Raw genomic sequence first — 56,919 nt, 5'->3', positions numbered from 1 at the left:
TCAGGTCCTCGGGGGTTTGCGAGAGCAGCCCGCCGCCCTCTGCCTTGGCCAGTTGCATGAGCTTTTCCGAGAGCCTGGCCAGTTCCCGCAGGGCGTTCTCGATCTTCGCCGCCCGCACCTGCAAAGGGCCCTCTGGGGCTTCCTGGCGCAGGCGCTGGATCTGCGCCAGGGTCGCCGCCAGGGGCGTGCGTAGTTCATGGGCGCTGTTGGCGGTGAAGCTGCGCTCCGCTTCCAGGGCTTTGCGCAGGCGCTCCAGCAGATGATTGACCGCCTCGGCCAGGGGATCGATTTCCGCCGGCAGGCGCGCCACCTTGATCGGTGACAAGTCGCCCACACCCCGGGATTCCACCGCCCGCCGGTATGCCAGCACGCTGCGCAAGCTGATGCGCACGAACACCCAGGTGCCCAGCAGGCTGATGGGAATCAGCCCGAGCAAGGGCAGCAACAACGCCAGCAACGCCTCCCGCGAGGCTTCGCGACGGTGGGCCAGGGGCTCGGCAATTTCGATGACGATCGAGTCGTTCTCGATGCTGGCGCTGTACAGGCGGTATTTGTCCGTGGTGCTGAAGCCGGGGCTTGGGCGGTGGCTGAAGATTTTCAGTTTGGCGTCGTGGGAGCGCATGAGGATTCTCCCCTCGGCATCGCGCACCAGGTAGGTCAGGTACTCGCTGTCCATCTTCAGAGTCGCCACGTGCCGCGCCCGACGCGGCCCGCGACGGTTGCCGATCTCCAGCGCGGCCAGGGGCAGGATGCGCTGGGCAGTGGCCTCCAGGGCGCTGTCGAAGGTTTCATCCAGCTCGTGCTGGACCACCAGCCAGGTGCCGGCGGTAGCCCCCAGCCAGAGCAGGGTCATGCCCAGGGTCAGGCCCAGGCTCAAGCGTTTTTGCAGGCTGATGGGACGCTTCATGCGGGCATCAGCCGGTAGCCCATGCCGCGCACGGTTTCAATCAGTTCGCGGCCGAGCTTCTTGCGCAGGCGGCTGACGTAGACCTCGATGGTGTTGCTTTCGATTTCCGCGCCGAAGGCATACAGCCGCTCCTCCAACTGCGACTTGGAGAGCAAGGCGCTGGGACGCTGGACAAAGGCCTCGAACACCGCCCATTCGCGGGCAGTGAGGTCGATGATGCTGCCGCCGCGCTGCACGGTGCGGGCACTCAGGTCCACCTGCAGCTCGCCGAGGCGGATCTGCGGGTTGGGGTTGCCGCTGTAGCGCCGAGCCACCGCGGCGACCCGCGCCGACAGTTCGAACAGGTCGAAGGGCTTGACCAGATAATCGTCGGCGCCGGCGTTGAGCCCGGCGATGCGCTCGGAAATCTGGTCCTGGGCGGTGAGGATGATCACCGGGGTCACATCCCCGGCGCTGCGGCGCTGACGCAGAAACTCCAGGCCGCGCCCGTCAGGCAGCATCAGGTCCAGCAGGATCAGGTCATAGGGCGTGCTGGCGACACTGGCCCGGGCCTGCTCCAGGCGCTGCACCCAGTCCACGGCGTGGCCATCGTCGGCAATCTGCTCGCGCACCGCATCCCCCAGCCCTGTCGCATCCTCGACCAATAACACCCGCATCGACGTTCTCCTGTACCTGTGTGGTGCTGCACCTTAACCGCTGAACCTGACGCGAATCTGAAGACGCCGCCGGCCTGATCAGGGTAGCCAGTGTCGCGCCCGCGGGATGCGAGGCAGATCAGCAAAAGCCCGAGTCGCCGAGAGCACCACGACCTGAAGTTTTTCCCCGGCCTTCAGGTTGCTGTCAGCTAACCGGCCCAGGCTGCAGCCACATTCAGCAAAAAGGACAGCCTCATGAACAAGCTTGTCGTCGCCGGTTGCCTCACCGCGGCCCTGGCCCTGCCAGCACTGGCCCAGGCCCGTGAAGTGACCCTGACCACCCAGCTCAAGCCCTACAGCGGCAACGGTGCTTACCTGGCGATCTACCTCACCGACGCCAACGGCGCCTACCAGAAGACCCTGTGGGTCGCCGGCAAAAAGGCCAAGTACTACAAGCACCTGCCGGACTGGGCCCGCGGTGGCGGCACGGTTGCCGGTCAGTACGACGGCGTCAGCGGCGCCAGCGTGGGCAGCGGCGAGACCCTGACCGTCAGCGCCGATCTGGCGGACAGCCTGATCGACGCCGGCTATCAGATCCGCATCGACAGCGCCGTGGAAGACCAGCGCGATGTGCGCGCGGACGTGGTCCTGCCCCTGACACTCAAGGGCGCAGGCCAGCCCGCCAGCGGCAGCACCTATGTGCAGTCGCTGCGCTACGACCTGTAAGCCCTGCGCCTTGAGGAGGCCCGACCATGTTGCGCTCGTTGCACTCAATTCCCGGACTGCTGGCCGCCCTGCTGGTGATGCTGCTGGCCATCAGCGGCGCGACCCTGGCGCTGATCCCGGCCCTGGAACGCCTGCAGGCGCCCCCCGCGGCGGCCGACATCAGCGTGGCGCAACTGGCCGGGCGCGTGGCCGGCCAGCTGGGCGGGATCGAGCAGATCCGCCGCACGCCTTCGGGCACGCTGATCGTCTATCACCGAGAGCATGGCCAGACCTTGGCCAGCCGCGTCGATCCACAGACCGGTGCGCTGCTCGCGCCCTACACGCCCTCGGCCTTGGCCCGCTGGGTCAAGGAACTGCACCGCTCGCTGTTTCTCGACACCCCGGGGCATATCGTGTCGGCCCTGGGCGCCCTGGCAATGCTGTTGCTGTCGGCGTCCGGCGCCGTGCTGCTGGCTCGCCGCGCCGGTGGCTGGGGCAAGCTGCTGCGGCCGTTGCGCGGCAATTTCAGCCAGCGCTGGCACGCCGAAGTGGGACGTCTGACGATCCTTGGCCTGCTGCTGTCGGCCCTGAGCGGGCTGTACCTGTCGGCCGGCACCTTGGGCCTGATCGCCGACGACGGCCAGAACCAACCGCCCTTGCCGCCCCCGATCAGCGCCGGCCCGGCCTTGCCGGTGGCCAGCCTCGCGGCGCTGCAGGCCCTGGACCTCAACGATCTGCGCGAATTGGTCTACCCCGACCCTGGCAACCCCAAGGACCTGTACAGCCTGCACACCCGCAGCGGCCAAGGTTATGTCGATCCGGCCAGCGGTGCCCTGCTGGCCTTCCAACCCGACAGCGGGATGCAGCAGCTTGATGCGCTCATCTATCGACTGCACACCGGGGAAGGCCTGTGGTGGCTGGGCCTGCTGCTGGGCGTGTGCGCCCTGGGGGTACCGCTGATGAGCCTCACCGGCCTGTGGCTGTGGTGGCGCCGGCGGCGCGACGCGGTGGCGATCGACGACAATTGCCCGGCCGACGCCGCCGACTGCGTGATCCTGGTGGGCAGCGAAAACAACAGCACCTGGGGCTTTGCCCGGACCCTGCAGCAGGCCCTGGTGGCGGCAGGACGCAAGGTCCACAGCGCACCGATGAACCAGCTGCGTAGCGACTACCCCAAGGCCCGCCAGTTACTGATCCTCACCGCCACCCACGGCGACGGCGATGCCCCGGCCTCGGCCAGCGACTTCCTCGCGCGCCTGCAACAACAGCCGCTGGCGCCTGATCTGAAGTACGCCGTGCTGGGCTTTGGCGACCGGCAGTTCCCGCGTTTCTGCGGCTTTGCCGAACAGGCACACAAGGCCTTGAGCGCCAGCGGTGCGCAGTGCCTGCTGCCCCAGGAAAACATCCATCGCCAGTCGCCCCAGGAATTCCGCCGCTGGGGCCAGGCCCTGGGCCGGGCCTTGGGCCTGCCCCTGGACCTGCAGCATCAGGCCCACGCCCTGCCCTGCCAGGAGTGGCAACTGGTGGAGTCGGTGGCCTATGGCGATCAGGTCCAGGCGCCGACGCGGATCCTGCGCTTCAAGGCCGCCAACGGCAGCGGGCAACAGTTACCCGAGTTCCAGGCCGGCGACCTGGTGGGCATCCTGCCCCCCGGCACGACCCAGCCCCGCTTCTATTCCCTGGCCAGCAGCCGCGTCGACGGGGTGCTGGAGATCTGCGTGCGCAAGCACCCGGGCGGCCTATGCTCGGGCTTTCTCCATGATCTGCACCTGGGCGCGCGAATCCAAGGTTTCATCCAGCCCAATCCGCAGTTTCGTCCGCTTAAAGGCGCGCAGCCGGTGATCCTGATCGGTGCCGGCACTGGCATCGGCCCATTGGCGGGGTTCATCCGCGGCAACCGCTCCCGGCAGCCCATGCACCTGTACTGGGGCGGGCGTCACCCAGCCTCGGACTTTCTCTACGAGCCGGAGCTCAAGGGCTACCTGGCCGACCGGCGCCTGACCGCCCTGCGCGCGGCCTTCTCCCAGGTCCAGGAGCGCGGTTACGTGCAGGACCGGCTGCTGGCCGATGCCCTGGCACTGCGCCGGCTGGTGGAAAAAGGCGCCCAGGTGCTGGTCTGCGGCAGCCGGGACATGGCCAAGGGCGTGATGCTGGCCCTGGACGAAGTGCTGGCCCCGCTCAATCTCAGCGTACTGACCCTCAAGGCCCAAGGACGTTACCGTGAAGATGTCTACTGAAACCGCCGCACTGCAGCGCTACAGCCTCAACGGCCCGACCATGGGCAGCCGCTACAGCGCGCTGTTCTACGCCGCCCCGGGCTTCGCCACCCAGGACCTTGGCGAGCGTCTGGCCCAGGCCGTGGCGCGGGTCGAGCAGCAGATGTCGGGGTGGAACCCCCAGTCCGATCTCAACCGCCTCAACGCCGCGCCCCGGCATCGCTGGATCAGCGTGCCCCGGGAGCTGATGAGCGTCATCACCACGGCGCTGCGGGTCAGCGAGCAATCGTGCGGTGCCTTCGAGATTGGCGTGGGGGATCTGGTCCAGAGCTGGGGCTTTGGCCCCACGCCACGGACCCTGGACCTGCCGGCCTTGCGTGAACTGGGCCGGCAGCGTCGCTGCCCGGCCACCAGCGCCCTGGTGCTGGAGCCCAGGCGCCACCGCCTGCGCAAGCGCGGCAAACTGCGCCTGGACCTCAACGGCATCGCCAAGGGCTTTGGCGTCGATGAGCTGGCCCGGGCCCTGGAAGCCTCCGGCATCCGCGACTACCTGGTAGGGATCGACGGCGAAATGCGCGCCCGGGGCCGCAAGCCCGGGGGCCAGCCCTGGAGCGTGGCCGTGGAAAAACCCCTGCGCGGCGAACGCCAAGTGATGGGGGTAATGGAACTGGAAGATGCGGCCATTGCCACCTCCGGCGACTACCGCCGGTGGGTGGACATCGCCGGGCATTCCTACGCCCATACCCTCGACCCGACGACGGGCGAACCCCTGCGCAATCGTCTGGCCTCGGTCAGTGTGGTGGCCAGCAGCTGCATGCTGGCCGACGCCTGGGCCACCGCGCTGCTGGTACTCGGTGAAGTCGAGGGGCCACGGCTGGCCCAGGAACGCGGTATGGATGCCTTGTTCGTGATCCGCGACGGTACGCAGTGGCGGGAAGTGTCTATTGTGGGTGGACAGCTGCAGGCCGAGATCGAGGCCCGCTGAAACCCGTATCCGCAGCTTCCGTGTCTGCAATGCCATCAACCTGAGTCCATCGCCGATGAAATTCATGCACCGACACCGCGAACTGCACCGCAACGACCGCATCGGTTGGTTGCGCGCCGCCGTCCTGGGGGCCAATGACGGGATCGTCTCCACCGCCAGCCTGCTGATCGGCGTGGCCGCGGCCAGCGCCAGCCACGGCACACTGCTGGTGACCGGCATGGCCGGGCTGGTGGCGGGGGCCATGTCCATGGCCGCCGGAGAATACGTTTCCGTGCACTCCCAGGCGGACACCGAACAGGCCGACCTGGCCCGGGAACGGCTCGAACTGGCCAGCGACCACCCGGCCGAGCTCAACGAACTGGCCCGTATCTACCAGAGCCGCGGCGTGAAGCCGGAACTGGCACGGCAAGTGGCGGAGCAACTGATGGCCCACGACGCCCTGGGAGCTCACGCCCGGGACGAACTGGGCATCAGCGAGGCCCTGGCGGCCAACCCGCTGCAGGCGGCGCTGGCCTCGGCGGCGAGCTTCGTGGTGGGCGCGGCCCTGCCCCTGGCGGTGACCTTCATGGCCCCGACCCACAGCGTGGTGCCGTGGATTGCCGGCATGTCCCTGGTGTTCCTCGGCGGCCTGGGGGGCCTGGCAGCCCGTGCCGGTGGTGCCAAAGTGCTCCCGGGTGCCTGGCGCGTGACCCTCTGGGGCGCCCTGGCCATGGGCCTTACCGCCGCCGTGGGCAGCCTGTTCGGTAGCGTGGTCTGAGCCGGTAGCAGGCTTGCCGGCGAATAGCCCCTCAAGACCCGCACCGCCCTGCCGGGCGCCATCGCTGGCAAGTCAGCACCTGCAACAGCGCGGCGCCATCACCTTGGAGCAGATCCATCGGAGCGGTTTTTTTCACACTCTGAAATAGTAAATCCCGTCACTGACAGCCCTGTCCACAACAGCCGTCAGACGCCTGAACACTGGCCTTCAGCTCAATCTGAAGAGCATCCGGGCCAATTCTCAACTCGGCCAAAACTGAATTCCCCCCACGAATAAGAAACGTCTCACCTGAAGCTCTTGTTAAACTCGCGCACATTTGCGTGAAGATTTGATGACAGGCAGGTTATTTGTGAAGTTGATCCGTCGTTGCCTCCAACACCCTCTTGCTCCCCTGTGCACCTTGTTCGGCTTGCTGTTGCTGGTGCCAATGGGCGCACGCCTGGCTCTGGGCTGGTCCAATCCGCTGGGTTACCTGTCCGACCTGGCCAGCGCCAGTCTGCTGACCCTGCTCTTGTACCGCCGCCGCTGGTGGCTGGCGCTGCCGGTGCTGCTGGTGTGGGCGCTGCTGACCCTGGTCAGCGCCGAGCTGGTGAGCGCGGTGGGCCGCATGCCCAACCTCGCCGATCTGCACTACCTGGCGGACCCGCAGTTTGTCGGCAATTCCACCGGCGGCGGTCTGACCCACCCTGAGCTGGGGCTGACCCTGGTGTTGGGGCTGGTGCTGTGGCTGGTGGTCCAGCGCAGCAGTCGTGCAGTGAAAACCCCGACACTGCCACGCACGCTCTGGATTCTGCCGCTGGGCTTGCTCCTGGCCCACGGCGCCACCCAATACCTCAAACCCAGCGAAGCCGATCAGTGGCAGCTGTTCAACCTGCCCCACCAGGCCCTGGCCACCGCCACCGGCCAGGCGCAGATGCAATTGGAAGACTGGCTGCAAGGCGATGTCGCCGATGTGCCGCCGCCCATGGCCGGCCTGACCCGTCTCGACCTTGAAGGCCAGCCGCTGCTGCCCAGCGCCGGCCGCGCGCGCAACGTGCTGCTGATTACCCTGGAAGGCATTCCCGGGGCCTATATCCGCACCAACCGCGAGGCCTTGAACAGCCATTACCAGGAAGACCTGATGCCCAAGCTCAGCGCCTGGGCCGAGCGTGGCATGAACACCCCGGACTACGTGCTGCACAGCCACCAGACCATTCGCGGCCTGTACGCCATGCTCTGCGGCGACTACGACAAGCTCGACAACGGCACCCCCAAAGGCGTCGAGATGCTCACCCAGAACCAGCGCAACCAGGCCTGCCTGCCGGCGCAGATGCACAAGTTCGGTTTCAACACCCACTACCTGCAAGGCGCCGGCCTGCGCTTCATGGCCAAAGACAAGATCATGCCGCACATCGGCTTTGACGCGACCCATGGCCTGGAGTGGTTCAAGAACGACAACTACCTGGAATTCCCCTGGGGCAAGGACGACAAGGCCTTCTTCGAAGGCGCCCTGAGCTACGTGGATCAGTTGAAGAAGAAAAAACAGCCATGGATGCTCACCCTGCTGACCGTCGGCACCCACCAGCCCTACTCCGCGCCCGAGGACTACCTGGAGCGCTACGAGACGCCCAAGCAGGCGGCGGTCGGCTACCTGGACGACGCCATCGACCAGTTCCTCACGGGGCTGGAACGCAAGGGCGTGCTCAAGGACACCCTGGTGATCATCACCTCCGATGAATCCCACGGCATCGACGGCGTGCGCCTGGCCTCGTCCTGGGGCTTCAACCTGATGCTGGCCCCGGACCAGGACCTGCTGCCCCATCTTAAGTCGGGCACCTACGGCCACGTCGACCTCAGCGCCTCGGTGCTGGACTACTTCGGCCTGCCGGTGCCCGCCAGCCTCAGCGGCCGCTCGTTGTTCCGCGACTACGCCCAGGGCCGTGAAATCATGTCCTACACCAACGGCAAGCTGCGCTACCACGACGGCCAGGGCACCTTCACCGAATGTGATTTCCAGCAGCGCTGCCGCTACTACTCAAGCACCGGTTTCATCGCCGACAGCGCCAGTCTGCAGGGTCAGTACGGCGGCCTGCGGGCCCGGCAGATCAGTGCCCGAGCCACGCATCTGGATCGCAGCCTGCTGCAATCGCCGCTGAACCAGCACTATCAGTTCGGCAGCCCGGCGATCATCCCGCTGCAGGCGCAGATCAAGGATGACTGGGCCGACAACCTGATCGGCGCCCAGTACCTGGAAATGCCCAAGGGTTCCCAGACCCGGGTGCGTTTCACCGTGCGCTCCGCCGACCCGCAGCAGAACGCCTACATCCTGCTCAAGGGCAAGGAACTGGAACAGGACGTCCCCCTGGGCCTGCCGGAAGAAATGCTGGTAACCCCCGACCAGCCGCTGCAGATGGACTTCAGCTTCGACAACCCGGAAACCCGCAAGGCGTTCTCCTTCCACCTTCTGGGCTACGGCCTGGGCGCGGTGGAAGTCAGCGACTTCAGCGTGATCACCGAGTTGCCGGGGCAACCTGAAAACGTCGACCCCGAAGAAGACAGCAGCGCCCATTCCAGCTGAACCCTTCCGGACATCGAGCAGCGCCCTTTCGGGCGACGCTCGATGCGCCCCTCTACACGCCCCGCAAAAAATATTTTCCTGTACATGAAACTTTTTTTGTACAGGAAAAGTCGGACCGTTGATGTCATTTGAACATCATTGAGCTATCACGCTGCCTCGTCGAGACACAGCCCTGTGAAGCATTCAGTCAACGGTTTAGGAGCGGTCCTTCCTATGTTTTCCAATCTGAGCATTTCACAAAAGCTCTATGCCGGTTTCGGCGTCGTCCTGCTGATCCTCCTGCTGCTGGTGCTAGCGGCCCTGCGCGGTTTCGATCAGATCAGCAGCAGTGTCAAAAGCAACATCCACAGTTACGAGGTCCTGAGCCAGTCCGACGCCCTGCTGCGCAGCCTGATCAATGTCGAGACCGGCATGCGCGGTTATGCCCTCACCGGTCGCGACAGCTTCCTCGAACCTCTGGAGCAAGGCGAAAAAGCCTTTGCCGACTATTACGCCCGGATCAAAAGCAGCACCTCCGACAACCCCGAGCAGCAGGCGCGCCTGGAGCGACTCAAGGCCCTGCACGACCAGTGGCTACGCGACGACGTCCAGGGCAACCTGGACCTGCGCCGGGCGATCAACGCCGGCAGCCAGCCGGCCACCGCCATGGCCGAACAGATCAGCGCCGGTCGCGACAAGGCCAAGATGGACGCCATGCGCCAGCTCACCAGTGAATTGCGCGACGCGGAAAAAAGCCTGCAGGACGCCCGCAGCCAGGCCATGGACGACGCCAAGGCCTCGGCCCTGGCGATCCTGATCGGCGGCGGCTTGCTGGCGGCGGTGCTGGCCATGCTGGTGGCCTGGTCGCTGTCCAGCAATCTGGTGGGCCGTATCCGCCAGGCCGTGGACGTGGCCAAGGCCATCGCCGCCGGCCGCCTGGACAGCAGCATCAGCGCCACCGGCCGTGATGAGGTGAGCAACCTGCTGCAGGCCTTCGCCGCCATGCAGGAGCGCCTGCGGAGCATGATCAGCCAGATCAAGCAGGGGGCCGACCAGTTGGTCAGCGCCTCCCAGAGCATTTCCAGTGCTTCGTTGCAGCTCTCGGCCTCGGCCCAGGAGCAGTCCCACTCGGCCTCCTCCATGGCGGCCACGGTGGAAGAGCTGACCGTGAGCATCAACCATGTGGCGGACAACGCCGGGGATGCCCACGCCCTGTCCAGCGAGTCCGGGCGCCAGTCCGAGGAAGGCGGCAGCGTGATCCAGGACACCCTGGGCAGCATGCGCCTGATCGCCGAGACCGTGCAGGCTTCGGCCACCCAGATTGGTGAACTGGGCCAGCACGCCGAGCAGATCTCCAGCATTGTCAGCGTGATCAAGGGCATTGCCGAACAGACCAACCTGCTGGCCCTCAACGCGGCCATCGAAGCCGCCCGGGCCGGGGAACAGGGTCGCGGCTTCGCCGTGGTCGCCGATGAGGTGCGCCTGCTGGCCCAGCGCACGGCCAACTCGACCCAGGAAATCACCGAAATGGTCGGCAAGATCCAGCTGGGCACCCGAGAGGCGGTGAGCAGCATGGACGTGGGGGTCAATCAGGTGAAAAACGGCGTCGAACTGGCCCAGCAGGCCGGTGAGGCCATCGTCAATATCCGCACCTCGTCCGGCAATGTGGTGCGGGTGGTGGACCAAATCTCCCTGGCCCTGCGGGAGCAGACCGCCGCCAGCCAGGATGTGGCGCGCAATGTCGAGCGCATCGCCCAGATGTCCCAGCAGAACAGCCAGGCCGTGGAGGAAACCACTGAGACAGCTCGCTCCCTGCAGCAACTGGCGCAGAACCTGGAACAGCAGGTAAGTGTGTTCAGGCTCTAGGACTGGCACTGGCACTGCCCGACTCAAGCGCTCGGGCACGCACCAGCATCAGACTCAGCCCCGCACCCAGCAGCAGGACCGCGATCAGCATCAGCCAGGCGCTGGCAAAACCCGCCGCGCCCTGCTGCACGGCGCCGAACAGCACCGGCCCCAGGGCGAACCCGGCGAAGAAGCCTGCCGAGAGCAGACCCGAGGCGCAGGCCGGGCTGCCAAAGGCCGGATCGCGCAGCAGCATGCTCATGGCGATGGCGTTGGTGGCCACGGCGCTCAGGCCCATGCCCAGAGCGCCGAACCACAAGGGCCAGTGCGCCTGAGGCGTGGCCTGGGCAGTCACCGCCAGGGCCAGGCTGGCCAGGAGCATCAGCGTCAGCAGCAGCCAGGACTCCTCGGCCATGCGGGCCGCCAATGGCGTCAGCAGGGTTCGGGCCAGGATGCCCATGACCCCGAACCCGGCGACCATGGCCCCGGTCTCGCCGACCGTCACTCCTTGGCGGGCCGCGAATACCCCAAGAAAGGTCACGAAGGACGAAAGCACCAGGCCGACACACAGCTGCACGCTGAGCAGCAGCGTCAGCCGTGAATTGGGCCGGGGAATCGTCAGGCTCACGGCCTTGCCCACGGCGCTGTCCGGCGCCACCCTGGGCCCCCACAGGGCCAGCAGCAATGTCGGCACAAGCAGGCAGGCCAGGGCTGCGCGCCAGCCCAGAGACCCGGCCAGAGGCGGCAGCAACAGGCCGGCGATCAGCGCGGACAACTGCACCCCGGACTGTTTCAGCCCCACCACCGCGGCCTTGCTGCGGGCCTCGACACATTCGGCCACCAGCAGTTGGGTCACCGGGTTGGCCAGGGCCTGGGCCACTCCGCAGATCGCCAGGGCCAGCAGCGCCCCGGCAAAGCCCGGCAAGCTGACCAGCAGGCCATACCCCGCCAGGGTCGCCCAGAACAGCAAGGCCAGGCCCCGGCGGATGCCGAGTCGGCTGGCCAGCGGCCCCGCCCACAGGGACAGCAATGCCGCCAGGCCAAAGGCGCTGGTCAGCAGCCAGCCCAGCCAGTGGGGCGCAATCCCAAGATCGGCGATCAGCAGGGGCCCGAGGGCGCCGATGGCATAGAAGATCAGCATCGGCAGGCCCATGGCACACACCAGCACCGTACGCAGCCAGAGCCCACGGGGACTGGCGTTTTTCAAGCTCTGAGGGTTCATCCCTTGCTCCGTGGCAGGTGGCGCGCCGCCGGGTGACGACGCTCACCCCTGCTTGGGAAACAGCTTACTTTCTAGCGAGAATGCTTATCATGCGTGTTCATATGGGAAACGGATCCATTCCCATGGCAAACGCAGAACATCCATTGCAGGAGCGCGAACATGGCCGTTGCACCCGGTTCTTCCCAGTCCTATCGCTTGCCGTGCCACGCACCACGCGAGCACCGCCAGGCCCCGGGCGGCGGGTCACGCCAGCAGTTGCCCCAGGCCCTGGGCGATTGCTACAGCGACAGCCTGCCCCTGGCCCAGGACCTCACCCTGGTGCGCTCGCGCTACCACCCCAATCGCCCCTTGATCGAAGAGGCCAGCAGTTGCCACGCTGGCCGTCTACTGGTGATCACCTGTGCCCTGCAAGGCACCTCGGGCTACCTCGACGCCAAGGGTTCGAGCCTGGTGTTTCGCGCCGGGCACACCAGCGTCAGCGCCTTCCAGGCCAGCCGCGGCGAACGCCGTTATGGCGCCAATGAAACGGTGGAGCAACTGCGCCTGCTGGTGGGCGAAACCCTGCTCCAGCAGTACCTGGGCCCCACCCGGGCTCGCCAGTTGCTGGGCCAGGACGCCGTGCAATTGCTGGCCTGCGGGCCCACCTCCCGGGCCAGTGCCGGCCATCTCAGTGCCCTGGCCCAACCCTGGGGCCGGCAGCAGCCAGCGACGCTGGAGTTGCACATTCACGCCCTGAGCCTGCTGTCCCTGCAATTGCAGGCCCTGGCCCCCGCCCCTGTCGCCCCGGGCCGGCGCCTGAAGGCCGCCGATCTTGAACGGCTGCAGCAGGTGCGCGACCTGATGTTCGAGCAGATGCACCAGCCCTTGAGCGTGGCCTATCTGTGCGCCGCTGTGGGGCTGAACGAGTTCAAGCTCAAGCAGGGCCTGCGCGAGCATTACCACACCACGCCGCAGCGCATGCTCCTGGAAATCCGCATGGGCCATGCCCACCGCCTGTTGGAAGGCGGCTGCCAGGTGGCCCAGGCGGCCTATCAGGTGGGCTACCGCTTTCCTGGCAACTTCAGCGCGGCCTTTACCCGGTTCTATGGCAAGTCACCCAAGTCGGTGTTCGGCCCCCGGCGCTGAACCGCGGGTAAGACACTGGCGCCGCGAAGGCTTTGCGTCTATTTCTGGTAGGCGTCCCTGGTCACTGGAAACGAGTGCAGCCCATGATCGACCGCCCTACTGCCCCACCGCTCGAACAACTCGCCGCCGCCATGCACGGCCAGCCGTTCATGGTCCTTACCGGCGCCGGCATCAGCACCCCGTCGGGCATCCCCGACTACCGCGACAACGACGGCGTGCGCCGCGGCAAGCAGCCGATGATGTACCAGGAGTTCCTCGGCCAGGCCGAAGCCCGGCGCCGCTACTGGGCCCGGGCCATGCTCGGCTGGCCGCGCATGCGCCAGGCCCGGCCGAATGCTGCGCACCAGGCGTTGGCGCAATTGCAGGCGGCAGGAAGCATCGCCGGGGTGATCACCCAGAATGTCGACACCCTGCACGATCAGGCCGGCAGCCTGGACGTCATCGAGCTGCACGGCAGCCTGCACCGGGTGCTGTGCCTGGACTGCGGCCAACGCAGCCAGCGCGATGCCATCCAGCAGCAGTTGCAGGCGCTCAATCCCTACCTGGCCGGCGTCGACGCGGTGCAGGCACCGGATGGCGACACCCTGCTGGACCCGGCCTTCGAGGAACGCTTCCAGGTGCCCCGCTGCCCCTACTGCGACGGTGACCGCTTGAAGCCCGACGTGGTGTTCTTCGGCGAGAACGTGGCCCAGATCACCGCCGCCCGGGCCTTGAGTGCCGTGCACGAGGCCGCCGGCCTGCTGGTGGTGGGTTCATCGCTGATGGCGTATTCGGCGTTTCGCCTGTGCCGCGCCGTGGCGGACCAGGGCAAGCCGCTGCTGGCCATCAACTTCGGCAAGACCCGCGCCGACGAGTTGCTGGACCTCAAGCTCGGCGAGCCCTGTGACCAGCTCCTGCCGCTGTTGGCCGAACGCCTGCTGCGCTAAGCCTCAAAGCATGGCCACGCGCTGGTCGAGGTTTTCCTCGCGCAGGATGTCGAACAGCGCCTGGGCCGCGGTGGACAACTCCTCCCCCGGCTTGGTCAAGACGCCGATGGCCCGCTCCACCACCGGATCATCCAGGGTCAGGCAATGCCCGCCCAGCTCGCGCATGTGCTGGGCACACAGCGCCGGCACCGCACTGACGCCCAGACCGCTGGCGACCATGCGCCCCACAGTCGCCAACTGGTGGCTTTCGAATTCCACCGGCAACTGCACGCCCCGGGCCCGCAGATGGTCCTCCAGCATCACCCGCACCGTGGACGGCCGCTGCAGGGTGATAAAGGGCTCCTGCAGCAGCGTCTGCCAGTCGATGCGGCTGCGCTGCGCCAGGGGCGAATCCTTGGGCACCACGGCCACGAAACGGTCGATGTACAGCGGGGTGAACAGCAAGGAAGTGCTGTCCTGAGGCTCGAAGGCCACCCCCAGCTCCACCTCGCGGTCGCGGACCATCTCCAGCACCTGCTCGTTGACCACGTCATTGACCGTGACGTTGACCTGGGGGTAGCGGGCACGAAAGTGCTTGAGAATCGGCGGCAGCAGGTTACCGGCAAAGGACGGCATGGCCGCCACCGTCACCCGCCCGCGCTGCAGGGTGAAACGCTGGCGCAGTTCGTCCTCGGCGTTGTCCCAATCGGCGATCAGGCGCCGGGCCAGGGGCAGCAGAGCCTCGCCTTCCGGGGTCAGCGCCACATTGCGTGTATTGCGGGTAAACAACCGTCCGCCCAAGCCTTCTTCCAGGGCCTTGATGGTCAGGCTCAAGGCCGACTGCGACAGGTGCAGGCGTTCGCAGGCCAGGGCAAAGCTCAAACTGTGGGCCACCGCCAGAAAGGCCCGAATCTGTTTAACCGTCATCTGTCATCCTCATGGGGGGCAGCGGCAAGCTATAAACTTCAGGCCGCAAGCTTGGAGCTGATTATGCTTCTTTTCAAATCAATCAACCTTAAAAATCAACTTAACAAATCAATCGTGCAGCGCAACACTGATCCGCAAACGGCTGGCCAGCCGCCAACGAACAAGAAAGAGGATGGTGCAAATGGCAGGTTTCGATAAGCGCGTGGCGTCCTATGAGGAAGCCCTGGAAGGTCTGCAAGATGGCATGACCGTGATCGCCGGCGGCTTCGGTCTGTGCGGTATCCCCGAGAACCTGATCGCCGAGATCAAGCGCCGCGGCACCCGCGATCTGACCGTGGTGTCGAACAACTGCGGGGTCGACGGTTTCGGCCTGGGCGTACTGCTGGAGGACCGCCAGATCAGCAAGGTGATCGCCTCCTACGTCGGTGAAAACGCCCTGTTCGAGAAACAGCTGCTCAGCGGCGAAATCGAAGTGGTGTTGACTCCCCAAGGCACCCTGGCGGAAAAAATGCGCGCTGGCGGCGCCGGCATCCCGGCCTTCTTCACCGCTACCGGCGTCGGCACCCCAGTGGCCGACGGCAAGGAAACCCGCGAGTTCAAGGGCCGCACCTACCTGATGGAAGAATCCATCACCGGTGACTTCGCCATCGTCAAGGGCTGGAAGGCCGACCATTTCGGCAACGTGGTCTATCGCCACACCGCGCAGAACTTCAACCCCCTGGCGGCCACCGCCGGCAAGATCACCGTGGTCGAAGTGGAAGAAATCGTCGAGCCGGGCGAGCTGGACCCGACGCAGATCCACACCCCTGGCATCTACGTTGACCGGGTCATCTGCGGCACCTTCGAGAAGCGCATCGAACAGCGCACCGTGCGCAAGTGATCGCCCTTCCCCAGCCCGACTAACAAGGACAACCAACATGGCTCTTACCCGCGAACAAATGGCTCAGCGCGTCGCCCGCGAACTGCAGGACGGCTTCTACGTCAACCTCGGCATCGGCATTCCGACCCTAGTGGCCAACTACATCCCCGACGGCATGGAAGTCATGCTGCAGTCGGAAAACGGCCTGCTGGGCATGGGCGCCTTTCCGACTGAAGACGAAGTCGACGCTGACATGATCAACGCCGGCAAGCAGACGGTGACCGCACGCATCGGCGCCTCGATCTTCTCCTCCGCCGAATCCTTCGCGATGATCCGCGGCGGCCATATCGACCTCACCGTACTCGGCGCCTTCGAAGTCGACGTGCAGGGCAACATCGCCTCGTGGATGATCCCCGGCAAGCTGGTCAAGGGCATGGGCGGCGCCATGGACCTGGTGGCCGGTGCCGAGAACATCATCGTCACCATGACCCACGCCTCGAAAGACGGCGAATCCAAGTTGCTCAGCCGCTGCAGTCTGCCGCTGACCGGCGCCCAGTGCATCAAGCGCGTGCTCACCGACCTGGCCTACCTGGAGATCGAGAACGGCGCCTTCATCCTCAAGGAGCGCGCCCCCGGGGTCAGCGTCGAGGAAATCGTCAGCAAGACCGCCGGCAAGCTGATCGTGCCGGACCACGTGCCTGAAATGCAGTTCGCTTAAGGAGCCCCACCATGCAAGACGTCGTTATCGTTGCCGCTACTCGTACCGCCGTGGGCAGTTTCCAGGGCTCCCTGGCGGGCATTCCCGCCGTCGACCTGGGCGCCGCGGTGATTCGCCAACTGCTGGCCCAGACCGGCATCGACCCGGCCCAGGTGGACGAAGTGATCATGGGCCAGGTGCTCACCGCCGGCGCCGGGCAGAACCCCGCGCGCCAGGCCGCGATCAAGGCCGGCCTGCCCCACGCCGTGCCCGCCATGACCCTGAACAAGGTCTGCGGCTCTGGCCTTAAAGCCCTGCACCTGGGCGCCCAGGCCATCCGCTGCGGCGATGCCGAAGTGATCATCGCCGGCGGCCAGGAAAACATGAGCCTGTCCAACTACGTGCTGCCCGGCGCCCGCACCGGCCTGCGCATGGGCCACAGCCAGATGATCGACAGCATGATCAGCGACGGCCTGTGGGACGCCTTCAACGACTACCACATGGGCATCACCGCCGAGAACCTGGTGGAAAAATACGGCATCAGCCGCGAAGCCCAGGACGCCTTCGCCGCCGCCTCCCAACAGAAAGCCGCAGCGGCCATCGAGGCCGGGCGCTTTGTTGACGAGATCACCCCGATCCAGATTCCCCAGCGCAAGGGCGAACCGCTGACCTTCGCCACCGACGAACAACCGCGCCCCGGCACCACCGCCGAAGCCCTGGCCAAGCTCAAGCCGGCATTCAAGAAAGACGGCAGCGTCACCGCCGGCAACGCCTCGGCGCTGAACGACGGCGCCGCCGCGGTGATGCTGATGAGCGCCAGCAAGGCCCGGGCCCTGGGCTTGCCAGTACTGGCCAGGATCGCCGCCTACGCCAACGCCGGGGTCGACCCGGCGATCATGGGCATCGGCCCGGTCTCGGCCACCCGCCGCTGCCTGGACAAGGCCGGCTGGACCCTGGACCAGTTGGACCTGATCGAAGCCAACGAAGCCTTCGCCGCGCAATCCCTGTCCGTGGCCAAGGAGCTTGCGTGGGATGCGAACAAGGTCAACGTCAACGGTGGCGCCATTGCCATCGGCCACCCGATCGGCGCGTCGGGTTGCCGTGTGCTGGTGACCCTGCTGCATGAAATGCTCAAGCGCGACGCCAAGAAAGGCTTGGCGACCCTGTGCATCGGCGGCGGTCAGGGCGTGGCATTGGCCATCGAGCGCTAAGCCGCTATCGCGCTTCACGGCTGGCCCCCGGACCCACGATACCCGGCGACCTGTCGGCAACACACCCGGCGCACTTACCCGTGCGCCGAGTGCATTTCGCGACCTGACCGATGGCCCACGCAAGCCGCTAGCGGCGCTATAGCCGTCAGCTACATTCAACTTGTACGGCTGGCGCGATCCTGCTTTTCGACACTTACTCCTACTGACTCACCGCTGAAACAGTACGGGGTCGTGCCCGCGCCAACGAGCGGGAGGCAGCATGAAGATCTCAGAGGGAATTCAGATACTCGCCAACCTGGCGCAGGCCAAGGCGCTGGCGTTGCAACACGTCAACCAATCCGTCGTGCCGTTCAACAAAGTCAGCACAGATGCGCCTGAGCAGAAGATCGTCTACCAGCCCGGTACGGACGAGGAAAAAGACGCCATCGACGCCTTCCAGAGCCGCCTGAAGGAGCCGGAGCTGACCACGTCCACCACCGAGAAACCGCTCGCCGAACTGGCGGTCACGGCGATTACCCGGTACATCCAGATAATGGAAAAAACCAGCTTCAAGAGAACCAAGGCCGACTACCCCGCCTTGCGTAAGGTTCTTCTGCTGCTCGACCTGAGCATCCTGACCTCGATGGTCTGGTCCCTATCAGTGAATCAGTCCAGTACCACCCGCTAAGCCGTTTGCAAGGATTGCATCATGAAGAAATGGATCGCCTTAACGCTAATCTGCATTGCCCTCTTGAGCTTGAGCACATTGGCGACACTCTCTGTCTGTTGTTCGTCCTCCATGACGGGCCTGCCCAGCGAGATCGGCAAATCGGCGCTACAACTGCTGATGGTCTCGGTGATCGGCACAACCGTCTCGTTGCTGGTGTTTGAGTATCAGCGCGAACGACAAGCTACCGACAGAACCGCGGAGCAAGCCCGTCAAGCCAGCGAAAAACAGCGCGACCTGCAACAGAAGCGTTTCGAATACCGAGAATCGCTGTTGACCTCAGTGCTTTCCAGGACCATGAACGCCTATAGCAAGACCAAGAAAGCCCGGCGCATGACCCGAGCGCATATGACGCTTATAGGTACAGTGCGCCAGCTTTCGCTGAATCAATACGACACTTTCTTCGACTTGATCAATGAGGCTCAATTTGAGCTGGAAAATCTCAAGCGGGATATCAGGACCAGCGCCAAGGCCTTCTACGACGCCAAACACCTGACAGATAATCTGCAGACCATGGACGACTACCTGGGACACCTGATTGGCGAATACGAAGTCAGCCGGCAGAAATTCACCGGCATTGCGCCAACCCTGCCACTCGCTGGCCTTCCATTGCTGGAGAACTTTCTTGAACCGGCGGCCAGCAGCGATTTCAAACCCAAGATGATTATGCCTTACAGCACTATCCAGGCCGTCATCCGCGAAGACCTGCTGCATCCCAACCTGCCCTGAAAGCCCCCACGCCTTGTCGCTCAACGCCGGTGCCGCCGCAGTGCTGCTGGTCAACGCCAGCAAGGCACGGACCCTGTGCCTGCTACTGGCGAAAATCGCCGCCTGCGCCAATGCCAGACAAGCTTGTGAAGGCGCTGGCCGAACGGCGTTTTGCTTGCCAGCGAAGGCGCCCTCAAGATCGCCTTCGCCAGCAAGCTGGCCCCTACAGAAAAAGCTGGCTCCTGGTTACGCCAGGTCAAGCTGAACACCGTCCGGCGCGCCCTCGACCGTCCATTGGCGGGCCCAGTCACTGTCTTGTTCCACACTACTGAAGCCGTGATAGACCACATTCAACTGGGTGGCCTGGGCTGTCACCCCATTGCAGATCAAATACAGAGTGGCATTGGCATCCGCTTGCAGAACATAAAGAACCACATTGCCTTGAGCAGGAATGTTCACATTGGCCAGGTTGTTGCCCTGGGCAGTGCCCCTGATGGCAACTTGCTGCGCAGCAGCGGTGTTATTGCGGGCATGGATGGCGATAGGCATTTTCTTCAACTCCGGAACCCGTCAGCGGATTCAGTCGGTAGGGATTGAAATGCTGTCGCCCGACTCGCTTGAGAGGTTCAGTCGACAGCTGAGGCCATCCTCGGTAATTGTCGACAGCCAGACGAGAGGGACATGTTTCCCTGAAGAGCCAGGTTCCACTCTCGATATTGCACATAGGCCTCGAATGCCCCTAAGCGCCCTGCACTATCCGCCCCACCTGCTCTTGCAGCCCCTTGGCCTGGGCCCGCAACGATTGGCAAAAGCCCTCGACAAAACTCGATGAAGGCCGGTAGTCCGGGCGGATCAGCATCACCCGATACGGCACCGACAGCTGCAACGGACGGATCGCCAAGCCACGCCCCACTTCCTCCATGGCGCTCAAGGGATTGATGATCGCCACCCCCAGTTTCTGGCGCACCATGGCGCACACCGAGGCGGCGTTGGTGGTTTCCACCACCACCCGGCGATCGACCCCGGCCTGGCGAAAATGCTCGTCCAGGGTTTGCCGGTAGATATCCAGGCCCGAGAGGTTGATGAAGTTCTGCCCGCGAAAATCCTCCGAAGTCAGCCGTGGCCTGGCCAACAGCGGATGATCGTCCGGGAGGATGCAGACCATATCGGCGCAGAACAGCAGTTCCCCTTGAGTACCTCGTGGCAGGTGCTCGCTTTCAGTGAGGCCCAGGTCATGGCGCTGGGCGCTGAGGGACTCTTCCAGCAACGGCGACTCCTGGGCAGTGATGCTCAGGCCGATCCCCGGATGCGCTTGCAAAAAGCGCTGGCACACCCGCGGCAGCAGGGTCTGGGAGAACAGTGGCAGGCAGCTCAGGCTCAACTGGCCGTGCTCGAAACGGCGGATCGACTGGGCCACGCTGTTGATCCGCTCCAGCCCCACATAGGCCCGCTCGACCTCTTCAAGCAACAGCAGGGCCTGGGCCGTGGGCAGCAGGCGCCCGCCTTCGCGGTCGAACAGGCGCAGACCGGAAAGCGCCTCCAGCCGCGCCAGTTCGCGACTGACCGTGGGCTGCGAGGTGAACAGCAGGCGCGCGGCGCCGGTGACGCTGCCGGCCTGCATGATGGCGCGGAAGACTTCGATGTGCCGCAGGGAGATGTCCATGAACAGAGGCTCGCTTGATCGCTCAACCCATATCAAATCTGAATCAGGCTACAAATAATAGATATTTTATTGAATGACCGGAAATCGGCATGCTGCAGCCACTCTCACTGACCACAGACAGCAATCGCCATGGCCATTCCCTTCTCTCCTGCTCAACTCGCCGCCGCCGCCCGCCAATATGGCACTCCACTGTGGTGCTATGACGCCGCCACCATCCAGGCGCGCATTGCCCAGCTGCAGGCCTTCGACGTGGTGCGCTACGCCCAGAAAGCCTCGTCCAACCTGCACCTGCTGCGCCTGATCCGCGAAGCCGGGGTACGGGTCGACGCCGTATCCCTGGGAGAAATCGAGCGTGCCCTGCTGGCCGGCTTCAGCCCGGTGGATGCCGGCATCGTCTTCACTTGCGACCTGTTCGACGCAGCCACCCTCAAGCGCGTGGTGGAACTGCAAGTGGAGGTCAACGCCGGCTCCATCGACATGCTCCGTCAACTCGGGGAGCAGTCCCCGGGGCACCGGGTCTGGCTGCGGATCAACCCGGGCTTCGGCCACGGCCACAGCCGCAAGACCAACACTGGCGGCGAGAACAGCAAACACGGCATCTGGCACGATCAGGTCGGCGAAGCCCTGGCGGTGATCCGCCAGTACGGCCTGCACCTGGTGGGCCTGCACATGCACATCGGTTCCGGGGTCGACTACGACCACCTGGAACAAGTGGGCGCGGCCATGGTGGCGGCGGTGAAATCCCTGGACCACGACATCGAGGCGTTCTCCATTGGTGGCGGCCTGTCCACCCCTTACCGCGACGGCGACACCGCGGTGGACGTGCAGCGCTACGCCAACGCCTGGAGCGTTGCGCGCCGGGAGATCGAGGCCTACCTGGGCCACGGCGTGCGCATGGAAATCGAGCCCGGGCGTTTCCTGGTGGCCGAGGCCGGTTGCCTGGTCAGCGAAGTACGGGTGGTGAAGACCGCCGGCCAGCATCACTTCGTGCTGGTGGACACCGGCTTCAACGACCTGATGCGCCCGGCCATGTACGGCGCCTACCACGGCATGAGCCTGCTGGACGCCAGCGGCCAGCCGGTGCAGCGCCCGCAACAGCTGACCGTGGTCGGCGGCCCACTGTGCGAATCCGGCGATATCTTCACCCAGGACGACGAATGCCTGACCCCGCGCCTGCTGCCCCAGGCCCAGGTTGGCGACCTGCTGGTGCTGCACGACACCGGCGCCTATGGCGCCAGCATGTCCTCCAACTACAACAGCCGGCCGCTGCTGCCGGAAGTGCTGTTCGCCAACGGCCAGCCACAGCTGATCCGCCGGCGCCAGCCCCTGGCGGACTTGCTGGCGCTGGAACTGGGGTTGTAAGGCGCCGTTACCAGGGCTCCAGCCGGAGCCGTTCCTCCTGGTTGTTCACGCTGTCGTCCTGCTTGCGGGTCAACAGCGGCGCACCGTCGGCGCCGTAGAACTGCACCACCAACTCGGCGCTGTCGGGATGCAAGTCGAGACGGGCGAAGTTATCGGCCTGGGTAAAGGCCCAGGTGTGGTAATCCATGGTGTGGGTACCGTCGAGAAGCGCAAAGCTATCGGGCGTCTGCGGCGCCGTTGAGTCGTGCACGTAACCGGCCGGGTCACCGTCGGCAAAGGGAAAAGGCCAGTAGAAGGCCGACGAGGTGACGGCATAGGACTTCAGGGCCTGACCCGCGGCACTGAACGTCAACCGGGAAATGTTCGAGCAGTGAATGTCTCCGGACAGGAACACCACGTTCTGCACCTGGTGCTCGATCATGGTTTCCAGCACGGCGCGCCGCGTGGAGGGGAAAGCCGACCAGGAGTCGCTGTCGTTCTTGTGGCGCACGGCATCAGAGTCTGTGCCCACGGTATCCACACCGTTGGGCACAAAGACGCTGGAAGTGACCACGAACTTGGGGATGTTGCCCCGATCCTCCTGCATGTGGCGCAACCAGGCACACAGCCGGTCGAGCTGACCCGGTTCGCTGGGGTGCAGTGAAGGACGACCCAGCAGATGGTTGTCCTCCAGGGCGTCCGGCACATCATCGAGAAAGCGCTGGGTACGGGTGTCGAGCACGAAGAACGGGTAGTCGCCACAGGAGAAGTCGTAGAACAGCTGGTTGGTCTGCAAGTGCTGCAGGTACTTGTCGTCACCGGTCATGGCCCGGCCATGGACATAGCTGTCGGCAAAGCGGGGTCCATGGCTCCACTGGTAGCTCATGTAGGCGCCCATGGCGAGGTTGAACAGCAGGCGCTTGTCACGGTCCTTGCGAATCCGGTCCTGGGTCCAGTTGTCCTCGATCTCGTGGTCGTCGAGGATCATGTAGGTGGGCAGGTGGGCCAGCAATTGGCGGATGTTCGGCGAGCCGAAGGCGCTGTGGTAGCGCTCCTCGAATTCCTCGAACGTATCCGCCAGCCCCACCGGCACCAGGCGGTTGAACAGGTCGGCATAAATCTGGTCGCCCACCATCAGCACCAGTTGCGCATCCCCATGGTCGGCCAGCATCGGCCCGAAGATGGTGTCGGAATTCTTGCGTTTCCACAGCAGCCCCGGGTAGCGGCAAGACCCCAGCAGAAAGCTCAGGGGCGCTGGTTTGGCGCCGGCACTGGGGTGGGTTGTGAACTCGGCTTCGACGTACATCTTGTCGGCCCCGGTGCGGTTCAGATCATTGGCCCAGGCGCCAGGCTCGGGCAGACGCTGCACCACCGACTCGCTGGACACATCATCATCGTTGCTGCCCGCGTCATCGACGTTGAGCGACGCCATGCGCACCCGATACCGGGTGTCAGGCGTCAGCACAAAGGGCTTGAGCTGCTTGCGCGCGGCCTGGTTGCTCCACAGGCTGGTGTCGACACCGAGATTGAAAGTGCCGGTACGGTGGTACTCGCGTCGCAAGCGAAAATAGAAGATGTTGTCCGCCGCGACCCGACCATTGCTACCCACCACACCAATCACGCCGATGGTGCGGATATCCTCCGCCACGCCCTTCTCGTCCAGGGCATCGGAGGCAGCGATCCATAAACGGCAGGACGTATCGGTGGTGTGCCCGACAATCGGGCCTAAAGAAGGGGTGCGAAGTGTACTCACGGTGACCTGCTCCTTGGTGGGGTGTGCAGGCCAAGCTTAGTTCGGGCGCGGCAACCGACAAGCCGGATCAGGCGCCTCGGACAACCGGTCGAAACAGGCGACAATCAGCGCCAGCAGCATCAGGACGGCAGCGACCGCAAAGGTCCAGTGCATGCCACGGGCCACCGCCGCGACATCGGCAGGACCGCCCTCGCCCGGCCGCGACATCACGGCAAACAACGCCCCCATGGCGGCCGCGCCGCTGATCAGGCCAAGGTTGCGTGACAAGCTCAACAGGCCCGCCGTCAGCCCCCGTTGCTGCGCTGCCACGTCGAGCATCACCAGGCTGTTGTTGGCCGCCTGGAACAGCGCATAGCTGGCGGTCACCAGGGCAATGGGCAGCAGGTACCCCGCCAGCCCCAGGCTCACGGGCAACAGCGCCAGCAGGCACAGACCGAAGAACATGCCCAGCAGCCCGAGCCGGCACAAGCGCCGGGCGCCGAGCCTATCCACCAGGCGTCCGGCGGGTACCCCGCTCAGGGTCGCCACCAGCGGCCCCAGGGACAGGCACAGGCCCACCCAGACAGTCGCCAGCCCCAGCCCCTGGGACAGATAGAAAGGCCCGATCACCAGAGTGGTCATGATCACCGTGGACACCAGCAGGCTCAGTAGCAGGCTGCGGCGCAGTTGCGGCCGGCGCAGCAAGGCGGGCTGAAACAGCGGCGCGGCGACCCGTCGCTCGACCCACACCAACAGCACGCCCCCACCCACCGCTACCGACAACAGTCCCAGGTTCAACAGCGCCAGCGGGTTCTCACCCAGGGTCAGGGCCAGGGCATAGGCCCCCAGGCTCAGGGCCAGGAGCAGCGTCCCGGGCAGATCGAAAGCGCTGGCTGAGGTGGCTTTGGGGTCCTGTGGCAGGCAACGCCAGGCCAGCAGCCACGCCAGTAGTCCCAACGGCACATTGACCAGGAAAATCCAGCGCCAGCCGACGCCGGCCAGCAACAGGCTGCCCAGGGACGGACCGACAGTGGTGCCCAGGGCCGACAGGCTGCCCAGCACGCCCATGGCCGTTCCCATGTGAGCCTTGGGTAACGCGTCGCCCACCAGGGCCATGCTCAGGGCCAGCATCAGGGCCGCCCCCAGGCCTTGCAGGGCCCGGGCCGCCAGCAGCCAACCGAGGCTTGGCGCCAGACCACAGAGCAGCGAAGCCAGGGTGAACAGGGCGATCCCGCCCAGCAGCACCCGGCGCCGGCCCAGCAGATCTCCCAGGCGCCCGGCGCTGGCAATCAAGGTGGTGATCACCAGCAGGTAGGCCAGGACAATCCACTGCACCTGCTGAAAGGATGCCTCCAGGCTCCGGGCCAGGCTCGGCAGCGCGGCGTTGGCAATGCTGGTGTCCAGGGACGGCATCAGCGTCGCCAGCGACAGGCTGGCCAGGGCCCAGCGTGCACGGGATCGAAGCGCGGGACGGTTCGACTCAAGGGTGGGCATTGCGCAGACTCCATCAAGGCATTTGCCCGCCAGCCTATGTCCGCGCCAGACCTGGCGGAAGACGCAGCCTTTGCAGTTAATTGATGCATGCAACGCCATGTCAGCCCTGGGCGTGCTAGATTCCGCCCATGTCGACTCCCGATCTGAATCTGCTGCTGACCCTGGACGTACTGCTGAGCGAAGGCAGTGTGGCCCGGGCCGCCCTGCGCCTGAACCTGAGCCCGTCGGCCATGAGCCGGGCCCTGTCCCGCCTGCGCCAGGCCACCGGTGACCCGCTGCTGGTCCGCGCCGGACGCGGCCTGGTGCCCACGCCCCGGGCACTGGAGCTGCGCCAGCAAGTCGGACCGCTGGTGGAGCAAGCTCAGGCCGCCCTGCGCCCGGCCGAGCAGATCGACCTCAGGCAACTGGTGCGCACCTTCACCCTGCGCAGCCGTGACGGTTTCGTCGAGAACTTCGGCCCGGCCCTGGTCAACCGCCTGCGGGCCGAAGCGCCCGGGGTACGGGTGCATTTCGTGCCCAAGCTGGACCGCGACAGCAAGCCCCTGCGCGAGGCCAGCGTCGATCTGGAAACCGCAGTGATCGATGCCGACACCAGCCCCGAGTTGCGCACCCGGGCGCTGTTTCGCGATCGCTTTATCGGCGTGGTGCGCAGCGACCACCCCTTGAGCCGCGGCCCGGTGAGTCTCGACCATTACCTGGCCGGCCAGCACATCCTGGTGTCCCACCAGGGGCACGACCATAGCCGCATGGACGATGCTCTGCAGGCCCTGGGCCGGCAGCGGCAGATCGTCACCCTGGTCAGCGGTTTTTCCGCGGCCCTGGCCCTGGCCCGGGGTTCGGACCTGATCGCCTTGGTGCCCGAGCGCCACACCAGCAACCTGCGAGAAGGCCTGCACAGTTTCCGCCTGCCGGTACCGCTACCGGAGCTGACCATTTCCCTGCTCTGGCACCCGCGCATGGAGGCCGACCCGGCCCATCGCTGGTTGCGCCAATGCGTCCACGAACTCTGCAGCGACACCACAGATACCCTAGCCGGCGGCCACCACCGCTGATGCCCCTGATCGTCGAGACTCTGCAATGCCCTCACCCTCACTAGCCGTACCCGTTGCCCCCCTCAGGTACCTGCCCGCCATCGTCGCGCTGCTCTGGGGGCTGTCCCTGGCAATCGTTCGGGCCTGGCAGCCGATGGATTATTTCTGGGAAAACTTCGCCGCCTACTGGCTGCCCCAGGGGCTGATCCTCGGCCTGCTGCTGTGCACCCGGCCCACGCCGGCGCTGTTCACCGGAGTGGCCCTGGCCCTGGCGGCGCACCTGCAGCTGTTCTGCCTGTGGATCACCTCCCCGATCGACAGCATGGGCTGGCTGTTCTACCTGTTCGATTTTCCGGGCGCGCTGGTCGGTGCCGCCATTGCCCGCCTCCTGGCCACGCACAGGGCCGCGGGCAAACCGCTGGCGAGCGGGCTGCTGGGTTTTGGTGGGGTGGCCTTGGGGCTGTTGCTGAACTTTCAGCTGGTGCTGTTCAGCCAACACTGAATCGGGGCGACGACAGCGCCCCGCAGAGGGAGTTGAGACTCACCCGGGCCGCCGGCGGCCCGGGTGAGTGAGTCTTCAGCTGTGGCCCTGGCTCAGGTGCGACAAGCGCCCGGACAGGGCCTGCATGGCCTCACTGACCTTGTCCAGTGCCTGGGCGTCCCGAGCGTTGTCCTCGCTGATGCCGTGGATGCGCACCGCCAGTTCGTTGATCTCCTGGGTCACATGGCTCTGCTGCTGCGCCGCCACGGCAATCTGCTGCGCGCGCTGGGAAATATCGTCGAAGCTGGTGACGGTGCTCGACAGCGCCTGCGACGCGCCAGAGGCCTCGCCCACGGCTTCACGGGTCCGCGCCTCACCGGCCTGAATCGCCTGGACCGCCTGACGTGACGCCTGCTGCAAATCGCTGATCATGCCGCTGATCTCGTTGGCCGAGGTCTGGGTCCGGCCGGCCAGGGTCCGTACTTCATCCGCCACCACGGCAAAGCCGCGGCCTTGCTCCCCGGCCCGAGCGGCCTCGATGGCGGCGTTGAGCGCCAGCAGGTTGGTCTGCTCGGAGATGGCCTTGATCACATCCAACACCGCGCCGACCTGCTGGCTGTCCTGTTCCAGACGCTGGATCACCGCAGTGGCCTCGGCCATTTCCGTGGACAGCAGCTGGATCGACTGACTGTTGGCCGCGACCCGCTGCTGGCCGTCCTGCACCACCACCAGGGATTGGCGGGCAGTGTCGGCGCAGTTGTTGGTGTTCTGCGCCACTTCAAGAGCACTGGAAGACATCTGGGTAATGGCCGTGGCCAACTGGGTGTTTTCCTGACGTTGCTGCTCGGCGCGATGGGCCAGGGTGCTGCTGAGTTCACCCAGGCGCGCGGCTTCGTTCTGCAACTGCTGGGCTTCGCTGGCGATCTTCTGCAACATCTGCCGCAGTTGCCCGGCATAGCGGTTCACCGCACCGCGCAAGGCGCCGATCTCATCGGCCCGGGCCACATGCAGCTCGGCGTTGTCCGTGGCCTGACCACGGCCCAGGGCATCGATCTGCTGGGTGGTTTCCTCCAGTTGGGCAATCAGCTTGTGCCCGGCCAGCCAGGCGAAGAACAACAACAGCGCCAGCAACGGCAGCAGGAACAGCAGGATCTCGGTGGTCATGGCCCGAGCCAGGCCGGTGACCTTCTGCTCGGGGGTCACCAGGCCGATGGTCCAGCCGCTGCCGGGCATGCTGAACAGGCTGACCCGCGCCGCTTCCATCAGCCGGCCATCCTCTGCCAGATCCAGGCTGCGCACCTGCCCGGCAGGCGCCGCCTTGGCCAGGGCCTCGGCCACCGGATGCAGCCAGGGCTGCTGCTTGCTCAAGGCGTCGAAGCTGAGCATCTGCCCACCGGCACTGGCCTGGGCATCGGGGAAATACAAGACATTGCCGGCCTGATCCAGGGCAAAGGCATAACCGCCGGTGACCGCGCCCTGTTCCTTGAGGAAACGCGCCAAGTCATCCAGGCGCAGGTCGATGGTGGCGACCCCGGCGAAGGCGCCGTCCTGACGATAGGGCACGCTGCACGTGGTCATCGGCACCTGGGTCACCGGGTCCTGGTAGGCCTCGGACCACAGGCAACGCCCCGGCGCACTATTGCGCGCGCCGGTGTACCAGGCTTCATGGTGATAGCCGGCGCTGCCGGCAGCGTTGTAGTCATCGGAGAACGTCAGGGACCCGGCATCGCTGCGCGCCCAGAAGAAGCTGCGGCGCTCGACCCCGGCAGAGAAGGCATTGGGTTGCGGCCAGATGCCGCCCCCGGCGATCGCCTTGTCGCCTTCGTGATCGATCAGCTTGGGCAAGGTGGCCATCACCAGCGCCTGCTCCTTGGGCAGCCCTTCCACCAGATGGGCCATGCTGGCCGTCACCCCTTCGATCCCGGCCAACTGCAAGGCCAGTTGCCGGACAATGGCGCTGCCGGTCTGTTCAATCAGGGCCGAGCTCGCCGCCACCACTCTGGGCTGCCCCCGCAAGGTCATCACGGCGAACACCGCCAACGCCGTGAACAGCAACAGCAGCACACTGCCGAGGGTCAAACGATGAGACAGACGAACCGGTAGCAAGGCCATGACGAACTCCGTATCAATAGGCATGCAGAGCTTATCGACCAAGGTCATGGATCACTTGAGAAAAGAGTGACGCCGATCACGTTTTGTGTGACCAGAATGTGTGTGTGAATACCCGCGAGCGACTCGGCACCGGCGCTGATGACAGCACTCGCGTTCGACAGAGTGTGTCCGGCCCTGCACCACGGGCTCAATCGGTGGACGAATGCTCGCAGCTGCGAATGACCGTCACCGTCTTGCCCCGGCCAGCGCCAGGGAGCTACCCAATCACCCGGGCATCAACCTTCCAGAACCAGCATGAACTGGCTGAACCGGTCGATCCCGTCCTTGGACAACTGGAGCCCGGTCTCGCCCATCCGCGACATCCACTTGCCGTTGTCGCCGCGCAGGGAAACCTGCCCGCTGGCGGTATCGATGGCATAGGCGAATTGGCAATACTGATCGATGCTGTCCTTGGACAACTCCAGCCCCGTCGCCCCCATGCGCGACATGAACTTGCCTGTGTCGCCCTGCAGCGCGAGTTTCTTGTCGGTGCCGATTTGCACCAGCACCACCCGGAACTTGCAGTATTGGTCGATGGAGCCCTTGGAAAGCTCAAGCCCGGTCGCGCCCATCCGCGACATATAGTTGCCCGAGTCGCCGCGCAGCGAGATGACACTACCGTTTTCAATGACACGTTGTGGAATGACGATCATGGTTGGCACTCCTTGCTGATTGGATGTGTTCCTGTCTGTCGCGGGGCCTGAAGCCACCGTGCCATCGGCCTCCCTGAGGAGGAGGTACGACGCCCGGCAAGACTTGCCGCAGGCGCAGTGTAGTTGAGCCCCTGGCGGCGCTCGGGATGGCCGCAAGACAACAGGACCAACGGTTGCCGTAGTCCTGGAACACTCAGATCAAAGGGTTATGCAAGGTGGGCGGCAGACAACCCGAGGCGATAAGTGCCCGGGTTGCAGCGGGGCAGCAAGCGACTGCCCGACAGTCTCACGAAAGCGGCCCAGGCAAGACCGCGTCGACTGTTTTCAATCCGGATTGGCGTTCATGTAGCGCGAGTAGTTCTCGACGTAGTCGGTGAGGTTCTCCTCCAGCATCAGGCGGAACTCCTCAAGGAAATAGTCCACCGCCTGCTGCTTGGACGCCGCCAGCTCCTCGGCATTACGGCAGCCACAGGCGCTGACCCAGGCGCTGAAGCGCGCATTGGCGTACATCAGCGAAGCGCTGGCCTTGCCCCGGCTGCTGTCGGCGATGTGGGAGTTGGTCAACTCGATGATGGCATCGGCACGGTTGTAGAAATCCTGATCCGGTTCGTTGGCCACGGGGCGTTCCTCTGGCTGGTAGGGAAAATAAGGCGCCGGAGTATAAGAGGTTTGCCGCCGCGAACCGATTATTTTCACCCCGCCCACTCCCCCATCACACCGGAAACCGGCTGGGCGCTGCACAGACCTTGGTCCCCCTGCGGCAAACCTTCGCAGGCAAGCCCGCGCCGGCACAACGGCCTGTTCGATGCCGTGGGCCGGGGCCTTAGCGGCCTGGTGCCGGCATCGCCCGCAGGTATTCGGCCAGCAACGCTTCGCTCTTGCCCTGGGCCAGCACCACGCTGTTATTGGCCGCTTGCAGCGCCTGCTGCAGATGATGCTCGCCCTGCTGCCGGTCGCCCTCCAGGAGGGCTTGCAAGGCCAGGCAGCGCGGTCGCAGCCAGGGTGCATTCCAATCCACTTCGGCGCTCATCGGGAGGTTGTTCAAGGGGGCGACGTCACGCTGCACAAAAGCGCGGCAGAAGGCCAATTCGCTACGCAACAATTCGATCAGGCCACTCATGCCGTTCAGCTCCGTCGCCCGGGCCACCAGCAGCTGTTCCAGCGCCTGTTCCATCTGCACCGCGGCCGGCCAGTCACCCTGATCCTGCAGGGCATTGAGGCGACAGCCGAAAGCGAGCAGCGGCCCGGGCATGGCGCCTTCGGCCAAACGCTGCAGATCTTCCTCCGGCAACTCCGCGCTGGGCACCCCGGCCACGGTCTGGGCCAGCAGGCGCGCCTGGGCCAGTTCCGGGCGTTGATCGTCGCGATGCATAAACCAGCCCAGCAGGAGCATGCCGTCGCTGGGCGACACCCGCCAGGCCGGCATCAGGTTCCCCAGGCCCATGGCCAGATTGATCGCGGCGAACGCCAGGGCCATGGCCCCGGGCACCCCGGACCAGGACAGCCCGAGCCCCAGGGCAGCGGCGCCCAGCAGCAGGTTCAGCAGCGGCCCGCAGAGGACCACCACCATCCACTGCCGCCGCAGCGGGCGTTGCAGATTGCTCACGGCAATCACATAACCGCCCAGGCGATTGCGCTTGAGCTGCGGCGCCCAGCGCAACCGCCAGCCGCGTCGTTGCACCTGGATTTCCACCGCGGCCACCCGCACCTGCAACACCGGCATTGCGCACCCGCGTGCCCCCAGGTAATGCCCGCCCTCATGCACCACCAGCGCGACCACCCCCAGCAGCGACGCCAGGAACATCGCCAGAAAGGGCTGCAACCCGGACTTGATGGTGAACCCCAGTATCAGCGCGGCGATAAACCAGCCACTGAGCAACACCACGCGTTGCAGAAACGTCAGCAGTGCGTTCAAGGCCTTGAGCCAGGTATTGCCATCCATTGGGTACATCCTTGTGAGAAAAACCGACACCAGCGCGGGCGCGCAGACTGCCAGTTTCGCCGGTACAAACTCAACTGCCGCTGCAATCTGTCGCCCTCACCCCGCCTACTGCAGAAGCGGGGGGCCGCCGAGGGGGCCGCCAGCAAGCCAGTGCCTGTGCAGATGCGCAGGCCGACAGCAGCCCGGAGTCGCGACACTCCAGGCCGAGGCGGATCAGGATCGCCGCGCTGTCGCTGAGGTTACGGCCGTCAGGGTGGCCATCTGCAAACAGCGGGTTGGGCCGCGCCAGGGCCTCGCGCCCCGAGCTGTCATCCCAGGCCGTGGCACTCCATCCGCAACAGGTGCGCGCCCAGCGAACGCGCCTCGATGCGCACCGGCAGGAACGCTTCGATCACCCGGATATTGCTTTCCAGGTGCTCGGTCATGCGCGGCGTGGTGAAACTGCCGCCACCGGCCAGGGCCACGGGCAGCAACAGTTGATCGGCCAGGTGCTCGGCCACCGCGGCGCCGGAATCCAACCAGTCCCGAGCCTGATCGATGGCAAGGTCAGCGACCTTCTCCGCCCGCAGGCTGTTCTGAGCGAAGCCGCAAAACAGCTCGGTCAGGTGCTCGAAGGCGAACTCCAGCAACAACACATTGCCCGGGCCGTATTGTTCATCCAGCTGCACCGGGGTGAGGTGCTCCCGCGGCAGTTCCAGGCGATTGTGCACCCGACGCAACTCGCGCTCCGCCACATGCTCGGGCAGGCCCGCGCTCAGCGCCCAGGCCCGACTCACCAGCAGTGCGCCACGCGCCTCCAGGTGCAGGGGCTGCAACACCGAAGGCTGGACAAAGGCCTCCAGCTCACCACCGCCGGCCGGGACAAAACCGTGGCGCAGCAGTTGCAGCTCGACCCGCCCGCCCATGCGCCGCAGTAACGGCAACCAAGCCTGCTGGAGGAAATCCACCGGTGGCGCCAGGGGGTTATGGGTGCCGCCGCTGATGCTCACGCGGCTGGGTTGCGGTGCATGCAACAAGGCGGGCAGCAGGGTCTGCAGCACCAGGGTGCAACTGCCCGCCGTGCCGATGGCGAAGCGGTAGTCGCCGCCACGGATCGGCCCCGGTTCGAAGGTCAGGGCCTGGGAGCCGAGTTCGACCCCCGAGGTCTTGGCGCCACAGACCTGGGCCGCGGCCTGCACCGCCGTCAAATGCTGACGCAGCAGCCCCGGGCGGCTGCGCCGGGCACGAATATTATGAATGCGCAGGGTCTTGCCGCTGAGCATCGACAGGCTCAAGGCGCTGCGCAGTACCTGGCCGCCGCCGATGGCGCCGTCCAGTTCGATTACATCCTGTTTCATCTCATTCCTCAGGCGTAGTGCCGGACGGTTTCCCGCAGGTAGGCGTCCAGCAACGCATTGTCTTCATGGGTGCGCGCCAGTTTCGGCACCGGGCGTTCCAGCTCGGCGGCGATAAAGGCGTGCAGTGCCGGGCGTCGCGGCCCGTAGGCGGACTCCTCGGCGCTGCGTTTCAAGGCCAGCAGCTCGGCCACTTCGTCCAGCAGCGGTGGGTGGTCGACCGTGGTCAGCAGGTCGGCGAAGGTCATCGGCGGTCGGCCGCGGCCTTGATCGATCCAGCGCACCGCGAGCAAGGGCCGCAGTACGTAGAAGTACTTCTTGAAACGCACGCTGTCGCCTTGCAGGTAACCGCGAAAGTTCTTCTTGGCCATCGACAGATAATGATTGCGCGCTGCCGGCGGGCTGTAGAACGCCTCCGCCAGCTCCCGCAGGCGCGCGGCGGCGGCCGCTTCGCTGCGATACACCAGGGGCGAATCCAGCCATTCCAGCAGGGTCGGGTTGGACTTGCGCAACAGCCCCAGGGTCTTGCGCAGTTCCCAGCCGCTGATGTCCAGCTCGTCGTCCAGGGGCCGCTCGATCACATCGCGCCCGGCATCTACCTGGATGAACCATTCGGGCTTTTCCACGTAGACGAAACGCACGTCGTAATCACTGTCGGTGGAGGCAAAACCCCAGGCCCGACTGCCGGATTCGCAGGCATACAGCACCTGCACATTGCGCTCGCGCTCGATCCGCGCCAGCTCGGCCAATACCCGTTCGCGCATGGCGCTGCTCAGGGGATGGCGCTCCAGGTGTTCCATGATCCTTTTTCCTTGTTCAATCGGTGGCGCTGGCAGCCAGCACACTCAGGGTCCGGCGCACGGGGTTCCACACCGTCAGGCACCAGACGCCCCACCACTCCAGGCCTTCGTCGAAATAGTCACTCCAGGGCTGCAGGTGCGGGCCCATGTCCGGCGCCTGACAGTCCAGTTCCAGGTTGCCTACCCAGTTGATCACCTGGGGCTGCTGTTCGGGGGCCAGCCCCAGCACATCCAGCCATTGGCCGTACACCTGCCGCGCCTGCTCGGCGCCGCCGGGGAAATGCAGCCCGTATGGCGGCTGGCGAAACGCCCGGTACAAGGCCAGTTCCTGCTGCTCCAGGTTTTCGCAGACCAGCTGCCGGACCTGTTCCTGGCTGAGCGCCTCAGGCACCGCCCGCTCCTGCTCCCAGCGCATCGACGTCAGGCCGACGTCGGCATAGCGCGGGTCCTGGCGCAGTGTTTCCCAGCGCTCGCGGCGCTCGGCCATCAGCTGCAGGTACAGGTGCTGCAAGCCCTGGCGATGCAGGGCTTGATCCACCACCGCCTCGGGTTCGACCGCCAGCAGCACAAAATCGAAGACGCAATACACCTCCTTCAGTTGCTGGCGTAGCGCGCGGCAGTGTTCATCTTCTATTCGGGTCAACAGTGGCCGCGGCTGCATAAAGGCGCTCTCCATTCTTCAAAGCAGGCGCTGGGCTGTACCTGCGGGCAATTCACCGGCTGCCTCCATGGCCTGCAAGCGCTGCAGCATGGCTTCGCGCAGCGGCTTGGGGGTGACCGGGTCGAACATCCCGTAGCGGCTATCGCACCAGTGCGCCAGAGTCTGGCGCCAATAGGCGGCATCGCTGCCGCCCTGCCCCAGACGCCACAGCAGGTATTCCAACTGGCGCCAGCCTGGCTTGAGGGCCAGCAGGGCCCAGCGCCGCGCCTTCGGCAGGTCGTGCCAGTGCTGGTCCAGACGCTGTTCCAGGGCTTCGTCGAACACCGCCCAGGGTTGCTCGTGCAACAGGCCCAGGGCGCAGTTGAAGACCTTGTCCGAGGCGTCGTCCAGGGCCGCCAGTTGCTCGGCCATGCCACGCTCGCCCAGGGTCTGCAGGGCCAGCAGGCGCACACTCGGCGCCGGCGACGCCAGGGCCTGGCGCACCATGGCATCGGCCATGGGCTCCTGCAGTTCCTTGACCAGCCCCAACAGCCCCAGCCAAGCGCGCTTGTTCCGTGGTGCCGGCTGTTGCAGCCGTTGCAGCAACACCTCGCGCGGGTCCAGCCCGTGACGGGGCGCGGCCCAATGGGCCAGGCAACGCAAGGCCCCCGAAGGGTCCAGCAGGGCCTGACTCAGATACTCACGAGGATCGGCCAGTAACGGCAGCAGCAAGCGCAGCGCCTTGACCCGCACACTGGCCCCGCAGCTGTGCATCACCTCTTCCAGCAGGGGCACGGCCTGCCCGGCGGGCAGCTCGGCGCAGGCATCCACGGCCATCTGCCGCACGCTGACTTCGCTGTGGCGCAAAGCCCGGGCCAGCAGCGCTGCCCGATCCTGCGCCCCTTCGAGCAACAGTTCGAAGACAAAGCGCGCGGCCTTGCCCCGGCAATCACCAAAGGCGCCTTCAACTTCTTCGCGTACCTGGGCCAACTGCAACACCGAACGCGCCCGTTCCAGGGTCGCACCGTGGTCGGCGCGCTGTTTGCCGGCCAGGGCCAGCAGCGGCTTCAGGCTCTGCAACAGCAGCTCGGCGCGCTCTGGCGCCAGATACCCCTCGACCGCCGCGGCGGCCTCCTGGCGTACCTGGGGCACCCAATCGTTGAGGCGCTCCAGCAAGGCCGCCAGGGCCTCGGCCGAAGGCTGTGCGGCCAGGCCGCGCACGGCGGCCTGACGCACGAAACCGTTGCCGAAGCGGCTCAGTTCCAGCCAGGCGCTGTGCCGATCCAATTCGTCCATCACCTCCCGCACGCGGCGGGCTTCGTAGTCGCTCAGCTGGTAATGCCAGCCGGGCGGCGCCGCTATCAAGGCGTCCATGTCGTCCATTGTTCTACCCCTTAACGCACACCACCTGACGCAGGGTGTGTAGCACTTCCACCAGCTCGCGCTGGGCGTGCATCACTTGGTCGATGTCCTTGTAGGCCATCGGGATTTCGTCGATCACCGCTTCGTCCTTACGGCACTCCACATGAGCGGTCGCGCGGATCTGGTCGGCCAGGGTGAAGGTGTTCTTGGCCTTGGTGCGGCTCATGGTACGCCCCGCACCGTGGCTGCAGGAGCAGAACGCCTCCTCGTTACCCAGCCCGCGAACGATGAAGCTCTTGGCCCCCATCGACCCCGGAATGATCCCCAGCTCGCCCTTCTTCGCCGACACCGCGCCCTTGCGGGTCACCAGCACCTCCTCACCGAAGTGGCGCTCCTTCTGCACGTAGTTGTGGTGACAGTTGACCGCCTCCAGCGCCACTTCGAAGGGCTTGCTGATCACCTTGCGGGTGGCCTGGATCACCAGTTGCATCATCAGCTCACGGTTCTGCCGGGCGAAATCCTGGGCCCAGGCCACGGCTTCCACGTAATCGTCGAAGTGTTGGCTGCCTTCCTCGAAGTAGGCCAGGTCACGGTCCGGCAGGTTGGCGATATGTTGACGCATATCGGCCTGTGCCAGATGAATGAACAGGTTGCCGATGGCGTTACCTACGCCACGGGAACCGCTGTGCAGCATGAACCAGACCCGGTTGGCCTCATCCAGGCAAACCTCGATGAAGTGGTTACCGCCGCCGAGGGTTCCCAGGTGCTGGCGGTTGTTGCTGTTGGCCAGGGCCGGGTACTTATCGGTGATCGCCTTGAAGCGCGGGTGCAGCGCAGCCCAGGCCTGATCGGTCTGCTGCGGCACATCACCCCAGGCGCCCTTATCGCGACCGCTACGGGGCGAGGTACGACCGTGAGGCACCGCGGCCTCGATGGCGCTACGCAATCCGGCCAGGTTATCCGGCAGGTCCGAGGCGGTCAGCGAAGTACGGGCAGCGATCATTCCGCAACCGATATCCACCCCGACCGCCGCCGGAATGATCGCGCCTACGGTGGGGATCACGCTACCGATGGTCGACCCCTTACCCAGGTGCACGTCGGGCATCACCGCCAGGTGCTTGAAGATGAACGGCATCTTCGCGGTGTTCATCAATTGCTGGCGCGCTTCGTTTTCCACCGGCACGCCCTGGGTCCACATCTTGATCGGCTTGCCGTTGGCCACTTCCAGCAGTTGGTAGGTTTTTTGTTCCATGTCGTTGACTCTTTTTCCTGTGGCCGCTGATCCGGCCTTGTTCATTAGGGTGTGCAGGAGCCGGGGGCGCAGAAGACGATCTCAAGGGTCTCTTCGCTGGCAAGCCAGCTCCTACGGAATTGCGGTGTTTGGTACAGACGGCGACAAGTGAAGGTGGAACATGCAGCGCGCTCTGCCTCTGAGCTAGCACCTTGCGGTGAACGGGACTCGAACCCGCGACCTCGCTGTCCTGTAGTTCCACCGGCATTCGCCGGGTCAATCGGTGCAGGCCGGGCCTGCGGGCAGCGACAAGGGAACAGGCACATTTGCTCTACCGACTGAGCTACAGCCTTGCGGCTGGCGGGGCTCGAACCCGCGACAAAATGTAGTACCCGTGGCATTCGCTGCCATCCCGCCGAGGCGGGAAAAAAGATGCGACGACAAGAGTCGATGGAACAATGCGTTCGTGTTCTGACCATTGAACCACGGCGCCGTTTTCCAGCACCGGCGGGAATCGAACCCGCATCTCGAACCGGGGATGTAGTTCCATCCGCATTCGTCGCAAAAACTGCAAAAAAGGTGGCACGACAAAAGTAGTGACTGATGGCCGGATTCGAACCGGCTTAACCAGGATGTACAGCCACTGGCATTCGTGCCGTCACCGGCCCTGACAAAAGTTGCTGAGACGCCTTTGGATGTAGTCACAGCGGCATTCAGGGCCAATGATCAAAAAATCTGTGGTGTGCGCCGGCTGGCCGGCGCACGGTTTATCTCATGTTCCAGCGATCAGAGCGGCATCGCCTCGATTGCCTTGACCCAGTGCTGCGCACCGTAGTTGCCCGCAGTGAACTGCTCGATCACATCGAACACCGCATCACTGAAGCCGCCGACGTTGAGGATGTCCTCGCGGTCTGGCGCCTGGGTCGTGGCGCCGGGTTGCATGTCGATGCACACCAGCTTCGCCTGCGGGTTGATGGCCCGGATCCGCTCCCACTGGCGCAGGGTTTCCGTGGCGCCATGACGCCGCGCATCGATCCACGACTCGTTGTCCGAGACCAGGATCAGGGTGTCCACGCGGCTCTTGGCGTTGGCCAGTTGAGCCAGGGGTGCCGAGCAGTTGGTCCCGCCTCCGCCGATGTTGGCCAGCTTCTGTGCATTGCTCATCACGCTGTCCCGCGGGTTGAGGTGGATGTTCACCACCCCCCGCTCGAACGGCATGACCCGCGCCGCCGGCTGCTTGCGCAACACCGCCGCCGCCACCAGTGCCGCCACATCGATGCAACGCACCGCCGTGGTGGCGCCCTGGCGATAGCCGGTGACCGGGCTGTGCATCGAGCCCGAGACATCCGGGCAGACCACCACGTGGCCCGCCAGCGCCGGCACGTTAGCCAGGGACAGCTCCAGGGCATCCTGCAGCGCCTCGCGGACCGCTTGCGGCACGTCCTCGCCCGCCATGCGGTAGGCCGCCAGCAACTGGTACGGGTAGACCCGGGCCTTGGCCACCTCCCCCGCATCCGCCAGCCGCGCCGCCACGTACTCGCTGCAACCCGGCACCTGGAACGCGCCGTGGCGGGCCAGGGTGTTGAGGTTCATGCGCAGCCCCTGCCAGCCCATGTTGCGGGCCTGTGCCGCCCATTGTCCGGCGCTCAGGGTCTCGTTGCCGAGCAGCTGGAACGGCACCTGCGGCACTTCCTGTGTCGCCCCGCTGCGAAACGCCAGCAGGTCGCGGGTCAGCTCAGGCAACGCCTGCACATCCACCGGCTTGCCGATCACCCAGGCAAAGAAGGCTTCGCGCCAGGCATCGCTTGGCTTGGGGTGAACCATCTTCAGCACGTCCGCCAGGGACGGCTTGGTGCCGATCGAAGCCTGCAACAGCTGACGCTCGCTGGCCGTGTTCAACCAGTTCTGCACCAGGCGCTTGGGCTGCGACCCCAGGGATTTGCGCCCGGTCACGCCGCTGCGCAGGATCTGTACGAAGTTGCGCAGCATCTTGCCGTTGTCCACCACCTGGGCGAACAGCTCCGGCACCAGGGCCGAGCGTTGCGCGGTCAGCGCCGCCAGCAGCAGCGCCGGCATGTCCTTCATATGGCCTTGCTGCCGAGCGTAACGGGCGGCCTGGGCGACGAAGCGGCTGTCCAGCTCGCTCACCAGTTGCAGCACCGCGTCCAGCTGGCCTTCAGGCGAGGTGTAGAAGGTCGAGTTCAGGCAACCGGTGACCGCCAGCTGGGCCAGGCGATGCTTGGCGTTGTAGGCATAGGCCGGTGCCTTGGAAGCGTTCAGGGTGGTGCTCGCTGGCGCTTTTGCCTGTCGGGTGTTGAACAGCTGGAAGTTGGCCATCTTGGCGTCTCGCTCTGTTGTCTCGTTCGTTGCCAGATACATTGCAGCCGCTGTGCCAGGTTTTGCTTTTCCGGAAAATTATTTTTCAAATCATTGATTTATAACGGTTTTATTTTTATTCACTTTTTCACTGAGCATCCGACAAGACAAACGACTCGATATTTTTATATCTTTGCCTATCGCTTTTTATCTTCAGGTATAAACATGTCGAGCAAGCCCACGGTCGCCATCGGTTTTATCGGTTCCACCCTCGATCGCGTCGGCAAGGGCGCCAATCGCTGGAGCCATTGGCGGCCCACGGTCGGTCTGTGCCAGCAGCAGGACGTGCTGATCCAGCGCCTGGAACTGATCCACGGCCTGGACGCCCGGGATATCAGCCTGGCCGAACGAGTGGCCAACGATGTGCGCCAGGTGTCGCCGGAAACCGAAGTACGCCTGCACCCCATGGGCTTGAAGAATCCCTGGGATTTTGAAGAGGTGTACGGCGCCCTCCACGACTTCACCAGCGCCTACCCGTTCGACACCGAGCGCGAGGATTACCTGGTGCACATCACCACCGGCACCCACGTGGCGCAGATCTGCTGGTTCCTGCTGACCGAGGCGCGCTACCTCCCTGCCCGGCTGATCCAGACCTCGCCGGCCCGGCGCCGCGACCCCAGCGAACACGCCACCGGCACCCATGCGCTGATCGACCTCGACCTGTCGCGCTACGACCGCATCGCCTCGCGTTTTGCCCACAAGCGCCTGGAAGGCCTGGCCTTCCTCAAGTCCGGGATCGCCACCCGCAACCCGACGTTCAACCGCTCCATCGAGCAGATCGAACGGGTCGCGGTGCGCTCCAAGGCACCGATGCTGCTGATCGGCCCCACCGGTGCCGGCAAGTCGTTCCTGGCCCGGCGCATCTATGAGCTCAAGCGTGGGCGGCATCAGGTGCAGGGGCGTTTTGTCGAGGTCAACTGCGCCACTCTGCGCGGTGACGGTGCCATGTCGGCGCTGTTCGGCCATATCAAAGGCGCCTTCACCGGTGCCCAGAACGCCCGGGAGGGCCTGCTGCGGGCGGCCCACAGCGGCATGCTGTTTCTTGATGAAATCGGCGAACTGGGACTGGACGAACAGGCCATGCTGCTCAAGGCCATCGAGGAAAAGCGCTTCTTCCCCATGGGCGCGGACCAGGAAGTGGAGAGCGACTTCCTGATCATCGCCGGCACCCACCGCGACCTGCGCGACCGGGTGGCCCAGGGCCTGTTCCGCGAAGACCTGTATGCGCGGATCAACCTCTGGACCTTCAACCTGCCGGGGCTGGCCGGGCGCCGCGAAGACATCGAGCCGAACATCGACTTCGAACTGGAACGCCACGCCCGAGAGCAAGGGCAACTGGTGCGTTTCAACCTGGAGGCGCGGCGCCGCTACCTGGCCTTCGCCAGTTCCAGCGAAGCGGCGTGGCTGGGCAACTTCCGCGAGCTGTCGGCATCCATCACCCGCATGGCCACCCTGGCCGACAGCGGACGCATCGACCAGGCTCAGGTCGAGGAGGAAATCCAGCGCCTGCGCCACGCCTGGGGCCTGGAAAATGCCGAGGATGAACTGCAGCAACTGTTGGGCGACGAGGTAGAGCTGGACCTGTTCGACCGCCTGCAACTCAAGGCGGTGATTGCCGAATGCCGCCGCGCCGACAGCCTGTCGGACGCCGGGCGCCGGCTGTTCAGCGTATCGCGCCAGGGCAAAGCCAACCCCAACGACGCCGATCGCCTGCGCAAATACCTGGCGCGCTTCGGCCTGGACTGGAAGCAGCTGTAGCCGCTGCCGCAGGCTGCGCATGGCCCGTAGGGACGCAGCGCTCTCAAGACCGATAGCGGTTTGGCTGAGGATCGACAAGCAAGGTCCTGCGGACCTTTGCGCAGCCTCGCTGACGCTCGGCAGCGGCTACAGAGCCCATGCCGATCCGGGATTTGTGTAGCCGCTGCCGCAGGCTGCGAACGGCCCGCAGGGACGCAGGATTCTCAAGATCGATAGCGGTTTGGCTGGGGATCGCCAAGCAAGGTCCTGCGGACCTTTGCGCAGCCTCGCTGACGCTCGGCAGCGGCTACAGAGCCCATGCCGATCCGGGATTTGTGTAGCCGCTGCCGCAGGCTGCGAACGGCCCGCAGGGACGCAGGGTTCTCAAGATCGATAGCGGTTTGGCTGGCGATCGCCAGGCAAGGTCCTGCGGACCTTTGCGCAGCCTCGCTGACGCTCGGCAGCGGCTACAGTCCTATGCCGATCCGGGGTTTGTGTAGCCGCTGCCGCAGGCTGCGAACGGCCCGCAGGGACGCAGGGTTCTTAAGATCGATAGCGGTTTGGCTGGGGATCGCCAAGCAAGGTCCTGCGGACCTTTGCGCAGCTTCGCAGGCTCAGCAGCGGCTACAGGGCTGCGGTTGGGACGGCGAAGACGCCGCTGGCCCGGGCCACTTCACGCTCGCCGACTCGCAGCACCACGGTGGCAAAGGCCATCTGCCGGCCGCGTTTGGCATGCTCCAGGCGCACCTCGATCCATTCCCCGACCTGCACCGCCCCCAGGTAGTCGAGGGTCATGCTGGCGGTGATCAGCGGCAACGGCGGCTCGCTGGAGAACGCCATGGCGTAGCCCATGCCGATGTCCGCCAGGGTGGCGATGATGCCGCCATGCACCGTGCCCCGGCCGTTGGCGTGGCGGGTGTCGGCGCGCAGGCCGAGGCACAGCTCACGGCCACTGCCACGCCCATAGACCGGGCCGATCAGCTCCAGCAGCGGGCTGCTGCGAGGCCAGGGACTGAAGCCCGGGGGGATGTCCGATTCGCTCATGAGGTTCTCCTTGAACCGCTGGGTAACGAGGGTTGCACAGGGCGACAGGTGTAGCCCTGATTGACCACGGTGCCCATGAGCATCAGCCAGGCAAATGGATGAAAATAACTTGCGCCACGATCGTGGTGATCCCGGGAACAACGGTAAGATGCGCGCCTGCGCTCTGGCCGCAGTTTCAAGTACTCAAGGAGCCTCCATGCAACATCAGGACGATCACCCTGCCATCCGCCGCCGACTGGCCTTTGCCTTCTTCGGTGCCCTGGCCCTCAGCGCCTGCTCCTCCAGTGATCACAACAGCTCTGCGGTGGCCCTTGGTGGGGCCCAGGGCAAGGCCGGCGCCCTGCTGGCCTACGAGCACGAACTGACCCTGTCCCTGCCTGCCGAACAAATCGGCCCGCACCTGACACAAACCCGTGAAGCCTGCGAAAAAGCCCAGTTCGGCCCCTGCAACATCTTGCTCCTGGAGCAAGGCCCGTACCGCGCCCGGGTGGTGCTGCGAATCGTTCCGGAGGGGGTCGAGCCCATCGTCCAGCAGGCGTCCCAGGGGGCAGAACTGGGGGAGCGCATCACCAGCGCCGAAGACCTGGCCGATGCCGTGGCCGATGTGCAACGCCAGCAACAGCGACTCAAGGCCCAGCAACAGCGCCTGGATGAACTGGCGGCGCGCAAGGACATCAGCGTCAGCGACCTGATCGCCCTGAGCAAGGAGCAAGCGGGCATCGAGAACGACCTGCAAGCGCTGGCCCAGGCAGCTGCCGGACAACAGCGTCGCCTGGACACCAACCGCCTGACCCTGAACTTCCTGCCCAGCAACGGCGCCGAACGCGGTTCAAGCCTCAAGCGCGCCTTCAGCAACCTGCTGGACAACCTGTCCGACGGCACAGCCGAAGCCCTGGAGAAAGGCAGCTATGCCCTGCCTTTCGTGATCCTGGCCTTCCCCCTCGCGATGCTGTGGGTGTGGCTGTGGCGCAAGTTCGTCCGTCGCCGCCCCTGAGTTCTGCAGCGCCCTCAAGGGCGCCTTCGCTGGCCAGCCAGCTCCTACGGTTAGCCCACACACCGCGTAAGGCCCCGTAGGAGCCGGCTCTCCGGCAAAGAGGCCGGCGAATCCTGCAGCGCTCCCAACGGCGCCTTCGCTGGCCAGCCAGCGCCTACGACTGGGGTTGCAGCGCCAGTTGCAGGCGCTCCAGGCCGATGCCGAATCCGGCACCTTCGCGGTAGGCGCCGGCACCTACCACTTGCTGTTGCGCACCCAACTGCGGGCAACGCACCTCGAAACCTTCGCCATTGAGGTAGTAGGTCAGGCCGCGCTTGACCCCGAGGTTGAGCTCGTACTCCAGGCCCAGGGCATCCAGAAAGCCAACGCACAGTTCCCGCGCGCGCTCCAGCGCCTGCAAGGGTTCGGGGCCCAGTATCTCCAGGCCCAACTGGGTGAATTCTCGATACCGCCCGGCTTGCGGCCGTTCATAGCGATAACAGCGAGCGACGTAGAAAAAGATCGCCTGCTCCCGTCCTGCCAACAGCTCGCGGGCGGTTTCCTGGAACAGTGCAGTGGCTTCCGGAATCAGGCAGCAGGGCCGTCCGGCCTTGTCATTGAAGGCCCACATCTGGCCGATGACTTCACTGCCTCCGGCCTTTTCGATAAAGGTGTCCTGGCCCCACAGCGCCGGGACAATGACTTCTTCAGCACCCGCTTCGATGAAGCCAGCTCCGGAAGCGTCCTTCCAGGGTGCGCAGGGCGGCAGCTTGCGGGCCGGCGATGATACGGGTGCCACGGAGCATGGTCATGGGTGTTTCCTCTTGGTTTTTGACAGGCAATAAAAAAGGCGCCTTGCAGGGCGCCTTGGTTTTTTTTCATCGACGGTCAGTGATCGCGTTCTCTCGATAACTGACGGCTCGACGCGCACAAGCGACCACGGCCCCGGGGGTGAGGTCGATGGTGATGCAGGCGGGAGTCGAGGCGGAAAAAATTCATGGCGCATCCTGCCACGCGGCCCAAGTGCCTGACAAGCCGCCCAATCATCCGGCACTCGCCGACGAAGAGGCCTGTGAGTCCTGCCGCTGGCAAGCCAGCTCCTACAACGGGCAGGCCCTTGGGGTTACAGCGGCCTTTGCAGGCAGCGCTGGTAGCGTTCATCCACGCGCTTGGCGAACCAGGCGGTGGTCAGCTGGCGGGTGATCTTCGGACTCTTGAGTTCGATGCCCGGCAGTTGCTGGCGCGGCACGGGTCGGCCCGCCGCGCGGTCGGCCAGGGCAAATACCTGGCGGTACAGCTCGGTCTGGGCAAAGGCCTGGCTGTCGCCCTTTTCCAGCTGGGCGCGAATCTGCGGGTTGCGCAGCCCCAGTTGCTTGCCCAGGGTACGCACCGCCAGTTCGGTGCTGCCGGGCAGGAGCGAGTCGTAACGGATCAGGTCGCCGTCCAGGGCCAGCTTGATCCCGCTGAGGCGGCTCACCGCGGCCTGGAAAGCCGCATTGCGGCTGGCGTACCAGCCGGCGTTGAAGTCGGCGAAGCGATACAGCGGCTGCGGGTAGTCCACCGTATAACCCAAAAGGTGGGCGATGCCGAAGTACAGGCCACCACGGCGACTGAAGACTTCATGGCGGATTGAGTCCTGCACCGGGTACGGATAACCCTGGGCCTGTTGCTGGGCGAATTCGATGCTGACCTGCATCGGCCCGCCGGTGTGCACCGGGTTGAAACGGCCGAACAGGGTCTGGCCCAGGGGCACCTGGCCGATGAAGTCATCGAAGATCGCACTCAGTTCCTTCTCGCTGCGAGCCTTGGCCAGACGCTGGCTGTAGGACTGACCGTCCGCGCCGCGCACTTGCAGGGCGGCACTGACCAGCAACGCCGGCACATGCACCTTGGCCGCGCGGCGGTCGATTTCCTCCCGGGCAATGCGCCCCAGGCCCGGCACTGTCGGGTCGACCTTGAAGGTGGATTCCTGTTCGGTCACCGCCAGCACCGCGCACAGGTTGCTCGGGCTCGGCTCAAGGCCCTGGGCGCTGAAGGCCACCTGGATATCCCGGGCCCAGCCCTGGCGGTCGCTGACCTGGGCCGGCAGCAGGCGCAGGATCCGCGCCTGGGTCTGCTCCGGGGTCAGCGTCGGTGCCTGGGGGCCACGCGGGCTGGCGCAACCGGCCAGCAGCGACAGGCCCAGGCAGCAACTGAGAAGACGAGAGGAAATCATGGGACTCCGCAAGAGGGCTGGACGAGGGCCGTGCAAGTAAAGCAGCGGCATGGGGCGTTCGACCAAAGAATGTGAGCGCTGTTCCCACAACGCCCCTGTAGCCGCTGCCGCAGGCTGCGAACGGTCTGTAGGGACGCAGGGTTCTCAGGATCGATAGCGGTTTGGCTGGGGATTGCCAGGCAAGGTCCTGCGGACCTTTGCGCAGCTTCGCCTTGGCTCAGCAGCGGCTACAGGGCCAATGCCGATCCGGGATTTGTGTCACCGCTGCCGCAGGCTGCGAAAGGCTGCGGACCCTGAGGCCTCTGCGTGAGCGACGGGAGATCGCCAGGCAAGGTCCTGCGGACCTTCGCGCAGCTTCGCAGGCTCAGCAGCGGCTACAGGCTAAAATCCTTCTATTGGCGGTGTGGCTGGGTGTACTTTGATGACCCCGCCCTCAATGGAGTGACACCCGGATGTTGACCCTGGATTTTCTGCTTACCAGCCTGATTGTCGTGCTGATTCCCGGCAGCGGCGTGATCCTGACCATTTCCACCGCCCTGGTGGCCGGCAAGCGCGCCAGCCTGTTCACCGCCATCGGCTGCACCGCCGGGATCGTCCCGCACCTGCTGGCCTCGATCCTCGGTCTGTCGGCGATCCTGCACACCAGCGCCCTGGCCTTCCAGGGCCTGAAGTTCGCCGGGGTCGCCTATCTGCTGTACCTGGCCTACGCCACCTGGCGTGATCGCTCGGCCTTTGCCGTGGACAGCAACGCGGTGAGCCACGGCGCCGGCGCGCTGATGCTCAAGGCCTGCCTGCTGAACATCCTCAACCCCAAGCTGACCATTTTCTTCCTGGCCTTCCTGCCCCAGTTCATCGCCCATGACGGCAGCGATCCGATCCCGCAGATGCTGCTCCTGAGCGGCGTGTTCATGGCCATGACCTTCTTCGTGTTCGTGCTCTACGGGTTGCTGGCCAATCTGTTCCGTACCGCGGTGATCGAGTCGCCCAAAGTCCAGAACTGGTTGCGCCGCAGCTTTGCCGCAAGCTTCGCGGGGCTGGGCCTGAACCTGGCCTTCGCCCAGCGTTGACCCCGCGGCAGGCGCCGCCCGCAGTCCGATGCATAACGTTGATCTCGTAGCGAGGGCAAACACATGAACTGCAGCGACGTACTGATCATCGGCGCCGGCCCCACCGGCCTGGTGCTGGCGCTCTGGCTGCGCCAGCAGGGGGTCAAGGTACGGATCATCGACAAGACCCTGGGTCCGGGCACCACCTACCGGGCCCTGGCGGTGCAGGCCCGGACCCTGGAGCTCTACCGCCAGCTGGACCTGACCCAGGCCATCGTCGAACGCGGCCACCACGTGCCGGCGGTCAACCTCTGGGTCCGCGGCGAGCGGGCCGCGCAACTGCCGTTCAACGCCATCGGCGAGGACCTGACGCCCTACCCCTTCCTGCAGATCTTTCCCCAGGACGAGCACGAGCAACTGCTGATCGAACGCCTGGAACGGCTGGGCGTGCGCGTCGAGCGCGACACCGAGCTGCTGGCCTTCACCGATCACGGCCACCTGATGAACGCTCGCCTGCGTGGCCCCGACGGCCGCGAGGAACATTGCCAGGCCTTCTACCTGGCCGGCTGCGACGGCGCCCGCTCCACGGTGCGCAAGACCCTGGGCAGCGGCTTTCCCGGCGGCACCTACCAGCAGGTGTTCTACGTCGCCGATGTCGAGGCCGACGGCCCGAGCATCGACGGCCAGTTGCACGTGGACCTGGACGATGCCGACTTTCTCGCGGTATTTCCCCTGGCCCACAGCGGCCGCGCGCGGCTGATCGGCACCGTGCGCGACGAGCGCGCCGAGCACCCGGAAAACCTGCGTTTCGAAGACGTCAGCCAGCGCGCCATGCATCAGCTCAAGGTCAACGTCACCCGAGTCAACTGGTTCTCCACCTACAAGGTGCATCACCGGGTGGCCGAGCAGTTTCGCCAGGGACGGGTGTTTCTCCTGGGGGACGCCGCCCACGTCCATAGCCCCGCCGGTGGCCAGGGCATGAACACCGGGATCGGCGACGCCATCAATCTGGCCTGGAAACTGGCGGCGGTGCTCAGCGGCCAAAGCGCCGAAAGCCTGCTGGACAGCTATGAAATCGAACGCATGGAATTCGCCCGGCGCCTGGTGGCCACCACCGACCGGGTGTTCAGCTTCGCCACCGCCGACGGCCCGGTCGCCTACCTGGTACGCACCCGCCTGGCGCCCCTGCTGCTGCCGAAGATCGCCGCCTTCGACAGTGCCCGGGAGTTTCTCTTTCGCACCGTGTCGCAGATCACCCTGAACTATCGGGGCATGCCCCTGAGCGCCGGTGGCGTCGGCCCGGTGCACGGCGGCGACCGCCTGCCCTGGGTCCGCGACGGCGAGCACGACAACTTCGACAGCCTGGAATACCTGGGCTGGCAGGTGCATGTCTATGGCACCACCAGCGATGCCCTGCGGGACTGGTGCAGCGCGCACCGGGTGCCTTTGCGGATTTTCGACTGGCGCCCGGCCCATGCAGCAGCAGGGCTGGCGCGCAATGCCTTCTACCTGCTGCGCCCGGATACCTACGTGGCCCTCGCGGACCGCTCTGGCGACCCGCGGCTACTGGAGCGCTACTTCCGCGAGCGCGAGCTCTCCCCACACAGCGGCACAGCGCCTCTCAAGCCCCGGTGAAAGGCAGCCTGATCTGCGTCCAGCGCTGGGCGAACTGCTCCGGCGTGGCCGCCCGCACCCGCTTCAGGTCCCGGGGATAATCCACTCCGGGCGCCTCTTGCGGGCGCCAGGCGCTGAACTGGCCGTTGCTGGCCCGCAGGATATAGCCGCTGTCCTGGCACCCCTCGCTGACCAGAAACATCACCCCCGGCGTCACCCAGTCCGGCTTGAGTTCGAGCGGCTCGTCGCTGACGCCCCACATGCGGGTCTTGGCCACCGGCGACACCGCGTTGACCCGAATCCCGTGCTCCGCGCCTTCCTGGCTCAGCGCATTCATGATGCCCACCTGGGCCATCTTGCCCGCGCAATAGGCCAACAGCCCGGGCTGTGCATATTCCGCATACAGGGCGCGGTCGGAAGTGGTCAGCAACAGCCGGGGCGCCGTGGATTGCCGGAGAAAGGGCCAGGCGTGCTTGGCCAGCCAGATCGGCGCATGCAGATTGATCCCCAGCATGCGCTGGAGAAACTCGGCGTCGAGCTCCTCCAGCGCCTGGTAGCCGACCCAGCCGGCATTGTGAATCAGGATATCCAGGCCGCCAAAGGCCGCCACGGCGCACTGCACCAGCCCCCGGCACCCGGCTTCGGTGCTCAGGTCGCTGGTGTCGGCCACCGCCCTGGCGCCGCTGGCCCGCAAGGCCCGCACCGCCTCATGGGCGACGCTTTCATCCATCCCCAGGCCCGTGCCGTCGCTCCCGCAATCACTGATCACCACCTGGGCGCCACGGCTGGCCAGGGCCCTGGCATAACTCAGGCCCAGGCCGCGCCCGGCACCAGTGACAATGGCCGTCCTGCCGCTGAAATCCATCGCTTTTCCTCCTGTTTGAACCTCGGGCCGCTTAAGCCTCAGGCCGCTTCAATCTCAGAGTAACAGCATGAAAATCAACGACTTAATACTAAATTACAGCCCCTGTGAGAGGTTCTGAATATCAAAGAAAAACCTGTGAAACCATGGACCTCCAGGTTTACAGTCCCAGCGGTTCCCCCCAAGCAAGGAGCATTCGCCATGATCGAGACGCGCCTGTTGCGCCAGTTCATCGTCGTCGCCCAGGAGCTGCACTTTCACAAGGCCGCTGCGCGCCTGCACATGGCCCAGCCGCCCCTGAGCCAGGCCATCGCCCGCCTGGAGGAAAAACTCGGCTTCAGCCTGCTGCTGCGCAATCGTCGTGGCGTAACCCTGACCCCGGCCGGGGCGGACTTCCTGCACAGCGCCCAACGCACCCTGGAAACCCTGGAGCAAGGCATCCAACAGGCGCGCGATGTCGCCCAGGGGCTGGCCGGCACCCTGCGTATCAGCAGCCTGTCACTGGCCGGCTACCCGATGCTGCTCGCCAGCCTGCGACGCTTTCGCCAGACCCTGCCTGGGGTGCGCCTGGCGTTGCGGGAAATGCCATCGGCCGGGCAGCTAAAGGCCCTGCTCAACGACGACACCGACCTCGCCTTCATGCGCGACCTGCCGCTGCCCGCAGGGCAGATTGTCTCGCGGCTGATCCTCGATGAACCGATCGTCATCGCCCTGCCCCACGACCACCCCCAGGCCCGAGCATCCGAGGTGGACCTGCAGGACCTGGCCACTGAAGATTTCGTGTTCACCCCCCAGGCCCTGGGCAGCGGTTACCACAACCAGCTGATGGCGCTGTGCACGGCAGCCGGCTTCACCCCGAAGGTGGCCCAAGAAGCGGAGCGCATCCACACCCTACTGGGTCTGGTGGCCTGCGGTTTCGGCGTGGCCCTGGTACCGCAATCGATGGCCGACACGGCGCTGCAAGGCAGCGTCGCCTACCGCCCGCTAAGCGCCGTCGGCACGCAATCCAGGCCGAGCATCGGGCTCTACATGAACTGGCACCGGGACAACCCGTCGCCGCAATTGCAACGCTTCATGGCCCTGCTCGACGCCCACCCGCCCACGGCCTGAAGCGGCCGCGCCCGGTCCCCGCACGGCCAGCACCGGCGCGACCGTCAACCCGACCTCAGAAGTCGGCCTTGACCGACAGGGTGAAGTTGCGCGGGTCTCCGTAGAAGTTGCCGAAGCCTTCGGTACCGATGGTGGTGTAGTAACGCTTGTCCAGCAGGTTGTTGCCGTTGAGCGCCAGGGACCAGGTGTCGTCGATGCGATAGCCGATGCGCCCGTTCCAGATCGCATAGCCGGCCTGGCTGATGTGATTGCCGCTGGTGGGCGAGACCCGGTAGTTGTCGCTTTGCGCGTTGACCCCAGCCCCCACATTGAAGCGCTCCAGGGCACCGCCCAGTTGGTAGTCGCCCCACACCCGTAGCAGGTGCCGCGGTACGTAGGAATTGAACGACTGGCCGTTCTTGCTGCTGTCGGCATCCTCCAGGGTCCTGGTCTGGGTGTAGGTGTAGCCGGCCAGCAGTTGCAGGCGCTCGATCACCTCACCGCTGACTTCGGCTTCAAAGCCCTGGGCGCGGACCTTGCCCGAGTTCAGCGAGCAGGTGCTGTCCGGGCAGGCCGGGTCGTCCTGCTGCGCATCCTCCTGAATCGTGCGGAACAGGCTGAAGGCGCTATTCAGGCGACCGTCAAACCACTCGCCCTTGATCCCCGCTTCGTAGCTCTTGCCCACCAGCGGCTTGAGAGACGCACCGTCCAGGGTCCGATAGCTGCCCTGGGGGGTGAAGATGCTGGAGTAGCTGGCGTAGGCCGTGAGGTTGTCGTTGAGGTCGTACAGCACCCCGGCGAACGGCGTGACCTCGCCGGTTTCCTTGGAACGGGCGCTGCTGGGGGTGCGGGTGTCGCGCCAGTAGGCCACGGCATCGTTCTGCGACTTGTACCAACTGACCCGGCTGCCCATGACCAGGGTCAGCGGGTCGGCCAGTTTCAGGCGCAGGGTGGAATACAGCCCCTGCTGCTGGATCCGCAGATCAGAGGGGCCGCCCCGGGTGGAGTTGCTTTCGTAGTAGCTGGCATCGGGCTTGGGCAGATGGTGATCGGGGTCCAGCACGTTCTGCCGCTGCGGCAAGCCGGCCACGGCGTAGAAGTCGTCCTTGATCGAGCGGCTGGCGTTGGCACCGACGACCAGTTCGTGCTCCCGGCCAAAGGCCTGGAAGCGGCCGTCGACATAGGCGTCAAAGCCGTAGTCCACCTGATCGTAGTCATAGGTGCTGCCCAGCATCAGGGTGCTGGAGCGGCTGGCACCCACCGGCACCGAACCGCTGGGGAAGGCGTACTCGATGTCCTGGGTGTTGCGGCTGTAGACCCCGGCCACCTTCAGCGCCCAGTCGTCGTTGAGCTGCTGCTTGAGGTCGGCGAAATAGGTCGCGCGCTTGCTGCGCGAGTTGTTCCAGGCGGTGTTCAGGCAGGTGGAACGGCCGAGCTTGAGGTCGCTGCCGTCGCTGTAGCGTGGCAGGCCGCCCCAGCACGGGCGCGAGTCAACGTCTTCATAGGCCATGCCCAGGCCCAGGGTGGTGGCGTCACTGAGGTCGAAGTCCAGGGCGCCGTAGTAGACCTGATCCTTGCGCTCACCCAGGTCGTAGAAATACTGCCGGGTCTGCTGGGTGACCACCGCCCGGCCACGGACGGTGCCGGCATCGTTCAACGGCCCGCCGGTGTCCACCTGGGCCCGGTAGTTGTCCCAACTGCCGGCGGACATCGTCAGCTCGGTGTGGGGCGTGGCCTGGCCGCGCTTGCGCACGAAGTTCACCGAACCGGCGGTGCCGCCCGCGCCCTTGAGCATGCCGGCGGCGCCGCGCAGGATCTCCACCCGGTCATAGAAGGCCATGTCGCTGCTGAAGCTGTCGGCCTGCACGTAGCTGCTGCCCATGTCCAGGGGCACGCCGTCGTACTGGTACTGGCCGGTCATGCGAAAGCCCCGGGAATAGAAATACTTGCCGCCCATGGGCGAGTCGTAGAGGGTGATGCCCGGGGTCTTCTCCATCACCTGGTCGATGGTGTTGAGGTTCTGGTCGTCGAGCATCTTGCGGGTGATCACGGTCACCGACTGCGGGGTGTCCTTCAGCGAGTGCTGGCCCTTGCCGATGGTCACGGCGCCGGTGGTGTAGGAACCGGAGTACTCGGTGGTGGCCCCCAGCTCCTGGCCCTGCACCTGGGTGGTGCCCAGCTCCAGGGTGCCATTGCCCTTGGGCACGGGGCGCAGCACGTAGCTGCCGTTGCTCTGGGGTTCGGCCTGCCAGCCACTGCCGGCGAGAATCCGCGCAAAGCCTTCCTGCACCCCGTAATCCCCCTGGAGCCCCGCCGAACGCTGGCCGGCGGTCTGTCGCGCGTCGAAGGAAATCGCCGCCCCAGCAGCGCTGGCGTAACGGCTCAGCACCTCGGTCAGATCCCCTGGGGCAATGTCGAAGCGGCGCACGGCGCTCTGCTCGCTGGCCGCCAGCGCGGTCAACGGCAACAGCGTCGCCCCGTAAACCGCCAGTGCACCCCAGAGCCCGAGCTTGATTGCCCGGGCCAACGTCGACTTGTGAACATCAGACATGCTTTGCCTTCCCCGCTAACGAAAATGAATCCACTGGGGGATAAGCCGGACCAGGGCTGGCCAACCTGCAAGGATCACTAAATTTTTTTCCGACGCTTCAGCCCAGGTGGCTGTCGGAGACTCGCACCCAGTAACGGGTATAGCGCTTGATCTGCAGCGAGAAACCGCTTTCCAACGCCGCCAGGGCACGGTCGGTGTCGTCGATGGGGAAGGCCCCGGAGATCTTCAGCCCGGCGATCTGCGGATCGCACTGCAGCACCCCGCGCCGGTAGCGCGACAGGTCGGCCAGCAAGTCCCCCAGGGGCCGGTCGATGGCGATGATGCTGCCCTGGCGCCAGGCGCCCACCGAAGCATCGTTGGGCCGCAGCGCGGCAAAGCCCCGGCCGCTGAACGCCAGTTGCTGGCCGGCCTCGACCCGACGCGGCGCGCTGCCATCGCCCAGGCTGACCTGCACCGCGTGCTCCAGCACCGCCACCTGCTCCTCGCGCTCGTCGCTGCGCAGCACGAAGCGCGTGCCCAGGGCCAGCACCTCGGCGTGTCGGGTCCGCACCCGGAACGGCCGCTGCAGCGGGTCGGCACCGGTGCTCACCAGCATCTCGCCCCACAGCAGCTGGACCTTGCGCTGCTGGCCGTCGAACTGCACGTTGATCGAGGTGTTGGTATTGAGCAGCAGCGAACTGCCATCCGCCAGGCGCACTTGTCGGCGCTCGCCGATCTGCGTCCGGTAGTCCGCCAGCAACTGCTGGGCGCTGTCGCTGCGCCAGCCCAGCCAGCCCAGGGAACCGGCCGAGGCCAGCACCACCAGGTTGCGCATCAGCTCGCGGCGCGAACGCCCGGCCCCGCGCAAGGTCGAGCCGGCCAGGCCGCCGGGCAGCGCCGAGATCTGCTCGCCCAACTGCTGCATGCGCTCCCAGGCCTGGCGGTGCAAGGGGTCGGCGGCCAGCCACTCGCGCCAGGCCGCCTGCTCCTGCTCGGAGGCGCTGCCGGAACGCAATTGCGCGTACCAGCGCGCCGCGCCGCTGATGGCCTGACGCTCGGCGACGCTCAGTTGCAGGCCGGCAAAGCTCATGACAGCTGCATCCGCATCTGCATCAGGCAGCAGTGCTCCATGGCCTTGGCCATGTAGTTGCTCACACTGCGCACGGAAATCTGCAGGCGCTCGGCGATCTGCTCGTAGGTCAGGCCGTCGCACTGGGAGAGCAGGAAGGCCTGCTTGACCTTGGGCCCCAGGCCATCCAGCAGACGGTCGATTTCCATCAGCGCCTGGAACAATACGCTCTGCTCCTCCGGCGACGGGTGCTCGCCCTCGGGCACCCGGGCCAGGGCTTCGAGGTAGGCCTGCTCCAAAGAGCGGCGGCGAAACAGATCGATCAGCAGGCCCCGGGCAATGCGCGACAGGTAGGGCCGCGGCTCACGGATGTCCTGTGCGTTGCGGGCCTTGAGCACCCGCACGAAGGTGTCCTGGGCCAGGTCGGCGGCATCGAAGCCATTGCCCAGGCGCTGGCGCAGCCAGCCCTGCAACCAGCCATGGTGATGGGTGTAGAGATCGGTGACGGCGCAGCGCAGGGATAAGTCGTCGGCGGGCATGACAGTAAGGATTCATATTTGATAATGAATCGCATTGTCATGTAGAGGCGGAAGTCTTGGCAATAGCCACGAACGCCGGGCGGCGTTCGTGGAGGGACGGTTTGGCCCGGTGCGGGATCAGATCCCGGCCAGGGCCAGGTCCATGGCGAAGTAGGTGAAGATCAGGTCGGCGCCGGCGCGCTTGATCGAACCCAGGCTTTCACGCACCACCCGCTGCTCGTCGATGGCCCCGGCCTGGGCGCCGAACTTGATCATCGCGTACTCGCCGCTGACCTGGTACGCCGCCACCGGCAGGCGCGAGGCCTCGCGGATGTCGCGGATGATGTCCAGGTAGGCCCCGGCGGGCTTGACCATCAGCGAGTCGGCGCCTTCCTGCTCGTCCAGCAGGGACTCGCGCACCGCTTCGCGGCGGTTCATCGGGTTCATCTGGTAGCTCTTGCGGTCGCCCTTGAGCGCACTGCCGCCCGCTTCGCGGAACGGGCCGTAGAGCGCCGAAGCGAACTTGGTGGAATAGGCCATGATCGGCGTCTGGGTGAACCCAGCGGCGTCCAGGGCGCGGCGGATGGCCTGGACCTGACCGTCCATGGCCGCCGACGGCGCGATCACGTCGGCGCCGGCACGGGCCGCGGCCACCGCCTGCTTGCCGAGGTTGATCAGGGTCTGGTCGTTGTCCACTTCATGGCCGTGCATCACGCCACAGTGGCCGTGCTCGGTGTATTCGCAGAAGCAGGTGTCGGACATCACGATCATCTCCGGCACCGCGTCCTTGGCGATGCGCGACATGCGCGACACCAGGCCGTTTTCCTTCCAGGTATCGCTGCCGTCGCAGTCCAGGTGGTGCGACACACCGAAAGTCATCACCGACTTGATCCCGGCGCGGGCGTAACGCTCGATCTCCCCGGCCAGCTTGGATTCGGGAATGCGCATCACCCCGGGCATGCTCTTGATCGGCACGAAATCGTCGATTTCCTCCTCGACGAAAATCGGCAGCACCAGGTCATTGAGGGTGAATTCGGTTTCCTGGAACAGACTGCGCAGTTGTTCGGAGCGACGCAGGCGACGGGGACGGGCTTCTGGGAACTGGCTGGACATGATTTTTCCTAAGGCTGAGCGCGGGACAACACGAGCGATGGCGAAAAAAGGCTGAAAGCTTATGCCCAGAGCCGCCGTGGTACAAACCCGCACGGCTCAAGAGAGTCTTGCGAATCTGCTAACAATCAGCGCCAGGCCCGCTATTCATGGGCTTGGCGAGGGCCCGCGCAGGCCGGCCTGCGACCATCTGACGCAAGACAGAGGAGCAGCAACAAGCAACAAGCTTCGAGCGGCAAGCGGCAAGCGGCAAGCGGCAAGCGGCAAGTGGCAAAAGCGCCGGACTGGGCTTGCAGCTGGACACTTGCCGCGGCTTCACCCCGCGAGAAACTTGCCTTCAATACAGGTGACGGCAGAGCCGCCGATCCACACCTCATCGCCCACCTGCTCCACATCGATGGACCCAGCGCGGCCCATGCTCAGGCCCTGGCTGACCCGATAGCGCGACGGCGCCAGCCCGGCCCCCAGCAGCCACTGGGCGATCCCGGCATTGAGGCTGCCGGTGGCCGGGTCCTCGGGCATGCCGTCGCCGGCGATAAAGGCCCGCACCTCGAACTGCGCCTCGGTGTCATCGCACTCGGGGTCACAGGGCGCGATCACCCCTACGGCCAGACCGATCAGTGCCGGGTAGTCCGGTTGCAGATCCAGCACCTGCTGGCGCTCGCCGAGCATCACCGCCAGCCAGCCGGCGCCGTTGTCGACCCACTGCGCCTGGACGATATCCCCGGCTTTCAGGCCCAGGCCACGGCGTACCTGCTCCAGCACCTCGGGCTCCACCGGGCCGGACTTGAGCAGCGGCGGCGCGAGAAAGGCCAGCTGATCGCCCTGACGACGAATGCGCACCAGACCGACTTCACACTCCTGAATGATCTCCTCGCCCCGGGGCACCCCGCCGGCTTCGAGCCAGGCATGGCAACTGCCCAGGGTCGGGTGACCGGCGAAGGGCAGCTCTTGGGTGGTGGTGAAGATCCGCAAGCGATAGTCGGCCCGAGGGTCGCGGGGCTTGAGCAGGAAGGTGGTTTCGCTGAGGTTGGTCCAGGTGGCGAAAGCGGCCATGCGTTCGTCGCTGAGATCGTCGGCGTTGAACACCACGGCCAGGGGGTTGCCCTTGAGGGGGGTGGAGCTGAAGACGTCGATTTGTTTGAAGTTCAGGGCGGGCATCTAGAGGGAGCCTGGGGTCGGTGGGGGGCTGGGGGTGAAGTGTACATATTCGTCGCTGCAGGTGTGGCGGTTGGTGGTTTCGCTCTTACAGCGAGTGGGCTGTGTACATATCCGTTGCTGCGGTCACGGCTACTTGGGGTTTCGCTCTTACAGCGAGTGGGCTGTGTACATATCCGTTGCTGCGGTCACGGCTACTTAGGGTTTCGCTCTTACAGCGAGTGGGACGGGGTACATATCCATTCCTGCGGGTGCGGCCGCTGGCGGTTTCGCTCTTACAGCGAGTCACTTTGAAAAGCCCAAAGTAACCAAAGGCTCCTGCCCCTCCACTCGGTGCCTCGCCTAGGCTCGGCATGCCCGAACTCCGGCATTGATCCGTGGGCCGCCGCCACCGGCCATCCATGGCCGGGTGGCGGCTAACCCGGCATCCCTGCCGGGTTACCCACGGCTCAATGCCTGCGTTCGGCCATCGTGGTTAACGGGGCGTTCAGATCAAGATCAAAAGCCAGAGCAAGATCAACATCTGACGGCGGCCTGCCGGCCGGCCTGTTTCATTGCCGTTCGCGTTACATGTAGCCGCTGCCGAAGGCTGCGACCGGCTCCGCAGGAGACGCTAAACCTGCCTCCCCGATATTCCTGACATATCGCGCCGCCTGGTTTTGCGAGCGCTAGCGCTCGTTCGCAGCCTTCGGCAGCGGCTACAAGGAACCAGCCTGCGCACCTTGGCTTTGGCTTTGGCTTTTGATCTTGATCTTGATCTTGATCTTCAGGCCCCTT

Annotated in this window: 47 protein-coding genes and 3 pseudogenes (1 of these 50 only partly in view); 22 read left to right on the top strand and 28 right to left on the bottom strand. The window is 65.5% G+C overall.

All coding sequences use genetic code 11. The annotated features are described in order from the left end of the window. Both ACMGF8_RS16955 and ACMGF8_RS16950 read right to left on the bottom strand, forming a co-directional pair. Positions 1 to 907, bottom strand: the 5' portion of a protein-coding gene (locus ACMGF8_RS16955) for a sensor histidine kinase (RefSeq protein WP_102864195.1). It extends 437 nt beyond the left edge of the window; 907 of the gene's 1,344 nt are visible here — the first part of the coding sequence; the start codon lies at positions 905 to 907; its stop codon lies off the left edge, out of view. Further along, on the bottom strand, positions 904 to 1,563 hold the full coding sequence (locus ACMGF8_RS16950) for a response regulator transcription factor (protein ID WP_102864194.1): 660 nt from the start codon (positions 1,561 to 1,563) through the stop codon (positions 904 to 906). The genes ACMGF8_RS16955 and ACMGF8_RS16950 overlap by 4 nt, the downstream gene beginning before the upstream one ends. Positions 1,564 to 1,797: 234 nt before the next feature. On the opposite strand from ACMGF8_RS16950, the gene ACMGF8_RS16945 reads away from it, so the two are divergent. The 7 genes and pseudogenes from ACMGF8_RS16945 (at position 1,798) to ACMGF8_RS16915 (ending at position 10,607) form a co-directional block, all read left to right on the top strand. Next, entirely contained in the window at positions 1,798 to 2,268 is a 471-nt protein-coding gene (locus tag ACMGF8_RS16945) for a DUF2271 domain-containing protein (protein ID WP_102864193.1), read from the top strand. Between the two features lie 26 nt (positions 2,269 to 2,294). Further along, complete coding sequence (locus ACMGF8_RS16940; protein WP_102864192.1) at positions 2,295 to 4,484, top strand: PepSY domain-containing protein; 2,190 nt, start codon at positions 2,295 to 2,297, stop codon at positions 4,482 to 4,484. Continuing rightward, the gene (locus ACMGF8_RS16935; protein ID WP_180988606.1) at positions 4,474 to 5,448 is read left to right on the top strand and encodes an FAD:protein FMN transferase; all 975 of its coding nucleotides are present in this window, start codon (positions 4,474 to 4,476) and stop codon (positions 5,446 to 5,448) included. The genes ACMGF8_RS16940 and ACMGF8_RS16935 overlap by 11 nt, the downstream gene beginning before the upstream one ends. 55 nt (positions 5,449 to 5,503) lie before the next feature. Beyond that, the gene (locus ACMGF8_RS16930; protein WP_102864190.1) at positions 5,504 to 6,205 is read left to right on the top strand and encodes a VIT1/CCC1 transporter family protein; all 702 of its coding nucleotides are present in this window, start codon (positions 5,504 to 5,506) and stop codon (positions 6,203 to 6,205) included. A gap of 331 nt (positions 6,206 to 6,536) precedes the next feature. Further along, on the top strand, positions 6,537 to 8,762 hold the full coding sequence (locus ACMGF8_RS16925; protein WP_180988594.1) for an LTA synthase family protein: 2,226 nt from the start codon (positions 6,537 to 6,539) through the stop codon (positions 8,760 to 8,762). A gap of 213 nt (positions 8,763 to 8,975) precedes the next feature. After that, positions 8,976 to 9,749, top strand: a pseudogene (locus tag ACMGF8_RS16920) (CHASE3 domain-containing protein); the annotation flags it as partial. Next, positions 9,744 to 10,607, top strand: a complete 864-nt coding sequence (locus ACMGF8_RS16915) for a methyl-accepting chemotaxis protein (RefSeq protein ID WP_374704524.1) — start codon at positions 9,744 to 9,746, stop codon at positions 10,605 to 10,607. The pseudogene ACMGF8_RS16920 and the gene ACMGF8_RS16915, both read left to right, overlap by 6 nt. Here ACMGF8_RS16915 and ACMGF8_RS16910 read toward each other — a convergent pair. Continuing rightward, positions 10,597 to 11,808, bottom strand: a complete 1,212-nt coding sequence (locus ACMGF8_RS16910; protein ID WP_102864187.1) for a CynX/NimT family MFS transporter — start codon at positions 11,806 to 11,808, stop codon at positions 10,597 to 10,599. The two genes, ACMGF8_RS16915 and ACMGF8_RS16910, sit on opposite strands and share 11 nt — an antisense overlap. A 159-nt stretch (positions 11,809 to 11,967) precedes the next feature. On the opposite strand from ACMGF8_RS16910, the gene ACMGF8_RS16905 reads away from it, so the two are divergent. After that, positions 11,968 to 12,933, top strand: coding sequence for a helix-turn-helix transcriptional regulator (locus tag ACMGF8_RS16905; protein WP_102864186.1), 966 nt, complete (start codon positions 11,968 to 11,970; stop codon positions 12,931 to 12,933). An 83-nt stretch (positions 12,934 to 13,016) separates the two neighbouring features. Next, entirely contained in the window at positions 13,017 to 13,859 is an 843-nt protein-coding gene (locus ACMGF8_RS16900; protein WP_102864185.1) for an NAD-dependent protein deacetylase, read from the top strand. 3 nt (positions 13,860 to 13,862) lie between these two features. Here the strand turns inward: ACMGF8_RS16900 and ACMGF8_RS16895 are convergent, their stop codons facing one another. Then, on the bottom strand, positions 13,863 to 14,765 hold the full coding sequence (locus ACMGF8_RS16895; RefSeq protein ID WP_102864184.1) for a LysR family transcriptional regulator: 903 nt from the start codon (positions 14,763 to 14,765) through the stop codon (positions 13,863 to 13,865). Positions 14,766 to 14,946: 181 nt separating this feature from the next. On the opposite strand from ACMGF8_RS16895, the gene ACMGF8_RS16890 reads away from it, so the two are divergent. From ACMGF8_RS16890 to ACMGF8_RS16870, 5 genes are all read left to right on the top strand, one after another. Then, positions 14,947 to 15,645: a CoA transferase subunit A gene (locus ACMGF8_RS16890; RefSeq protein ID WP_011060621.1), complete on the top strand. Its 699-nt coding sequence runs from the start codon at positions 14,947 to 14,949 to the stop codon at positions 15,643 to 15,645. 37 nt (positions 15,646 to 15,682) lie between these two features. Further along, a complete protein-coding gene (locus ACMGF8_RS16885; RefSeq protein ID WP_011060620.1) occupies positions 15,683 to 16,342 on the top strand; it encodes a CoA transferase subunit B in 660 nt (219 codons plus the stop codon). Between the two features lie 11 nt (positions 16,343 to 16,353). Further along, positions 16,354 to 17,532 (top strand): acetyl-CoA C-acetyltransferase, encoded by a 1,179-nt coding sequence (locus ACMGF8_RS16880; RefSeq protein ID WP_102864183.1) that lies wholly within the window; start codon positions 16,354 to 16,356, stop codon positions 17,530 to 17,532. A gap of 259 nt (positions 17,533 to 17,791) precedes the next feature. Further along, on the top strand, positions 17,792 to 18,199 hold the full coding sequence (locus ACMGF8_RS16875; RefSeq protein ID WP_102864182.1) for a hypothetical protein: 408 nt from the start codon (positions 17,792 to 17,794) through the stop codon (positions 18,197 to 18,199). Positions 18,200 to 18,220: 21 nt separating this feature from the next. Continuing rightward, positions 18,221 to 18,967 (top strand): hypothetical protein, encoded by a 747-nt coding sequence (locus ACMGF8_RS16870; protein WP_146036421.1) that lies wholly within the window; start codon positions 18,221 to 18,223, stop codon positions 18,965 to 18,967. A gap of 225 nt (positions 18,968 to 19,192) precedes the next feature. On the opposite strand, the gene ACMGF8_RS16865 is transcribed toward ACMGF8_RS16870, so the two are convergent. Beyond that, on the bottom strand, positions 19,193 to 19,495 hold the full coding sequence (locus ACMGF8_RS16865; RefSeq protein WP_047303532.1) for a hypothetical protein: 303 nt from the start codon (positions 19,493 to 19,495) through the stop codon (positions 19,193 to 19,195). A gap of 190 nt (positions 19,496 to 19,685) precedes the next feature. Next, entirely contained in the window at positions 19,686 to 20,609 is a 924-nt protein-coding gene (locus ACMGF8_RS16860; RefSeq protein ID WP_102864180.1) for a LysR family transcriptional regulator, read from the bottom strand. Positions 20,610 to 20,738: 129 nt separating this feature from the next. Here ACMGF8_RS16860 and lysA point away from each other — a divergent pair, with 129 nt between their 5' ends. Next, positions 20,739 to 21,971 (top strand): diaminopimelate decarboxylase, encoded by a 1,233-nt coding sequence (gene lysA, locus ACMGF8_RS16855; RefSeq protein ID WP_102864179.1) that lies wholly within the window; start codon positions 20,739 to 20,741, stop codon positions 21,969 to 21,971. A gap of 7 nt (positions 21,972 to 21,978) precedes the next feature. On the opposite strand, the gene ACMGF8_RS16850 is transcribed toward lysA, so the two are convergent. Further along, positions 21,979 to 23,703, bottom strand: coding sequence for an alkaline phosphatase D family protein (locus ACMGF8_RS16850; RefSeq protein ID WP_102864178.1), 1,725 nt, complete (start codon positions 23,701 to 23,703; stop codon positions 21,979 to 21,981). Positions 23,704 to 23,739: 36 nt separating this feature from the next. Continuing rightward, a complete protein-coding gene (locus ACMGF8_RS16845; protein ID WP_115582110.1) occupies positions 23,740 to 25,176 on the bottom strand; it encodes an MFS transporter in 1,437 nt (478 codons plus the stop codon). Positions 25,177 to 25,304: 128 nt separating this feature from the next. Here ACMGF8_RS16845 and ACMGF8_RS16840 point away from each other — a divergent pair, with 128 nt between their 5' ends. Together ACMGF8_RS16840 and ACMGF8_RS16835 are read left to right on the top strand one after the other, a co-directional pair. After that, positions 25,305 to 26,228 (top strand): LysR family transcriptional regulator, encoded by a 924-nt coding sequence (locus tag ACMGF8_RS16840; RefSeq protein WP_115582109.1) that lies wholly within the window; start codon positions 25,305 to 25,307, stop codon positions 26,226 to 26,228. A gap of 25 nt (positions 26,229 to 26,253) precedes the next feature. Then, positions 26,254 to 26,709 (top strand): hypothetical protein, encoded by a 456-nt coding sequence (locus tag ACMGF8_RS16835; RefSeq protein WP_416756816.1) that lies wholly within the window; start codon positions 26,254 to 26,256, stop codon positions 26,707 to 26,709. Between the two features lie 75 nt (positions 26,710 to 26,784). On the opposite strand, the pseudogene ACMGF8_RS16830 reads toward ACMGF8_RS16835, so the two are convergent. From ACMGF8_RS16830 to ACMGF8_RS16780, 11 genes and pseudogenes are all read right to left on the bottom strand, one after another. Then, positions 26,785 to 27,300: pseudogene (locus tag ACMGF8_RS16830) on the bottom strand (methyl-accepting chemotaxis protein); the annotation flags it as partial. A 606-nt stretch (positions 27,301 to 27,906) separates the two neighbouring features. Then, positions 27,907 to 28,542, bottom strand: a pseudogene (locus ACMGF8_RS16825) (cache domain-containing protein); the annotation flags it as partial. A 533-nt stretch (positions 28,543 to 29,075) separates the two neighbouring features. Then, entirely contained in the window at positions 29,076 to 29,492 is a 417-nt protein-coding gene (locus ACMGF8_RS16820; protein WP_047285711.1) for a fascin domain-containing protein, read from the bottom strand. A 324-nt stretch (positions 29,493 to 29,816) separates the two neighbouring features. Next, positions 29,817 to 30,110 carry a DUF3144 domain-containing protein gene (locus tag ACMGF8_RS16815; RefSeq protein ID WP_102864173.1) on the bottom strand — a complete coding sequence of 98 codons (294 nt, stop codon included), beginning with the start codon at positions 30,108 to 30,110 and terminating at the stop codon, positions 29,817 to 29,819. Positions 30,111 to 30,315: 205 nt separating this feature from the next. Beyond that, entirely contained in the window at positions 30,316 to 31,434 is a 1,119-nt protein-coding gene (locus ACMGF8_RS16810) for a site-2 protease family protein (protein ID WP_207167437.1), read from the bottom strand. 308 nt (positions 31,435 to 31,742) lie between these two features. Beyond that, positions 31,743 to 32,771, bottom strand: a complete 1,029-nt coding sequence (gene rtcA, locus ACMGF8_RS16805; RefSeq protein ID WP_207167436.1) for an RNA 3'-terminal phosphate cyclase — start codon at positions 32,769 to 32,771, stop codon at positions 31,743 to 31,745. A gap of 8 nt (positions 32,772 to 32,779) precedes the next feature. Continuing rightward, positions 32,780 to 33,568 (bottom strand): nucleotidyltransferase domain-containing protein, encoded by a 789-nt coding sequence (locus ACMGF8_RS16800; protein WP_207167435.1) that lies wholly within the window; start codon positions 33,566 to 33,568, stop codon positions 32,780 to 32,782. Between the two features lie 16 nt (positions 33,569 to 33,584). After that, positions 33,585 to 34,229, bottom strand: a complete 645-nt coding sequence (locus ACMGF8_RS16795; protein WP_416756813.1) for a hypothetical protein — start codon at positions 34,227 to 34,229, stop codon at positions 33,585 to 33,587. A gap of 18 nt (positions 34,230 to 34,247) precedes the next feature. After that, positions 34,248 to 35,591, bottom strand: coding sequence for a PBS lyase (locus ACMGF8_RS16790; protein ID WP_250330349.1), 1,344 nt, complete (start codon positions 35,589 to 35,591; stop codon positions 34,248 to 34,250). A gap of 4 nt (positions 35,592 to 35,595) precedes the next feature. Beyond that, entirely contained in the window at positions 35,596 to 36,822 is a 1,227-nt protein-coding gene (locus ACMGF8_RS16785; protein ID WP_235758530.1) for an RtcB family protein, read from the bottom strand. Between the two features lie 765 nt (positions 36,823 to 37,587). Then, positions 37,588 to 39,138: an RNA-binding protein gene (locus ACMGF8_RS16780; protein ID WP_416756811.1), complete on the bottom strand. Its 1,551-nt coding sequence runs from the start codon at positions 39,136 to 39,138 to the stop codon at positions 37,588 to 37,590. 204 nt (positions 39,139 to 39,342) lie between these two features. Between ACMGF8_RS16780 and rtcR the strand changes: the two genes are divergently transcribed. Further along, the gene (rtcR, locus tag ACMGF8_RS16775) at positions 39,343 to 40,935 is read left to right on the top strand and encodes an RNA repair transcriptional activator RtcR (RefSeq protein ID WP_207167432.1); all 1,593 of its coding nucleotides are present in this window, start codon (positions 39,343 to 39,345) and stop codon (positions 40,933 to 40,935) included. A 603-nt stretch (positions 40,936 to 41,538) separates the two neighbouring features. On the opposite strand, the gene ACMGF8_RS16770 is transcribed toward rtcR, so the two are convergent. After that, entirely contained in the window at positions 41,539 to 41,958 is a 420-nt protein-coding gene (locus ACMGF8_RS16770; protein WP_060843155.1) for a PaaI family thioesterase, read from the bottom strand. 196 nt (positions 41,959 to 42,154) lie between these two features. Here ACMGF8_RS16770 and ACMGF8_RS16765 point away from each other — a divergent pair, with 196 nt between their 5' ends. Next, on the top strand, positions 42,155 to 42,952 hold the full coding sequence (locus tag ACMGF8_RS16765; RefSeq protein WP_416756810.1) for a DUF4349 domain-containing protein: 798 nt from the start codon (positions 42,155 to 42,157) through the stop codon (positions 42,950 to 42,952). Positions 42,953 to 43,106: 154 nt separating this feature from the next. On the opposite strand, the gene ACMGF8_RS16760 is transcribed toward ACMGF8_RS16765, so the two are convergent. After that, positions 43,107 to 43,700 (bottom strand): ATP phosphoribosyltransferase regulatory subunit, encoded by a 594-nt coding sequence (locus tag ACMGF8_RS16760; protein WP_115582101.1) that lies wholly within the window; start codon positions 43,698 to 43,700, stop codon positions 43,107 to 43,109. A gap of 354 nt (positions 43,701 to 44,054) precedes the next feature. Beyond that, a complete protein-coding gene (locus tag ACMGF8_RS16755) occupies positions 44,055 to 45,146 on the bottom strand; it encodes a DUF1615 domain-containing protein (RefSeq protein WP_416756808.1) in 1,092 nt (363 codons plus the stop codon). 452 nt (positions 45,147 to 45,598) lie between these two features. Between ACMGF8_RS16755 and ACMGF8_RS16750 the strand changes: the two genes are divergently transcribed. Beyond that, on the top strand, positions 45,599 to 46,213 hold the full coding sequence (locus ACMGF8_RS16750; protein WP_102864163.1) for a LysE family translocator: 615 nt from the start codon (positions 45,599 to 45,601) through the stop codon (positions 46,211 to 46,213). A gap of 63 nt (positions 46,214 to 46,276) precedes the next feature. Then, positions 46,277 to 47,827, top strand: a complete 1,551-nt coding sequence (locus ACMGF8_RS16745; protein WP_416756806.1) for an FAD-dependent oxidoreductase — start codon at positions 46,277 to 46,279, stop codon at positions 47,825 to 47,827. Here the strand turns inward: ACMGF8_RS16745 and ACMGF8_RS16740 are convergent. After that, a complete protein-coding gene (locus tag ACMGF8_RS16740; protein ID WP_102864161.1) occupies positions 47,814 to 48,671 on the bottom strand; it encodes an SDR family NAD(P)-dependent oxidoreductase in 858 nt (285 codons plus the stop codon). The two genes, ACMGF8_RS16745 and ACMGF8_RS16740, sit on opposite strands and share 14 nt — an antisense overlap. A gap of 198 nt (positions 48,672 to 48,869) precedes the next feature. Between ACMGF8_RS16740 and ACMGF8_RS16735 the strand changes: the two genes are divergently transcribed. Next, complete coding sequence (locus ACMGF8_RS16735) at positions 48,870 to 49,778, top strand: LysR family transcriptional regulator (RefSeq protein WP_207167429.1); 909 nt, start codon at positions 48,870 to 48,872, stop codon at positions 49,776 to 49,778. Positions 49,779 to 49,833: 55 nt separating this feature from the next. Here ACMGF8_RS16735 and ACMGF8_RS16730 read toward each other — a convergent pair whose 3' ends face one another. The 5 genes from ACMGF8_RS16730 to ACMGF8_RS16710 all read right to left on the bottom strand — a co-directional run bounded on the left by ACMGF8_RS16730 (position 49,834) and on the right by ACMGF8_RS16710 (position 56,145). Continuing rightward, a complete protein-coding gene (locus ACMGF8_RS16730; RefSeq protein ID WP_416756803.1) occupies positions 49,834 to 52,308 on the bottom strand; it encodes a TonB-dependent siderophore receptor in 2,475 nt (824 codons plus the stop codon). Between the two features lie 97 nt (positions 52,309 to 52,405). Then, complete coding sequence (locus ACMGF8_RS16725; RefSeq protein ID WP_235758538.1) at positions 52,406 to 53,377, bottom strand: FecR family protein; 972 nt, start codon at positions 53,375 to 53,377, stop codon at positions 52,406 to 52,408. Continuing rightward, complete coding sequence (locus ACMGF8_RS16720; RefSeq protein WP_060838618.1) at positions 53,374 to 53,895, bottom strand: sigma-70 family RNA polymerase sigma factor; 522 nt, start codon at positions 53,893 to 53,895, stop codon at positions 53,374 to 53,376. The genes ACMGF8_RS16725 and ACMGF8_RS16720 overlap by 4 nt, the downstream gene beginning before the upstream one ends. A 117-nt stretch (positions 53,896 to 54,012) precedes the next feature. Continuing rightward, the gene (gene hemB / locus ACMGF8_RS16715) at positions 54,013 to 54,987 is read right to left on the bottom strand and encodes a porphobilinogen synthase (RefSeq protein ID WP_016962997.1); all 975 of its coding nucleotides are present in this window, start codon (positions 54,985 to 54,987) and stop codon (positions 54,013 to 54,015) included. Positions 54,988 to 55,299: 312 nt separating this feature from the next. Continuing rightward, positions 55,300 to 56,145 carry a PhzF family phenazine biosynthesis protein gene (locus ACMGF8_RS16710; protein WP_416756801.1) on the bottom strand — a complete coding sequence of 282 codons (846 nt, stop codon included), beginning with the start codon at positions 56,143 to 56,145 and terminating at the stop codon, positions 55,300 to 55,302. Positions 56,146 to 56,919: the final 774 nt, after the last annotated feature.

Source organism: Pseudomonas sp. BNK-7 (genome assembly GCF_048072025.1).
GTDB classification, from domain to species: Bacteria; Pseudomonadota; Gammaproteobacteria; order Pseudomonadales; family Pseudomonadaceae; genus Aquipseudomonas; species Aquipseudomonas danubii.
This window is presented reverse-complemented; position numbering and strand designations above follow the sequence as displayed.

Coding starts and splice junctions, on each gene's coding strand:
- ACMGF8_RS16950 (WP_102864194.1), bottom strand. CDS start 1,563: ATGCGGGTGTTATTGGTCGAGGATGCGACAGGGCTGGGGGATGCGGTG.
- ACMGF8_RS16945 (WP_102864193.1), top strand. CDS start 1,798: ATGAACAAGCTTGTCGTCGCCGGTTGCCTCACCGCGGCCCTGGCCCTG.
- ACMGF8_RS16940 (WP_102864192.1), top strand. CDS start 2,295: ATGTTGCGCTCGTTGCACTCAATTCCCGGACTGCTGGCCGCCCTGCTG.
- ACMGF8_RS16935 (WP_180988606.1), top strand. CDS start 4,474: ATGTCTACTGAAACCGCCGCACTGCAGCGCTACAGCCTCAACGGCCCG.
- ACMGF8_RS16930 (WP_102864190.1), top strand. CDS start 5,504: ATGAAATTCATGCACCGACACCGCGAACTGCACCGCAACGACCGCATC.
- ACMGF8_RS16925 (WP_180988594.1), top strand. CDS start 6,537: ATGACAGGCAGGTTATTTGTGAAGTTGATCCGTCGTTGCCTCCAACAC.
- ACMGF8_RS16915 (WP_374704524.1), top strand. CDS start 9,744: ATGCAGGAGCGCCTGCGGAGCATGATCAGCCAGATCAAGCAGGGGGCC.
- ACMGF8_RS16910 (WP_102864187.1), bottom strand. CDS start 11,808: ATGAACCCTCAGAGCTTGAAAAACGCCAGTCCCCGTGGGCTCTGGCTG.
- ACMGF8_RS16905 (WP_102864186.1), top strand. CDS start 11,968: ATGGCCGTTGCACCCGGTTCTTCCCAGTCCTATCGCTTGCCGTGCCAC.
- ACMGF8_RS16900 (WP_102864185.1), top strand. CDS start 13,017: ATGATCGACCGCCCTACTGCCCCACCGCTCGAACAACTCGCCGCCGCC.
- ACMGF8_RS16895 (WP_102864184.1), bottom strand. CDS start 14,765: ATGACGGTTAAACAGATTCGGGCCTTTCTGGCGGTGGCCCACAGTTTG.
- ACMGF8_RS16890 (WP_011060621.1), top strand. CDS start 14,947: ATGGCAGGTTTCGATAAGCGCGTGGCGTCCTATGAGGAAGCCCTGGAA.
- ACMGF8_RS16885 (WP_011060620.1), top strand. CDS start 15,683: ATGGCTCTTACCCGCGAACAAATGGCTCAGCGCGTCGCCCGCGAACTG.
- ACMGF8_RS16880 (WP_102864183.1), top strand. CDS start 16,354: ATGCAAGACGTCGTTATCGTTGCCGCTACTCGTACCGCCGTGGGCAGT.
- ACMGF8_RS16875 (WP_102864182.1), top strand. CDS start 17,792: ATGAAGATCTCAGAGGGAATTCAGATACTCGCCAACCTGGCGCAGGCC.
- ACMGF8_RS16870 (WP_146036421.1), top strand. CDS start 18,221: ATGAAGAAATGGATCGCCTTAACGCTAATCTGCATTGCCCTCTTGAGC.
- ACMGF8_RS16865 (WP_047303532.1), bottom strand. CDS start 19,495: ATGCCTATCGCCATCCATGCCCGCAATAACACCGCTGCTGCGCAGCAA.
- ACMGF8_RS16860 (WP_102864180.1), bottom strand. CDS start 20,609: ATGGACATCTCCCTGCGGCACATCGAAGTCTTCCGCGCCATCATGCAG.
- lysA (WP_102864179.1), top strand. CDS start 20,739: ATGGCCATTCCCTTCTCTCCTGCTCAACTCGCCGCCGCCGCCCGCCAA.
- ACMGF8_RS16845 (WP_115582110.1), bottom strand. CDS start 25,176: ATGCCCACCCTTGAGTCGAACCGTCCCGCGCTTCGATCCCGTGCACGC.
- ACMGF8_RS16840 (WP_115582109.1), top strand. CDS start 25,305: ATGTCGACTCCCGATCTGAATCTGCTGCTGACCCTGGACGTACTGCTG.
- ACMGF8_RS16835 (WP_416756816.1), top strand. CDS start 26,254: ATGCCCTCACCCTCACTAGCCGTACCCGTTGCCCCCCTCAGGTACCTG.
- ACMGF8_RS16820 (WP_047285711.1), bottom strand. CDS start 29,492: ATGATCGTCATTCCACAACGTGTCATTGAAAACGGTAGTGTCATCTCG.
- ACMGF8_RS16810 (WP_207167437.1), bottom strand. CDS start 31,434: ATGGATGGCAATACCTGGCTCAAGGCCTTGAACGCACTGCTGACGTTT.
- rtcA (WP_207167436.1), bottom strand. CDS start 32,771: ATGAAACAGGATGTAATCGAACTGGACGGCGCCATCGGCGGCGGCCAG.
- ACMGF8_RS16800 (WP_207167435.1), bottom strand. CDS start 33,568: ATGGAACACCTGGAGCGCCATCCCCTGAGCAGCGCCATGCGCGAACGG.
- ACMGF8_RS16795 (WP_416756813.1), bottom strand. CDS start 34,229: ATGCAGCCGCGGCCACTGTTGACCCGAATAGAAGATGAACACTGCCGC.
- ACMGF8_RS16790 (WP_250330349.1), bottom strand. CDS start 35,591: ATGGACGACATGGACGCCTTGATAGCGGCGCCGCCCGGCTGGCATTAC.
- ACMGF8_RS16785 (WP_235758530.1), bottom strand. CDS start 36,822: ATGGAACAAAAAACCTACCAACTGCTGGAAGTGGCCAACGGCAAGCCG.
- ACMGF8_RS16780 (WP_416756811.1), bottom strand. CDS start 39,138: ATGGCCAACTTCCAGCTGTTCAACACCCGACAGGCAAAAGCGCCAGCG.
- rtcR (WP_207167432.1), top strand. CDS start 39,343: ATGTCGAGCAAGCCCACGGTCGCCATCGGTTTTATCGGTTCCACCCTC.
- ACMGF8_RS16770 (WP_060843155.1), bottom strand. CDS start 41,958: ATGAGCGAATCGGACATCCCCCCGGGCTTCAGTCCCTGGCCTCGCAGC.
- ACMGF8_RS16765 (WP_416756810.1), top strand. CDS start 42,155: ATGCAACATCAGGACGATCACCCTGCCATCCGCCGCCGACTGGCCTTT.
- ACMGF8_RS16755 (WP_416756808.1), bottom strand. CDS start 45,146: ATGATTTCCTCTCGTCTTCTCAGTTGCTGCCTGGGCCTGTCGCTGCTG.
- ACMGF8_RS16750 (WP_102864163.1), top strand. CDS start 45,599: ATGTTGACCCTGGATTTTCTGCTTACCAGCCTGATTGTCGTGCTGATT.
- ACMGF8_RS16745 (WP_416756806.1), top strand. CDS start 46,277: ATGAACTGCAGCGACGTACTGATCATCGGCGCCGGCCCCACCGGCCTG.
- ACMGF8_RS16740 (WP_102864161.1), bottom strand. CDS start 48,671: ATGGATTTCAGCGGCAGGACGGCCATTGTCACTGGTGCCGGGCGCGGC.
- ACMGF8_RS16735 (WP_207167429.1), top strand. CDS start 48,870: ATGATCGAGACGCGCCTGTTGCGCCAGTTCATCGTCGTCGCCCAGGAG.
- ACMGF8_RS16730 (WP_416756803.1), bottom strand. CDS start 52,308: ATGTCTGATGTTCACAAGTCGACGTTGGCCCGGGCAATCAAGCTCGGG.
- ACMGF8_RS16725 (WP_235758538.1), bottom strand. CDS start 53,377: ATGAGCTTTGCCGGCCTGCAACTGAGCGTCGCCGAGCGTCAGGCCATC.
- ACMGF8_RS16720 (WP_060838618.1), bottom strand. CDS start 53,895: ATGCCCGCCGACGACTTATCCCTGCGCTGCGCCGTCACCGATCTCTAC.
- hemB (WP_016962997.1), bottom strand. CDS start 54,987: ATGTCCAGCCAGTTCCCAGAAGCCCGTCCCCGTCGCCTGCGTCGCTCC.
- ACMGF8_RS16710 (WP_416756801.1), bottom strand. CDS start 56,145: ATGCCCGCCCTGAACTTCAAACAAATCGACGTCTTCAGCTCCACCCCC.